Below are 57671 nucleotides of genomic sequence, written 5' to 3' on the forward strand. Positions count from 1 at the left end.
TATCAATCCAGCCGGGACGCTGACTGCCCCACACCAGTACGTGAGCTTTGACCGGAATGCCATTGGCGCGAGCAAAGTCATAGATGGCATCGAGCGGACCCCAGTTGTACTGATCGCGCGTGCCTTCGACCGAGCCCCACTTGCCTTCGTTTTCCGGGGTGATCTGATCCCAGTACTGCATGAAGTCGGAGCGGACCTGGCCGTTGGTGGTGATGTTGCCCACGTGGAAGGGCGGGAAGTCCGGGTTGCCGGGATTCGGGTCGCTGCTTGAGCTGGAAGAGCTGCTGGAACTGGAGGACGAGCTGCTGCCATCAAACGGATTGCCGAAACCGATGGAGCCGTTGCAGTGCAGCATTTCCGAATAGGAGCCCGCACCACATTCTCCGTCCCAGGCGCCGGTGTTGTCCTGTTGGTCTTCCGCCTGGTAGGTGACGCCGTTGACGATCACGTAATCCACCTGCACGTCACGATCACCTTCATCATTGGTAAAGGCCACGCGAAGCTCACCGGTGGCGTTGGTGCTCACGGTGTAATCGAGCATGCCGACACTCAACGTCCAGGTTTCGATCGTCTGGCCACCAATTTCGAGGCTGACGCTTTCGTCGCCGGTTACGCCACTCATGCGCACGGTCACGCTGTTGTCACCGCCGGCATCGGAGCTGCTGGAACTGCTTGAACTACTGGAGCTGTCGGAGCTGGAGCTGCTGCTCGATCCATCGCCCCCTGCCACATCAAGGGAGGCCAACTCCGCAATGCTGCCACCGTTGGCGCAGAAGCCGAAGCCGGTGCTGTTACCCGCCTGAATGGTGGCGTTATGAGCAGCGGGAGTCACTGAGGTTCCGCTCAGGTTGCCGTTCCAGAGGTTGTTGATGCTACTGCCATTAAGATCCAGGCCGACGGTCCAGTCCGTGATGGCACTACCGCCATTATTGTCGATGGTGACGCTGGCACAGTAGCCAGAGCCCCACTGGTTATCGACATTCAAGGTGGCCTCGGCGGAGCCGGAGGTTATGGCCTGCGCCGCCTGGGCGGATACAAATAACGCCGCCCCCAACATCAGTTTTCTGTGTAGTAAGTGGGTCATTTTCGAACTCCTGTTTCAAGTCATTATTGGCATGTGGAGTGTTGCAAATGAATGCAAGAAAACGCCTGCTCACCGACGGAGGTTCGACTCAATAACAACTTAAGTGAATAGCGCTGATTGTTGATTATTAGAACGGGTTATCAAGCGCTATTGGGTACCGCCGATCCGTAGGCGTCTTCTGGAGTTAACTACCGCACCTACATATTGTCAAATTGAACTTAAGGGGTTGGCGCCTGATCCTTTTATTGTTTCTCCGGTTTGTGCCACGCATCACGAAATCTGCCAATTTCCCCGTTCGCACTGCCCAATAAGTCACAGTCAAGGCTATTGACATACTTGTATACATGTCTTACTTTAAGACTTAGAGATCGGATGACTATAAGTTGACCGGTCTTACTTCGCCCTCCCACTTCTCGGGCGAAATGAATAATGCGCCAATTTTCATAACGATAAGCCAGCTTGGAGATTGTTCATCATGAAAACCCCAACCTTCCGCCTCAGCAAACTGGGTTTGCTGGGCCTTGCCATCGGTGCCGCCAGTTTTGCTCAGGCTCAGGAGGCCAATGAAGAGGCCGCCCCGGCCACCACCGGCCTTGAAGAGGTGGTCGTCACGGGCTACCGCGGATCACTGCTCAACTCGACCAACGCCAAACGGGACTCCAACGGATTCTCGGATGTGATTTTCGCCGATGATATCGGCAACATGCCCAGCCAGAACCTGGCCGAGTCCCTGGCCCGAATTCCCGGCGTTAAGATCAACCGTGAAGTGACCGGTGAAGGCCAGCAGATTTCCGTGCGGGGTCTGGGACCGAGCTTTACCAAAATTGCCCTCAACGGCAATGCCATGGCGGTGGCCTCTACCGGCAGCCTGACCTCCGGTAACCGCAACCGCGAAGTGGACCTGGACCTGTTCCCCACCGAGCTGTTCAGCAGCCTGGCGGTATCCAAAACCGCAACGGCCGGCCAGCTCGAAGGCGGGGTGTCCGGTTATGTGAACATGCGCACGGCGCGCCCTTCCGACTTTGATGGCCAGCATTTCAGTTACTCCCTGGAAGGGGCCTACAGCGAGCTGAGCGAGGATGTCAGCCCCAAGTATTCGTTCATGTACAGCAACTCCAACGAACAGTTTGGCGTGCTGTTTGGTCTGGCCGGTGAGCAGAAAAGCTCCCGGGTGGACGGCTATGAAGCGGTTGCGCTCTACACCGACGGCTGTGTGGCCGAGTGGAGTAACCCCGAGCGCACCAACTCGGCCTGTGTCGAAGGCAGCGAAGGCTTCAACCACTTTTTCTGGAGCCCTGAAGCCACACCGGACTACGCGGCGGCCAAAGACGGCGTGGCAGTGGGTGACCCGGTCGATCCGGTAGCCACCTCTGGTCTGGACGCCGAGACACTGGACACCGCCCTGCTGCCCTATCTCGGCCGTCCGATGACCGCCGTGGGCGACCGCGACCGGGTGACCGGCTTGCTCTCGCTGGAGTTCCGTCCCAATGACGATATGGAGTTCGTTCTGGACACCATGTATGCCCAGGCTGATCGTGACTTCACCCGTACCGAAGCCATGCTGTGGGGACGGCGCAACTACCTGCATCAAGGGGCGGCCATCATCCCCGAAGATGTCAAGGTTGAGAACGGTTATGTCACCGACGCAACCTTTTACAACGCCCACATCTGGGTAGGCTCGCATCAGTACACCGAAGACCTGAACTTTGTCAGTTTCATGCCCAGCATGGCCTGGCAGATCAGCGATGACTTCAAGGCCGACATCTCGGCGAGCTATACCAAGTCAGAATTCGATCGCGATGAGCCTTATGTGCTGTATATGTCCCCCGGTGCGACCATGCAGTACACCGTGTCCGGCACTCTGCCCTCGTTCAACTTCAGTCTCGACCCGGCCAGCCCCGATATTGGCTGGACCTGGCAACAGGAGTTTGACCAGAACGAAGACGGCGTCATTCAGGACAACGAGAAGTTCGGCGACCGGTTCCGTATCCAGCGCAACCGCCGGGTAACCGAAACCAACGGTTTCCATGCGGACTTCGCCTGGGGCGAAGATGCCGACGTCAGCGGCATCAAGTTCGGCCTGGCCTGGGATGAGAATTCCAGCAACATGGACGCCTGGGGCGGCACGCAGGAGTTTCAGGAAAATTTTGTGGACGGCTCCGATGCTGACCTGAATTTCTCTGACTACCTCGGCCCATCACTGGTTGACGACCTGGGCAGCAACATCAGCGGCTATAACGGGTACTCCGGTATCGCCCAGGTGGACTGGGCGCGCATCAAGGAGGCCACAAACTACAATGACTTCGAGCCGATCAAAACCAGCGGCGACCAGTTCGGCCAGACCGTCGGTAACATCAGTGAAGAAATGCTGGGCCTGTATGTGGAAGGCAACGTTGAGCAGCAGGTGAATAATCGGCCGCTGCGCATCAACGCCGGTATTCGCTGGGTGGATACCGAACAGACGGTGAGCACCGACCAGAGCGAAACCAAGGCGGATTACAGCAAAGTGTTGCCCTCGTTCAGTATGGTGTACGACCTGCGGGACGATATCAAAGTGCGCATGAGCGGTTCGCGCAGCCTGACCCGCGCTAACCCGGCGGACATGTTCCCCAACTCAGCCTGGGGCAGCTCCGGTATCGAATCGGTGCGTGCCGGCAACCCCTTCCTGACACCGTTCGAAGCCACCAACTTCGACATTGGCGGTGAATGGTATTTTGAAAATACCGGCTATGTCGGTTTCACTCACTTCATCAAGGAAGTGACCGGGTTCACCCGCTCCGACACCCTGACCGTGGACTGGCTGGACCTGCCCAACTACGGCATGGACATCAACAACATCGGCGAGGACCGGGAGCAGGCACTGGCCGAGTGTGGCGGCCCGACCGTGTGTACGACTCAGGTGAGTACCCGCAGTAATGTGGATGGCTATACCACGCTATCTGGCTATGAAGCCATCTGGGTAATGCCGCTCGACTTTATTGTGGAAGGCCTGGGCTTTGACACCAGTGCCACCCACATTAACCAGAGCGCCAGTGACGAGGATGCCATTGTGACCGGCATTTCCGACTGGACCTACAACTTCACCGCCTTCTACGAAACCGACCGTCTGCAGGCTCGTATGACCTACTACCATCAGGATGGATCGGTGTCCGGGTACACCAATGGGTTCGAGCTCAAGTCCATGGACCGCTCCCAGGTGGACTTCTCCGGCAGCTATCGCCTACCGGTGCTTGAAGAGCAGAACCTGACCATCACCTTCGATGCCTACAACATCACCGACGAACCGGTCGGCACCTGGCATCAGTACGAAGGCATTACCTTTGACGCCTTCTACCCCGGCGCCACCTATACCTTTGGTATTCGCGGCTCCTTTTAACGCGGTGCGATGCTGAGACCTCCTGCCCAGGGATGGGGACGTAACACCTTGGTCGGTGAATTCGTTCACCGGCCTTTTTTATATAGCAACTTTGTTTTTACATAATAAATTTGGCATCATTCCCACCCAGTACGATAAATCATAAACAAACGAGGCACTCCCCAATGCGCTGGACCCGACCCCTGCTCTATATCGGATTGGCCACTGTGGTCATGACCGGCTGTAACAGTCAGCCCAACACCCCCAATCACGCCGACCGGGAAGAATGGATCGACCTGTTCAACGGTCAGGATCTGGACGACTGGATCATCAAGATTGCCGGCTCTCCTCCGGGCGAAAACACCCTGAACACCTTCCGCCTGGAGGACGGCAAGATCGTGGTCAGTTATGACCAGTACGATGAACTGAACGGTCGCTGGGGCCACATTTTTTACAAGGAGCCCTTCTCCCACTACCGCATCGAGGTGGAATACCGCTTTGTGGGCGAACAGGTCGCCGGTGCGCCAGAGTGGGCCATTCGCAACAACGGCATCATGTATCACGCCCAATCCCCTTATGAAATGGCAATCGACCAGGGCTACCCCGCCTGCATGGAGGTGCAACTGCTCGGTGGCAACGGCACCGATGAGCGCCACACCTCCAATCTGGTAACGCCGGGTACTCATGCGGTTTATGAGGGCGAGCTGCGCGAGGATCACATCATCGAGTCGACCAGCAAGACCTATCACGGCGATCAGTGGGTCACCGCTGAAGTGGAAGTGCACGGCAATGACCTGGCGATTCACCGGGTGGAAGGTGAAGAGGTCATCCGGTACAGCGGCATGCAACTGGATGACGGTACGCTACTGCACGAGGGCTATATCGCACTGCAGGCGGAAAGCGCCCCTATCGAATTCCGCTCGGTGCGCCTGCTCAACCTGAAGGGCTGCATGGACGACAGTGCCAGCAACTACAAGTCCTATTTTGTGGCAAACGACCCGGACGCCTGCACTTACTGATGATGCACCGGGGTGAGTGACCGGCCATCCCTCATTGACCATCTCGCTTGAGCCGCCGTCCGAGTCCGGGCGACGGCTTTTTTATTGGCGTTGGTCAGATATACTAGCCACCCGTATACTGGACCCCTTGTTTCACCATCGGAGCTTTTCATGCTGGAAGCCGTCTGGATCGCATTTGCCTTCACCCTGGGATTTCTGGTTCACCGGATGGGCCTGCCCAACCTGATCGGCTACCTGGCCGCCGGCTTTGCCATCAGTGCGGTCGCCCCGGCACTGAACCTCCCCGAAGAGAATGGTGAAATACTGGATCATATCGCCCACCTGGGTGTGCTGTTGCTGCTGTTTACAGTGGGCTTGAAGTTGCGCTTGCGCAACCTGGTGCGCCCGGAGGTGATCGGCGGCGGGCTGCTGCATTTTACCGTGTCCTGTCTGGTGCTCGCCCCGGCGTTTTATCTGTTTATGGATATCTCGCCCTACACCGCTGGCATGCTGGCGGTGGCGCTGGCCTTCTCCAGCACCGTGCTGGCGGCCAAGGTGCTCGACAGCAAGCGAGAGTTGCGCGCCTTTCACGGACGGGTGGCCATCGGCATTCTGATTGTGCAGGACCTGATCGCCCTGGTGGTCATGGCCTTTGCCAACGGTGAGACGCCGTCCTGGTGGGCGCTGCTGATTTTCGCTCTGCCGCTGTTGCGTCCGGTGTTCTATCGCCTGCTCGACATGAGTGGCCACGACGAGTTGCTGATGTTGCTGGGCTTGCTGTTGGCACTGGCCGTAGGTGGCCAGGGGTTCGAGTCTGTGGGACTCAGCTCCGAACTGGGAGCGCTGGCCTTTGGCGCCCTGCTGGCCAATCACCCGCGCGCGACCGAGCTGTCCAACTCGCTCTGGAGCGTCAAAGAACTGTTTCTGGTAGGTTTCTTTCTACAGATCGGCATGGAGGGGTTACCTGACGCCGACATGCTGATTTTTGCCGCCATCATGACGCTGGTGCTGCCCCTCAAGGGGCTGCTGTTCTTCGTGTTGCTGCTGGCTTTCAAGCTCCGCGCCCGCAGCGCCTTTCTGACTGGTCTGAGCCTGAGTAACTACAGCGAGTTTGGTCTGATTGTCGCCAGTGTTGCACTGCCGGAGTGGCTGGTACCGATTGCCATTACCCTGGCGTTTTCCTTTGTGCTCTCGGCACCGCTCAACCACATCGCCCACCCGCTCTACGAGAAGCTGGCCAACCGCCTGCAGAAGCTGGAACGGGATAGCTGGCATCCGGACGAGCAGCCGATCTCCCTGGGTGATGCCGAGGTGGTGGTGATGGGTATGGGCCGCACCGGTGCCGCCGCCTACGAACGCCTGCAGAAGCAGGGCTATAAATTGATTGCCCTGGACTCGGACCCCGGCAAGGTGGACAAACACCGTAAGGCGGGACGCAATATTCTGTTCGCCGACGCTGAGGATCAGGCCTTCTGGCAGGGGCTGGACATGACCCAGATCAAGGCGGTGGTACTGAGCATGAGCGACTCGGAAGCGAAGATCATTTCCGCCAGAAAGCTACGCAGCAATGGCTTTGAAGGCTACATCGTGTCCCACAGTCTGTACGAGGATGAGGCCAACCGCATTGATGCCGCTGGCGCCAACCGGACGTACCTGACGATGAACGAGGCGGGCACCAGCCTGGCCGAGCACATCTGTCAGTACATGCAGACCGGGCGGGCCGAGCACTGATCAGGCGACGGCCTGCTCAAGGAACCGGCGCATCCACTGGCCGACACGCTCGCCCTGGTGAGGAACCGAGTAGCTGTCGAGCACCCGAGCCAGGTGGTCTGGCGTCAACTCCTGTTTGCGGTACTGCAACAGGGCCTGAGCATAGTCCACGCTGAATTCCGGATGGCCCTGAATGGCCAGAACCCGACCGGGGATATAGAAGGCCGCGTTCGGGCAGAAGTCGTTACTGAGCAGGCGTTCGGCGTCGGGCGGTAAGCGGATCACCTGGTCGCGATGGCTGATGATCAACGAGAGCGATTCGATGTCATCCACGAAGGGTGGCTTGGTCAGCAACGGATAGGTCATCACCCCCAGGCCCCAACCGGCGCCCGCGCGCCCGGCCTCTCCACCCAGAGCGTGCGCCAGCAGTTGGTGGCCAAAACAGACACCCACCATCGGTTTACCCGCCTCGAACAGCGCCCGGACATACTTGCGCAGTCGGCGAATCCAGGGCTCATCGGAAAAGGCATCGTACTGGCTGCCGGTGATCAGGTAGGCATCATACCGGTTCATGTCCGGCGGGTAGTCGCCCTCAATGACCCTGAAAATGTCCATCTCCCAGTCGAGCTGCTGACGCTCGAACAGCGCCTCAAACATTCGGCCGTAGCTGTGGTACTTAGGCTGCAACGCCTCTCTCAGAATATCCGCATCCAGAATGGCCAACCGCATGCACAGACTCCCGTCTTGTTGATCAACTACCGCCCAGCTTAACCCACCTTCCGCCGGATTCCACTACCTCGAAGCGTGCCCACTGCCGGAATTCTTCCCGCTGGCAAATCCCGGTCTCGTAGGCGTTGGCACCGGCGACGTTTTTATAGATCACCTGATCCCGACGCTGCTCCGCGGCATCCGCCGCATCGACGACCTGCCTCACGCACCAGCGATTGCCCAACTCGCCGTTGCTGTAGAAACGACCGGCATCAATTCGCTGCGGGTGCTCAACCTGTTGCTCGGCGTGTTCGCGTGCCAGCTGCGTCAGCTCCACCAGCTCTTCCGTCGTGATGTCGACGTAAGAATTCAGCTGCTCCATGGCGGCCGCCAGGTCTTCCTGACTGAGGGTGATGGAGCCGACTTTGGGCGGCGCGTGTTTGGTGTGATCCAGGCGGAGGCTCCAGTGCGCCGGATAGCGACGCCAGGCAAAAAAGCTGTTGAACACGACGGCCGTGGCCACCAGCGTGAGCGCATTCAGGGCCACCGGGGTGATCACATAGTGGTAACCCATGGAATGTACACTGGCCCCACCGATGACCGCCACCAGGGCGGTGGCACCACCTGGCGGATGAATACAGCGCAGGTAATGCATGGCGGCCACCGCCAGCCCAACGGCCAGAGCCGGCGTCCAGAGCGTACCGGGGAACAGCTTTTGGCAGCTGACTCCAACAACGGCCGAGACCAGGTGGCCGCCAATGACCGCCCAGGGTTGGGACAATGCCCCGTGCGGCACGGCAAACAGCAATACCGCCGAGGCGCCCATGGAGGCGAGCATCAACAGGGCACCGACGTCGGCCAGATACCAGTGGGAGAAGCCATAGACCGCCAGAATGCCCACGAAGGCACCCAGTGCCGAGAGCAGCTTTTCGCTGTGACGGGTCCGGTTGCGCTCAATGCCAAGATAGGCAAGAATTTCTCGCCAGAGAGAGGAAATAGACACCAAACTGTCCTTATGCACCAAAAAAGTGCGCATAGTATCATTAGCCGGACCAGTATGCGTCGGTTATGCTAGTTAAGATTAAACGTCGGGAGCACTTGATGAACACAGCCACTCAGGCTCTGAAGGGCCGCTTGCAGACGGTGGGCGAAGAAGCCGCCAATACCATCAGCCACGGGATCGGCCTGATTGCGGCCATTATTGCCACCCCCTTCATGGTGGCCCGGGCCATTCGTCTGGACGACCCGGCCTTTGTGGTGGGCGTCAGTATCTTCTGCGCGACCATGATCGTGCTGTACCTGGCCTCCTCCGTGTACCACATGCTACCGCATGGACAGGCCAAACGGATTTGCAAGGACATCGACCACTCGGCCATTTACCTGCTGATTGCCGGCACTTATACCCCTTTTACCCTAGGCGCTCTTAGCGGCCCCTGGGGTTGGACGCTGTTTGGCATCATCTGGGCGCTGGCGGCTTTTGGGGTGTTGATGAAGAGCCTGAGGAAGCTGCACCACCCGGTACTCTCGGTGGGGCTGTATCTGGTCATGGGCTGGATGGTGTTGGTGGCCATGCACCCGCTGACCCGCGAGGTGCCGGCCGCCGGCATCGCCTGGTTAGTGGCGGGTGGCGCATCTTATACGCTGGGCGTGGTGTTCTATGTGCTGGACTCGAAGGTCAAATTCGCCCACTTCGTCTGGCACCTGTTCGTTCTGGGTGGCACCCTCTGTCACTTTGTCGCGGTGTTCGGTTATGCCCACTGAATGAGCTTGAAGCAGAGGATCAAAAAATCCAGGCGATCATCAGCCAAAAAATCACAAAAAACAGGAAGAAGCCCAGCAGCATAAACTGCAACTCCCCCAACAGGCCGTCGCCGGAAGCCACAGCGAACACCAGAAACAGCACGACGGTGACGAAGAAGGAGACAATGGCGGCGGTTCTCAGCCCCATGCCGGGTTCGAGATAAGCTGCGGAGAACTCGGCCAGGGAGGGCAACAACAACATCGCCGCCACGCCCACCAACACCACCAGCGACACCAGGACAATGGCGATCTTGCGGGATTCGTTTTTATCCTTGCGATCTTCTTCCCCCACCATTACCGGGCGCCTCCGTTCTGGCGGGCCTTGATCAATTCACGCACCCGGTTGGGGTCAGGCATGCCCTTGGCTTCGATTTCCGGTTGGTCGCCGGCGGTAAAAATCTGGATGGTGCCAACACCAAAAATACGATTGAAAAAGCTCTGATTGACCCGAACGGTGCGGATGCCCGAAATACTGAACTCGGCCCGGTTTTTACTGAGCAGCCCCTGTTCGTACAGGATGTCGTGTTCTTTCACCGTCAGCAGTGAGCCCTTGCACTGCAGGTACCACCAGAGCAGGATCAACAAGCCGACCCCGAACACTGGAATCAGCAACAGGCTGACAATAAAACCGATGGGGTTGTTCTTGAACATGGCGGGGTGTTCGGAGTACAGGGGTTCGCTCATGACAGGCTCCTTATTCTTGGGTCAATGAGCTTGATGATAGCACTCCCTTGCCATCCCTGCAGCCGGGGTGGTTCACACCCCGGACGATTCCTCTGGGCTTCAACGCGCCTTGAGCAGCAGCTCGCGATAGCGGTTCTTGCCCGAGCCACCATCGGCGCCGCCATCGTAGACGTAACCATAAACCGCTGTGGCGTCGGCCTGCTTGACCAGCGCACCGCGTACCCACTGCACCGGTTCATGATCGACGAGCAACCGGGCTTCGCTCCACTCGCCTTCAGCCTGGCGTTCTGTATGGTAGAGGTGACCGGTATTCTCCTCAATAAACAGCACCTGAACACTGTTGCCATAGGCGATGGCGTCCGCCCCGGTCTGATCAGCGTCGACGGCGTTCTGGACCACGGTGCGGTCGCTCACCTGAACCGGGTCACTCCAGTTGCCCTTGGCGTCGAGCCGCCGCTCCCAGAGATAGCCGTCCGCCCGCCGATAAATCATCACGACCGTTTCGGACTCCGGCTGATACACCAGGGGCAGAATGGAGCCGATATCTTCACTATCGGTGCCGAGTCCCTCAGCAATGATTTGCCGCTCGGTCAGTTCATCATTGGGTAGTAATTGACGGTAGAACGCCCTGCCGTCATCGCCGGTGTAAGCCAGGTGCACCACACCATGCTTGCCGAGCACCAGCGCCGGGCCTGACAGAGCCGGACCGGTGTCGGCATCAATCACGGTTTCCTCGCTCCAGTCACCCTCGGGTGAGCGGGTGCGGGAGTGAATTTTATCGGGGCCACCGTATACCGCCACCACGCTACCATCGGAGCGCACCGCCATATCGGCCACCTGGGTAGGTGGCTCTTCGGGGGAGGCCAGTCGTTCGTCCCGAATGGTCCAGGTATCCGGTTGCTCGGGGTGATCTGAGGTGCGGAACACGTGATAGAACACATGATCGGAGGTCTGGTGCAGCATATGGATCATGTCGTCCACCCGAACCGAGGCGAAGCCTTCCAGGTCGCCGGTTTTGGGTCGGTGTGCGCCATCCACTTCGTACCAGCTCTCTCCACCATTGGTGGACTTGACAGTCATCAGGGCATTCCAGGTTTCCGCCGGTTCCATCAGAAAGTAAAGATCGCCATTGCTCGCCTCCCAGGGGCCGATGCGCATGGGCGTTTCCACAAAGGTACCTCCCAGGTGACCATCGGCGACTTCAAGCGTTACCGAGGCCAGCGCCTCCGACGCCAGTGGCTCTCCCGTCTGATCCACCAGCCGATACTCGAAACGGTCACCGGACTCGTTGAGGGCGGCTTCGTCGGAAAAGCGGCGAATCACGATGGGAAATTCCCATTCACTGTGCCCGCCCTCAGGTGACCAGACCGGTGTACGATCCGCGAAGCTGACGCCGGCACCACCGGTGAACGGTAGCAGGGAGACGCTCAACAGATCCCGGGTTGGGGCACCGTGCCCGAACGATGCGCTGGCCATAATACTGGTGCGAGGCGAGCGAGGTTGGCCTTCCACCACCAAGGCCCGCACGTCCGCCCGACCTCCTTGCGGCACATACAGTCCGGCGACGGAAGGGGGAATGTCCCGTTTGAGGTTTTCCGTAAAGACCAGTGCCTCATCATGGTATTCCACGATCAGGTTCTGGCCCGCCAGGATCAGTTTCAGCTCAAACCACTGTCCGGGTTTGATGTCGAACGGGTGAGTGGCGAGTGTGGACTCCCTACCTTCACTGACGCGGACCACCTGCACGGCGTCACCGGCTTTTACGTCCACGCGCAAATAGTTTTCAGCATCCTCATAACCGAACACGACGCCTGCCTGGGCATCCACCTCTGGCAGGCGCAGATCAACCGCAAACTCCAGAGGCTCCCAATGGGTTTCATAGCGCCCCAGGGCCAACAGTGCCAAGTCGTCAGACTGAAGCGTCAGGTGTCCTTCATCGCCATTCGCTGTCCAGGACAGCGCCGAGGCGTCGCCGCTGATGAGGTGCCAGAGCTCGTCCATCGCGTCACTGGGCTGGCGCTCGAAATCGAGTTCGTACACTTTGGCGGGCTGCGGGAAATTTTCGGCCCCCAGGGGCTCCCACTCGCCATTATTGCGGCGTACGTCAAGCCGGTAACGACGCCTGGTGTTATCCGCTTCGGCGGCTTCGACTTCAAAGCGAATCCGGAAGGGCTCATCGGCGAACACGGTGGCCGGCTCGTTGGAGTCGCTGGCCCAACCACCATCGTCATTCAGCGGCAAGCCGAACTCCGAGCGCACACGAAACGCGGTTTGCCGATCGATTTCCGTTTGGGCGACGGGTTGATTTTGTTTAGGTCCGGTATTGTTGCAACCCAGTAAAAGTAGCGCGCTCAGCGCACCGGCCAACAGCGGGACTATGACGCGAGGCTGGCGAGCCACAGAGCCCATAGTCGGCGCAACATTCATGATGTGGTTCATGGTTTTCCTCAGGACGTAGTTTGTCTATTTCGACATGGATTCAGGCTGACAGTGTCCGGTGAAGATACCGTCGGTCAATTCAGTCGGAAGTACACCGGCAGCGTCCAGGTCATGCGGCTCTGGGCAATGTCATCGGGCATCTTGGGCAAGGGGTTGGCCTTTTCGAGCATTTCTTCAACCGCTTCGTCCAGGCTGTTGTGCCCGGTCGGACGCATCAGTTCGTAATCGAGGATGTTGCCGTCCCGGTCAAAGGTGAATGACACCATGGCCATGCCCTGCTCGGCTTTGCGGCGGGCCCTCATGGGATACTCTTTGTGGCGTTCCAACCAGGCGCTGACCTGGGTGCGGTAATCCGGCGGCGCATCCTGAATGCCGCCCGTCGCACCGGCCTGCTGCCGATCCGCGGTGCGTTTGGCCTCCTGATCGCTGTGCTCATCAGCGGACTCGGTCGACTCGTCCGTCTCGACGGTCTGTTCCGGCTCGGGTTGAACCTCGGGTTCAGGCTCCGGCTCGGGTTCTGGTTCCGGCTCCGGTTGTGGTTCTGGCTCCTCCTCGGGTTCCGGCGTTTTGACCGGGGATTCCATAGGCTCGGGCTCAGGTTCCGGCTGCGGCTGAGGTTCGGGCTCGGGGGCCGGCGTCGGCTGAGCTGGCTTGGGTGGCGGTGCCAGCGCGATGGTGATCGACTGGGCCCCGGGATCTTCCGCGCGGTGCACGGTTTCCCGGTCTGAATCCAGACGCACCATGGCCAGGGTGTGCACAGCAAACGCCAGGGATAGGGCCAACAGCCAGTGGACGGGTCGCGGTTGTTGAATCATTCGCTTTCAGTCAGTAGTTGAATCTGGGCAACACCGCCGGCACGCAACTCGGCCAACAGTTCGGTCAGGACGCGGGCTTCCAGTCGGCGATCAGCGCGCACCTGCAAGGGAGCCTCAGGCTGCTCGCGCTGGGCAAGACGTTCCGCCAATCCGGCCGGCTCTATGGCCTCGCCCATCCAGGCCAAGCGCCCATCGGCACCAATGGCCAGGTATTCCGGCTGGCTGTCCAGTGCCTCAGCGTGACGGGTGGTGGCAGGGGTCACGGCAAACGGTGGTTCCTGGATCAGGGTGCCGCTGACCATAAAAAAGATCAGCAACAGAAACACCACATTGATCAGCGGCAGGACATTGTCCTCCGCATTGGTGGTTCGCCGGGGAATGGGCGGCAGGGAGAAATCGGTCTGTTTCAACATAGCGAGGTTTCGGTTACAGCGGTGGACAGATCAATCAGCGGTTTCGCCCAGCGCCAACGCCTGAATACCGGCATGGCCCAACTGGTCAAAGCTGTCGATCAATTCATGGAGCCTGACGCCATCCTCAGCGCGCAGTATCACCGAAGAAATACGCTCAGCCTTCAGGTCCCGAGTCAGTTGCTCTGCCAGTGCCTGGAGCGGATACGTTTGCTCGTCATAACGAAATTCTCCGCCGCCCAACAAATAGATATCGGCTGCGGGAATATCGTCATTGCTGGCCGTTTCACTACCGGTCGCCAACTCCAGGCCACTCCATTGGGCGAGGCTGGAGGCAAGCATAAAAAACAGCAGCAGGTTGAACACCACATCAATCAGTGGTGTCAGGCTGACGCTACGCTTACGACGGGGCGCGACTTCAATTTGCACCGGCCAGGGCCCCTTCCAACGAAGCGGACTTGGTGCGTTGTCCGGCTTTCGACGAGTTGCGCTCGCTCACCGATGGTTCGGTGCTATCAGCGGTGACGCGGTTGAAAACCCGACTGGTAAACACGCGACCCAGCGCATCCTGCATATCTTCGTGTAGGCGCTCGACACTGCGCTCCAGAAAGTTCAGAGCCGCCACCGTCGGAATCGCCACCACCAGACCCACGGCGGTGGTCAGCAGCGCTTCCCAGATACCGCCGGAGAGGACCGACGGATCCACCTGACTGCCGGCCGCTTCCAACTGGTTGAACGCGGCAATCATGCCAATCACCGTGCCCAGCAAGCCCAGCAACGGGGCGATATTGCCGATCACTTCCAACGGACGAAAATGCCGACGCAGGACATTGATGTCCCGGGATGCGGTGCGGGCCACTTCTTCCCGAAGGCTGTCTTCGGGAATGCCCGCTTCGCTGCCCTTGACGACCAGGTTCATGGCCTGGGCAATGGGGTTGGGCTGGCCTTTCAGACATTCGCCGGCTTTGTGAGTGTCACCCTTGCGCCAGGCGTCTATGGCCGGATCGATAAAACGGCGCTCGCCGAGACGGATGGTGCGGAATTGCCATAACTTCAGTACGACGATTGCCAGGGCGTAAATTGACATCAGCATCAGAACCATCACCACTGGACCACCCAGCTCCAATAATTCCGCTAACGTTGCCAAACTGAAACCGTTCATAATGACCTCTACTTCACTTTCGGTGTTGGTGGATGGCGGCCTTTGGCCTTATCCACCCGACATTGACTTGGTGATCATCGTCGTCGACGTGATTAACCGGCGTCTACAAAAAATGGGCCGCGCAGCTCGTAAATTCGGCCGTCGGTGTGATCGCCCGTGTAACCTTTCTGAGAGCTGAAGTACAGACGCTCGCCATCGGGACTGAATGCCGGACCACAAATTTCCGAGTCAAGCTGCCCGACCACATTCACCAGTTCAAACGGCGTGATATCGGCACCGACCACCACCAGACGCATTTCGCTACCATCTTCAGCCACCAGCACGTCACCACCGGCGGACACCACCAGATTGTCCACATCGTCAATGCCGGGATTGAAGGCCTGGTCGGACTGTTTGTCGTAAATCAGATCCAGCGTATTGGCGTTGGTATCCAGCGCCCACACTCGGTTATCACCTTTGGTGGTGAAGTACACCATGCCTTCGTGATACCAGCAGCCTTCCCCACCATCAAACCGTTCGGCATCGGCTACCTGTTTCCGGGTGGGCCGTTCGCGGCGTTCGGGATCTTCACCGCCCAGACGGGGAACCGGATTGGGCACTGTGCGCCACTGCACGGGACGGGTCTGCAGCGGATCGTCACCGGTCACGACTGCCACTTCCAGCCGCCCTTTGCTCAGATCGGCACGCCCACCCTCAGGGTAGTACTCGGGCACAAAGCGATAGAAGTTGCCGTCCTCGGTATCTTCAGTCAGGTAGATATGACGATGAACCGGGTCCACGGCCGCGGCCTCGTGTTTGAACACACCCAAGAGCGGTGCAGGCACGGCGAGCTGACGACCGGCGGGGTCGCACTCGTAAACCAGGCCTTCATCAATTTCTTCGCAGGTCAGCCAGGTTCCCCAGGGCGTGGGGCCACCGGCGCAATTGTTGGTGGTGCCGGTACAGATGGCGTAACTGTCGACCACCTCGCCTTGCGCGTTAAAGCGCAGTGCACCCACGCCGCCCTGGCGCCAGGCTCCCACTTCGGCGTTGGATACATACACCCAGCCGCCATCGTCCATCGGGAAGGTGGCGCCACCGTCGGGCAGTGCATGCCATACATAATCAGAGCCGGCATAGGCCCGCTGTCCGGTGCGCGCCACTTCGCGAACGGAGAAACCACGGGGCACCATCATTCGGGTGTTCGGATCGTTATCAACCACGACTTCGTGCAAGGTGCCGGCGAGGCTGGGAATGTTGCTGACTTTCTTTTTCAGAGCCAAGGGCTTGGCGGATCGGGGAGAACCCTGGGTGGTGCAACCCCACAGGCCCGGACCGACCGCGAGCACCCCCGAAGCGATCAGACTTCTCTGCAACAGGCGGCGGCGCTGTTCATTGACGAGGCCTTCGCGGTTCCCGGTCGCTTTGCATTCTACGTTTTTCATATCAGACTCAGAAATCCAATGGTTATGACGGCTCACAATAAAACGCCCTGACGCACTCCATCCTGAATGCATCACAGCGCGCTCTGCGTCGATTTTGATGAGCTTGAGTGTGCTCCCGGTATGTGACCCTGGCGTGACTCAACGGTGAACTTAAAGTGACGATTGAGTGACAACGCCGACCACCAGCCTGTCATGAAAGCTTAACCTGCTGTTCAAATGGCTGTCGCCCGACTGTCATATGAACCCGCTAGCGTGACGTCCTCTACCACAAAATCCGAGCCACTCCGGAAGAACAGGATGTTCTTCCGGAGATGGTTATTTCTTATGTTTAGGGGATAGCTCAATGTACACGATGAAAGTAAAACACCTATTGCGAGGTCTATTCGGCCTCTGGCTGGTTGCGCTCTGCGCAGCCGTCCAAGCCCAATCCACAGGGGCCATCAGCGGCCAGGTGACCGACGCCACCGGCGAGTTCACCTTTCCCGATGCGGAAGTCCGTATTGAAGGCCAACGCCGCCGGGAAGTGACCGGTCGCGATGGCAGCTTCCGTTTTAACAATGTGCCGGAAGGCCAGTACGAACTGGTGTCAGAGTACGGCGGTGCCATGCCAGAGCGAGTGGCCGTGACGGTCATCGCCGGCGAAACCGCCGAGGTCAGCATCCGCATCGGTGGTGGCAGCGAGCAGGACAATGCCAATCAGTTGAAAGGTCTGCTGATCGACAGCCAGGCGGCGGGTCAGGCCGCGGCGATCAACCGTCGTCGTCGGGCGCCCTCGGTAATCGACGTGCTGTCGTCAGACTCGGTGGGCAATTTCCCGGACCAGAACGTCGCCGAAGCTCTGCAACGCGCGCCCGGCCTGTCCGTTCAGCGCGACCAGGGTGAGGGCCGTTTCGTGGTCATCCGCGGTATTGATCCGAGCTTCAACTCCACCACCATTAACGGCATGCGTATTCCGGGTCCGGAAGCCGATTCACGCGCGGTAAACCTCGATGCGATTTCCTCGGATCTGGTGGAATCGGTCGAGATTACCAAGGCCATTACGCCGGATATGGACGGCGACGCCGTCGGCGGTAACATCGAAGTGAAAACCCTGACCGCCTTTGATCTGGGTGGCCGCAGCGGCAGCGTCACGGTGGGTGGCAGCTACAACACCACCAATGAAGAAACCAGCCCGGACATCTCGGCGTCTTACACCGACCTGTTCAGCATTGGCGATGGTGAAGATAACCTGGGGATTGCATTTGCCGTCAGCCAGTTTGATCGCGATACCGTTTCCGACGGCATTGAAGGGGCTCCCTGGGAAATGACCGAAACGCCGGAAGGCAATGAGGTCAACGCTCTGCTGGAAGGTGAACAGCGGGACTACGTTCTGACCCGCAAGCGCACCAGCGTCGCATTGAACTTTGACTATCGCCCGACCAATACCGACGAGTACTATCTGCGCACCCTATACAGTGAGTTCGATGACGCTGAAACCAAAGAAGAGAATATCTTCAAATTTGAGGAAGGCGACATTGAAGGTCTGGATGCGGACAGCGGCGAATTCGTTGGGGCTGAATACGAAAAAGCGCATTCCGACAGCAATAAAATTGTCGAAATCACCAGCTACAGCCTGGGCGGTAAGAACGAGCGCAACAACTGGTCCTTTGATTACAACCTGGGTTATGCCACGGCCGGTGAAGCGGGCGACCTGGAAATTACCGGTGAGACTCTGGCGGAAGATGTCGCCATGGGTTACGACAAGTCCGGTGATGCCCAGCAGCCGCTGCTGTACGTTATTGGCGATCAGGGCAGCAACGCCAGCGACTTCATTCTCGAGTCCGCCGAAGGTGAAAGCGTGTTCAACGAAGAGCGCGAACTGGCGGTTGCCTTCAATGCCCAGCGCGATGTGATGTTCGGTGAAGTGCCGGGCTTCATCAAGTTCGGTGCCAAGACCCGTCAGCGCGAAAAAGAAAACAATATCGACATCAGCATTTACGAAGATTTTGGTGATACCTACAGTATTGCCGACTTTGCCCAAGACTCGCCCGTGGACTATCCGCCCCGGGGCGATTTTGGCCCGGCGGTGGATCGTGACAAGTATCGCGACTTCTTCTACGGTAACCGCGATAACTTCGAACTGAATGCCGAAGACAGCCTGATCGATAGCGCGGCCGAGGACTACGATATCGAAGAAGACATCAACGCCGCCTATGTCATGGCCCAAGCCGAGTTCAAGCGCCTGACCGTGATTGGTGGTGTGCGTGTGGAAGAAACCGACTACGCGGCCCAGGGCACCCAGGTGACGATCGACGAAAACGTCAATGACGGCGAACCCCAGTTGAACGCTTTCTCAGACAGCAAAAGCTACTCGCATGTACTGCCCAGCCTGCACCTGAACTACGCGCTGCAGGACAACATGGCCGTGCGGGCCGCGCTGACCAGCACCATCGCCCGTCCGGGTTTTGAAGCCGCCGGTCCCTGGCAGATCATCGAAATCGAAGGCTCCGGTGATGACATCGAGCGGGTCGCTGAAACGGGCAACCCGGACCTGGAGCCACTGGAGTCCATCAACTTTGACCTGCGCTGGGAATACTACCCCACCGGGGTAAGCCTGATGTCCGCCGGTTTCTTCTACAAGGACATCAGCAACTACTTCCTGACCGCCAATGTCGCCGGTGAAGCCCCGTTTGAAGCTTTTGATGAGGTGACTCAGACCATCAATGGCGGGGATGCCGAGCTCTACGGTATCGAATTGGCCTATATCCGTCAGTTCGATTTCCTGCCGGGACCCTGGGACGGTCTGCTGCTGGATGCCAGCTACACCTTCACTGACAGTGAATCCGACCTGCCCGAGCGCGACAGCGGTATCCCCCTGCCCGGCCAGTCTGACCACATTGCCAGCTTTGCTCTGGGCTATGAGAAGCACGGCTTCAACATTCGCGTCGCCGCGGCCTACCGCAGCGAGTTTTTCGAAGAAACCGATGACGCTTCCGATCCGATGTTTGACCGCTACCAGGACAACCACCTGCAAGTGGACATCACCAGTAAGTACCGGATCAACGACATGGCCCAGGTGTACCTGAACCTGGTCAACATCAATGACGAGCCGCTGTACGCTTACTGGGGCAGCTCTGAATTCAACTCCCAGTACGAAGAATACGGCCCCACCATTGAAGCCGGCGTCCGTCTGGACTTCTAAGCGCCGAATTTCAGGGGCCCATAGGCCCTTGACGTCAGCCCCCCGGTGCGCCGGGGGGCTTTTTTTGTCTCCCCACTCTCCCGACCGCATCCCATGTCCCATGGGTGTACACTGGTCCCATAATCTCCCTTGGCCTGTCACCAGACCGGTTCTGGAGTCTCTTGCTATGGTGGTACTCGAACAGATTCTGAACGTTGCCCTGACCGCTGCGCCCTGGCTGCTGGCCGGCCTGTTGGCCGCAGCATTGATCAAAGCCCTGATTCCTGAGGCTGCCCTCTTGCGCTGGGTGGGCGGTCAGGGACTGGCCAGCGTCAGCCGCGCTGCGGTAATGGGTGCGCCACTGCCTCTTTGCTCCTGCGGCGCGATTCCCACCGCCTTTGCCCTGCACCGGGGCGGCGCGGGGCGGGGGCCCACCACCGCTTTTCTGATCGGCACACCGGGGATTGGTGTGGACTCTATTGCCATCACCTATGCCCTGTTGGGTCCCTTCATGCTGGTCGCCCGAGCCACTGGCGCCGTCGTTACCGCCATTGCCACCGGCCTGTTGGTGACCCTGGCGGACCACGCCCCCCGGACGAGGTCCGCCACGTCAGGACACCATGAGCCCAAAAGGCACGTCGGCGACGAGGCAGGCTGCTGCCAGAGCAACACCTGTGGCACCCGCCCAGTTGCAGCGGGGTCGAATGCCGAGACCACACAGACCTCCCTGTCCCATCGACTGCGGGACGGGTTGCGCTATGCGTTTGCCGACCTGCTGGATGATATCAGCCGCTGGTTGGCCGCCGGCCTGGTGATCGCCGGCATACTGATGGCGCTGGTGCCGCCTCAGGCCCTGGCCGAGCACGGCAGCGGCATTCCCGCCATGTTTCTGATGGCGATTGTCGGTATACCGTTGTATCTGTGTGCCACCGCTGCCACCCCCATCGCTGCAGGCATGCTGGTGGCAGGCGTCTCGCCCGGAACCGCCCTGGTGTTTCTCCTCGCGGCCCCCATTACCAGCATGGCCACCCTGGCCGTCATGCGCAAAGAAATGGGCGCCGCAGTCATGGCGCTGTATCTGCTGGGGATTCTGGTATCGACGGTTCTTGTCGGACTGGTGGCGGATCAGACCGTGCAGTGGTTGGGTATCGCCCCTGAGGCCCAGGTTGGTGCCACCGGAGGACTTCTGCCAACCTGGTTCGAGGCGGTCGCGCTGGCGGTGCTTGCCGCGCTGGCAATAACGCCATTAAGAAGACGAGTGCTGTTCTGAATACGGTTACATGTTGTCGGTCAGCTTATATCAATTCGCAATATCGGGCGTTTATTTTGGCGACAAACCACGGATTTCGACATCCGCTTTTCAGATAACCTGACGATCGGCCGGATACCGCCTCCAAGTCGTTCCACAACTGCTTTTCGCAAAAATTTCAGCGCCGCTCCCTGTCAGCCTTCCGACCACAGCTTGTTATAGTCTTTCTGAATATATAGACATGAAACAACCTTTTTACATTTATGGTTAATTTGACTTTAAGTCGCCTCGAGTCAACACTTCCCAACACTGATTCAACCTCAGATCACACTGAGGACCACAAAGGATCTATTCGGGCCTGAGGGGTGCATGCGAATCAACAATAACCACAACGCAGCCCCAGCCCATGAGTCAGTGATGTACTGTCAAACCTGACAAGGCCTCTAACGTGGCGGGCGTTCACAGTGACGAAAGCCTGTTTCGTCGATGACGGCGGATAGCCCGTGACGAAAAAAATAACTCAATCACGAGGATCAAAGTATGCCTTTATTTGAAACCAACGCCGGGGCGAGAGGCTGGATAAAATCCCTCTCTACCGCCCTGCTCACCTGCTCGGCCGTGCTGGGTATCTCGGCGGCCAATGCGCAGACCATCTGTGACAACCAGACCGGCACCAACGGTGGCTACTACTACACTCACTGGACCGATGGCGGCGGCTCCGCCTGCATGACGCTGGGCTCCGAAGGCAACTACAGTTACGAGTGGTCCAACACCGGCAACTTTGTTGGCGGCAAGGGTTGGAGCACTGGTGCAAGTAACCGGATCATCGGGTACAACGCCGGTAACTACTCGCCTTCAGGCAACTCGTATCTCACCCTCTATGGCTGGAGTACCAACCCTCTGGTGGAATACTACGTGGTGGATAGCTGGGGCAGCTGGCGGCCACCGGGTGGTACCTCGGTAGGCACTGTGTCCACCGACGGTGGCACTTACGACCTGTATCGCACCCAGCGGGTCAATCAGCCTTCCATCGAAGGCAACACAACCTTCTATCAGTACTGGAGCGTCCGGACCTCCAAGCGTCCACAGGGCAACAACAACACCATCACCTTCCAGAATCACGTTGACGCCTGGGCCAACCAGGGCTGGTATCTGGGAACCCACAATTACCAGGTCATGGCAACCGAAGGCTACCAGAGCAGCGGCAGCGCCAATGTGTCGGTCTGGGAATCCGGCACCGGTGGTGGTGGCGGTGGCGGCGGTAACGCCGGCGGCGGCAGCACCGGGGGCAACGAGATCGTGGTGCGTGCGCGCGGCACTAACGGCGATGAGCAGATCAGCCTGCGCGTCGATAACAACACCGTGGCCACCTGGACCCTGTCCACCAACATGAGCAACTACACCTGGAACGGAAGCGCGACCGGCGGCATCACTGTGGAGTATGGCAACGACGCCAGCGGTCGGGATGTGCAGGTGGATTACATTCAGGTCAACGGCGCCACCCGTCAGTCAGAGAACCAGAGCTACAACACCGGCGTGTGGCAAAACAACCAGTGCGGTGGCTCCAACAGCGAATGGCTGCACTGCAACGGCGCCATCGGCTACGGCAACCTGTAATTCACTTACTGACCACCAGGTCGTTCTACCGGGGAGTGTATCTTGCACTCCCCTTTTTTGATGAGTCACCGATTATGAATCGACTACCCGTTTCAATTGTCGCTCTGACGCTGAGTAGCGCCAGCTCATGGGTTGTTGCCCAGGTGGATATCTACCAGAGCGATGCGTATTCCGTCGAAGAAATGTGCGCGCGGGAAGCCCAGCAAAGCGCGGATGTGGATTACAGTCAGGCGTACGAACAGTGCATCAACAAGAATCAGGACAACGAGCGGTATCAATCAAAAGACGACAAACCCGATGCTGAGCATGAAACGACATCCGAACATCCTCAGGCAAGCTGAAGCACGCTGCTCGGCCGATCACTCGTCCTGAAAATACTCCGGATGCTCGCGCGGAATCAGCGTCAGCACCTTGTAGACATCCTGCATGTGCACCGACATTGCCTTGCGAGCCGCTTCCGGGTCGTGATTTTTCACCGCACTGAGAATATCGCGATGCTGATCGAGCACCCGGTGGTACTGACCACTCATGTGCAGACTGAGGTTGCGCACCCGGTCCATATGGGCTTTTTCTGATTCGATCAACTGCGTAACCCGATGATACCCGGTGCGCCCCGACAGGGTCTGGTGGAAGTTATCGTCCAGTTTCTGGAACGCCAGGGCGTTATCGTTTTCCGCCGCAATACGCTGCTCTTCCAGAATGGCCTCACACTCGTCCACCAACTCATCGTCCGCATGCTCGGCCACATGGGCAATGACGGCCAGCTCCAGCGCCTCGCGAATAAAGCGGGCCTCCAGAATGTTTTCCATGCTGAACTTCGAGACGTAGGTGCCCCGCTGGGGGAGTACATCAACAAAACCGATATTGGCCAGCTTGATCAGCGCTTCGCGCACCGGCGTGCGGCTGACACCGAACTGTTCGGCCAGCGCGGTTTCGGGAATCATCTGCCCGGGCTGAAACTCCATGCTGACGATGGCATCCCGGATGAATTCAAAAATCTGAGCGGACACCGACCGGTTGCCAGCGATTCGGCGTTTTTTGGAGGAAGGAATGCTCGCTGCTGACTTTGCCACTATCGCCTCATCTGGTCAGTTCTTGTCATCGTTTTCCGAGTATACCCCATAAGAAGTCGGGCCCGACACTCCGTATCGGGCCCGACGGGTTCACCTCTCAATCAATAGTCGACCCGTCGGTCGTTGCCCTTCGGGTGCCAGGGGTCGGGCACGTAGAAGGTGTGCTCCAGCTTTTTATAGTGTTCCAGATCATGCTCCGGCTCCGGCGACCCTTCCGGCAGGGGCAGGCCGTTAACGCTCTGGAAGTAACTGACACAGGAGTCGCGCCAGCGAATGGCATCGCGTAGCTGCACCTCCAGAAGCGCTTTGACATGCTCGTAGCGTTCCCGGTCGATCAACCCCTGCACTTTCGCCCATTCGGCCTGCATGTCCCGCACCTGTTGCACGCCCTCGTCGTATTTAAGTACCAGTTCTTCCCAGAGGGTACGGCCGGAGTTCATTTTGTAGTCCCAGCCCACATGGTGGAACCACAGCAGGTAATCTTCGTCGATCTGATCCAGATTGCCGAAATGCTCCCGCACCGGTCCATGGTACTGCTCGATGGCGTTGGAGCCGGATTCTGTACGATCGAAACCGATGCCGTCTTCGTCCGCCCGATGGTAGTACCAGGCGGTCCAGTCCATCCGCTCGGCTTCGTCATACCAGGGCGCCGGACCATAGTGGTGGCCCTGGGCAAAGAGGTGGGTCAGACCCAGCGGATTGCGGTAGTTGACCCCCGCCTCGCGGGAGTACGCCATCACTTCACCAATGGGGTCGAGAAAGCGGCGGTCGTTGGTGAAGGTCATGCGCATCCACTCTTCGGCGATCGCCTCGGAGCTGAGCTCATAGTCCCAGGCCATGCGACCAAAGGCATACCAACTGGACTGAACGAAGGGGTGACCGGTCCAGTTGCGATCGGTTCCGGGGTTGATCACCGCCGCCATACCGGTCTGTTCGTATTCAAAGACCTCGCCTCCGAGAATTTTTCCGACGGTACTGCCCTCTCCTTTTGCATGGGTGTCGGCATCCAGCACTTCTTCAAACAGCGGGCCCTGGTAGGCCAGGTGATTGGAGAATCCAAAGTACTCCTGGGTGACCTGCAGCTCCATCATGATATTGGTGTCTTCCAGTGCGCCAAACAGAGGCGAGAAGGGTTCGCGGGGTTGGAAGTCTATGGGGCCGTTTTTGATCTGAACGATTACATTGTCCCGAAACTTTCCATCAAGCGGTTTGAACTCGTCATAGGCCTCACGGAAGCGGTCGCCCTGCTCCGGCGAGTAAACGAAAGCGCGCCAGAAAATCACCCCGCCGTAGGGTGCGACGGCATCGGCCAGGATGTTGGCCCCGTCGGCATGGTTACGTCCATAACCCTGGGGGCCGGGCTGCCCCTCGGAGTCAGCTTTTACCAGAAAGCCCCCCAGATCCGGAATGTGCTTGTAGATTTGCTTGGCCTTGTCCTTCCACCACTGCTGTACTCGCGGATCGAGCGGATCGGCGGTATCCAGATCACCGAAGGCCCGGGGCGAGTCATAATTGATGGACAGGTAGGTTTTGATCCCGTACTGGCGAAACACCTCGTTGAGCGCGGCCACTTTCTCCAGGAACTGATCCGTGAGAATACGGGGGTCGGCGTTGACGTTATTGATGGCGGTGCCGTTGATCCCCAGCGAGGCGTTGATCCGCGCATAATCCCGGTAGCGCGGGTTTTCATTGTACTCGGGCAGGGTGCCCCACTCCCAGAGTGACAGGCCGGCATAGCCGCGCTCCACCAGTCGGTTGAGGTTATCCCAGTGATTTACCACGCGGTGCTGGACCTTGGGCGCCTCGGCGACGGCAAGCTCATCAATGGCCTGCTGGGTCTGCAGCAAGCGAAGCAGATGAAAAGCACCGTAGAGCACACCGCGGTCACCCTCAGAGGCGATTACGGTCACATCGCGACGTCCAATCCGGGTGGTTTCCAGCAGGAAGCCTTCCGGCCCCTGTTGCGCCAGGCGGTCTTCCCAGCCCAGACTCGCGATCAGCTCGGAGCTTTCGGGGGTACCGATGACCAGCGACCCGCGTCGGGCCAGAGAATCGCTGCGCTCAAGGGGCCTGTCCAGCAGGCCCGAAATGCCCCGCTGCAGCTCCTGCGCAGCCGACTCGATGACGGCTGGGCCGTCGGGAGCCACCAGGGTTCCCAATTGTTTGCGGTAGTCCTTGACCAGAGCGCTGTCGTTCAGGGGCTGGTAACGCAGCCACATGTCGTAACCGTCTTCAGCGTGGGCAGCCAGGGCACTCAGGGTGCAGGCCAGGGCCAGACCGATCGCCAGGAGCTTTTTCATAGATAAGACCTACTCTCTTTGCGGGTTTCTTGGGTTATTGGGTACCAGACCGCATGATATAGTCATTTTTACTTTTATGGAAGTCTACTAGTATACAAGAAGCCGATGCAGCTCACGCCTCTCGGCGCAACCGGAACGGTTACGCCAACGGCTGCCCCAGGCGCTGGATCAGGGTCTCGATGTCTTCCAGCGCCTGCGGGGAGGCGTCGATGATATTGAAGCCCGACCAGTGTTTGCCATTATGGTCGGCGTTGCGGGTCCAGAGGCAATCCACTCCCAGGTGGATGCTGTTGCGACCATTGAGGGTTTCCGGCAGGTGCAGATCCAGTTTGTACAGCTTGTCCTCATCCAGAGGCTGGTCCCCCATGATCATCAGACCGTGGGCATTGATGTTGACCAGGCGCCCGAGATACAGATCCCGCAGGTTGTCATAGACATCCACCGCTTCATCAATTGCATAGCGCGCCCATTGCCGCTGATGATCAATCATTCTGTGCTTCCTCCTGGGAGTGACCACCGACTTTGGCATTAAGCTGCTGGTAGATATTTTCCAGGGCACGCTCAAAGAAGGGCTTGGTGCTTCCGGCAATAATCCGGGCCCGACCGGCGATCATGTCGCGGGCCAACTGCAACCCGGAATTCATGGCCACTTTGCGCCCCTGCTGATCCACCAGCATGTAGTGCAAGGTGCGCTTATTGTACCAGGCGACTTTCAGGCGTCGGCCACCCTCGTACTCGAACCAGGTACCAAATTCGATCATTTTGAGATTGTCGACAATCTTCTGCTCTTCTTCGGTCACCGGTTCGTTCGCCACCCGACTATGTCCGGCCTTTTCGGCGGCGATACTCTCCAGCTTGGAGCGCATGGGTGCCGGGGCGGGCTCGGGACGACGACTCTGCAGCGCCATTTTCTGCAGCGAGGCGACCGCTTCGAGCAGTTTCTTGCCCTTGCCCTGATCGTAGCCGATGGTGTCAAAGCCGGACTGCAGCGCCCGGATAACCTGGTCCTGAATATCCAGTTGGCGGGTTTTATCCGCCTCCAGGGTCTTGGGTTCCAGGGTCCAGAGCAGCTCGTCCATCACCTTCAGGCACTGCCGCCAGCTGTCGGCATTTTCGCCGTAGCGAAGAATCACAAACGACAGGTAATCGGACCAGGGCTGCAGCAGCAACAGCAGCACCGCCGAGGGCAGTTCACGGTTGTCGGTGCGCTTGCGCACTTCGTCGTTGACCCGCTGCTTGGCTTCGCGCAGCTTTTCTTCACCCTGGACTTTCTCCAGCGCCCGCCGCTCCATCAACTCCTGACGGCGCGCCAGGTTGTGGGTATAGGCATTGAACTCGAGCAGCACTTCGGCAAACAGACGGACATCGTTCTTGAACTCGGCCAGCAACCGGAACACCGTGGTTTTGATCTTGTTGTACATGTCGTACTGGCTGGTGCCGTCGTTGCTGACCCAGCGGGCCCCCGCCTCGGCGAGGCTGTTGAGCAGTACCCGCGCCGGATGATCGGTCTGCTCAAAAAAGTCCTTGTCGATAAAGGCCATTTTGAGAAACGGGGTGTGCAGGTAGCTGAGCAGCGCCTTGACCGAATCCGGCAGGTTGTCATCCGAGAGCATGTACTCGAACAGCAGGCCCACCAGATCGATGGTGTCCAGATCGCTGGGGTCGACGGTGCCGGGCTCATCGCTCTCGGCCGCCACCTGGGCCAGCATCTGCTGGCTGACCGTCTGAATCGACTGCGGCGTGGTGACCAGCCCGGCCTCGTTCTGGGACGCGGCCGCCTGGGTCTGGCTGAGCGCTTCGGCCTGCAGACTCTGCAGAACCCCCACCAGTTGTTGGCTGCTGTAGGGCTTACCCCCTCCGCTCGGGTAGGGAGCGGCGCCCACGGCGGGCTCGCCGGCGGGACCTGACCCGCCGGGGGCTCCTCCCGTCGGGGCCACCTGGTGGGCGATATGGTTCTGCAGCAGGCGGATGGCGTTGTAGAGCCCCGCCTGGTACTGGGTGTCGGCGGGAGTGGCGGTACCACTGAGCAGACGGTCCGAGGCGCGCCGCTGAGGCACGCCGTCTTTCATGGGCACCTCTTCCCCGGCGTCGGGCTGTTCACTGGGCTCGGCGCCCTGGGGCGAGTCATCCACCAGAGCGGTATAGCGCAAGTTGGGAAGCAGGTTTTCTTCGATAAAATACTTATTGAGCTCCTCGTAGAGCTCATCCAGGGCACCAATGACCTCTTTATCAAAGGTTTTGTAGCCAATGATCTTGGTTTTGTTATCGAGTGTGATATTGAGCAGGGCTTTGCGCAGCGCCTCGCAGAACTGCACCGGGCTGACGGGATTGCTGCGCTCGTCGATTTTTTCCCCGCCGTTCAACAGGGCCAGGCGCTGCTGCAGCGCCCAGAGCTGACCGGCGAAAAAGCTGTCGGCGCGATGGGTGATGGAGGTGATCGCGATGGTCTCCTCCAGGTCCGAGTGCTCCACCAGAGCGAGCATGTCGCCGCTGAAGCGCTCCTCGCCGGTGAGGGTATTGAGCATCCGGTTTTTGAATTTGACGAACCCATTGCTGAGGCGCTGGCCGATATCCTCCTCCAGCTCGTGCTGGGACGCCTCGATCATCCGCTTGTATTCGTACAGGGCCATCTGCTCCTTGTTGGAGCGCGCCCGTTCGGCGTAATCCTCGAGCCGAGCGCACCACTCGCGCCAGAATACGGGCAACACCCGCTGGGCATAATCCATCATCAGGCTGCGGGCGTGCTTGAGATGCTGCACCACCTGGGGGTCGTTCAGGCTTTCCGGCGCCGGCGCTCCGGCTCCGCTGTGTCGGGGGTCAGTCATGTTTTCTCCAGTGGTCGTTTCCGTGATCGTCACTGTTATTGTCCTCATCGGCAGATCATCCGGGATCCCGTGTCGCACCTACCCTGGATCGCCCTGGCATCAGGACGCTACCGCTTGCGGCGCAAGTCGGTTCTGGGACTTGCCCAAGCCCCACGAAAGAGGCTTCCCATAAGCATAGGTAGGGACTTGCCAATGTGCCACAGCGTGCGACATTTGTCACATTTTTCAGGCCATTGGCCGTAAGGCGGAACACGCGGGATGGGCCGGAGGGCGGGGCGAGACGAAAAAAGCCCGGTCGAGACCGGGCGAAAGGGCTAGCTCGCAGATTAACGGGGGTAACCCGTCAGACTCTGGAGGCGGGACGCTCAGAGTGCCGGGATTACCCGGAGGAGCGAGACAGGACGCATGCCGATCTCCTATACTCTGTGATAGCGCTTGTGTCTCTAATACGGGCGATGTCGACCCCCGGATCACCGGTTCGGGGATTTTGTGTTCCAGGCAATGATCCGGACTCCGCGCACCTCCGTATAAGGGATTATTCCGTTGTTCTGCCCCCCACTGGCGGAGCCCCGGCCGAATCCGAAAAGAATAGAGGACGAGCGAGGCGCTGTATGTTGCGGACTAAGGCACAATCAATGAGTAAAACAGGCCCCGGTAACGGGGAGGGCCCCGATTGGGGGGAACTGCTGGGTCGGGTCGCCCACCATGGCGACACCGCGGCGTTTCGCAAGGTGTATGACCACTTCGCGCCCAGAATTAAGGCCTATGCCATCAATCAGGGGATGAATCAGCAGGCCGAGGAACTCGTTCAGGAAGTCATGACCAGCGTGTGGCGAAATGCCGACAAGTACCGCGACTCTCTGGCCTCCGCCTCGACCTGGATTTTCACCATTACCCGGAATCAGCGCATTGATCTGCTCCGTAAGAAGGGCCGTACCAAGGCTGAAATGACGGTGGATACGGAAGAGTTGTGGCAGATCCCCACAGAGGACACCACTATCCGATCCATCGAGGCGGGCTCCACCGAAAAGAAGATGAAGGAATCCATCCTCGAGCTGCCTGAAGATCAGATGATTGCGGTGCGCAAAGTCTATTATGAAGGTAAGACCCACCAAGAGGTGGCGGAAGAGTTGAACGTTCCTTTGGGAACACTGAAAGGCCGCCTGCGGCTTTCCATGAAGAAGTTACGTGTGATGTTAGAGGCGACAGAACTATGAGTGCACATCATCCCGACGACCTGACCCTGCTGGAGTACTCCGCCGGCAGCCTGGGGCTGGCACAGGCACTCGCGGTGTCCGTACACCTTGGGTATTGCCTGCAGTGCCAGAGCCAGCTGCGCAAGCTGAACGCGCTTGGCGGCGTGTTGTTGTCGGAAACCCGCCCCGCCAGTGTGGGGGCCAATGATGACCAGATTCCTGAGCGCAGCGATGTGCAAAACGAGTCTCTGGACAAGGGCTTCGAGCAGTTGATGGCACGCATCGGTTCTGACGAGCCGAGCGCGGAAGCGCCAACCGATACCTCGGTCTCCAAGCGCTACCACAACCCCCTGGAACGCTACCTGCCGGCCTCGCTGGATGAGCTCGACTGGCAGCAGCAGACCCGCGAGATCGCCAAGTACGATCTGACCAATGTGGTGGATATGGGCAGCGCCCGGATCACCCTACAGCGCATCAAGGCCGGCGCCAAGGTGCCCGTGCACACGCACCGGGGCAACGAGTTGACTGTGGTCCTGAAAGGCGGATTTTCCGATGAGCTGGGTGTGTATCACGCCGGGGACTACATTGCCCGGGACCCCAGCCACCACCACAGTCCGACGGCACTGCAGAATGAGGATTGCATCTGTCTGACGGTGTTGGATGCGCCGATGCGGTTTACCGGGCCGTTGATGAGGTGGTTGAATCCTTTGTTGGCTTGGAAGGCGTAACGTGTATTGGTGACGGCGGATGCGGCCTTTGGCCTTATCCGCCCTACCCCGACGACGGAGCCATCATCCGACCATAAAAAAACCCGCCGATTGGCGGGTTTTTTTATGGGTAACTCACCGGGAGGGTTACTCCTCGGTGGTTTCCTCGCTGGAGGCCGGAGCGTCCGCTTGCGCGTCTGCGTTGGCTTCCTTGATGGACAGCTTGATGCGGCCGCGCTGGTCGACGTCCAGACACTTGACCTTCACCATCTGGCCTTCTTTCAGGTAATCGCTGACCGCATTCACGCGCTCATCGGCGATCTGGGAGATGTGTACCAGACCGTCTTTACCCGGCAGGAAGTTGACGAACGCACCGAAGTCCACAATACGGACCACTTTACCTTCGTAGATCGCGCCAATTTCCGCCTCGGCGGTAATTTCTTCGATCTTGGCCACAGCCGCCTTCAGCGCGGTGCCATCGTCGGCGTACACTTTCACGGTGCCGTCATCGTCGATGTCGATGGATGCACCGGTCTCTTCGGTGATGGAGCGAATGGTCGCACCGCCTTTACCGATGATGTCGCGGATCTTGTCCGGATGCACTTTCAGGGTTTCAAAGCGCGGCGCATTGTCGCTCACGGTTTCGCGGGACTTGCCCAGCACCTTGTTCATTTCGCCCAGAATGTGCAGGCGGGCGCTCAGGGCCTGCTCCAGAGCGATTTCCATGATCTGCTCGGTAATGCCCTGGATTTTGATATCCATCTGCAGCGCGGTGATACCACTGGTGGTACCGGCCACTTTAAAGTCCATGTCACCCAGGTGGTCTTCATCACCCAGGATATCGGTCAGAACGGCGAAACCGTCATCGTCTTTCACCAGACCCATGGCAATACCCGCCACCGGCGCCTTCAGCGGCACACCGGCGTCCATCAGCGCCAGACTGGCGCCACAGACGGAGGCCATGGAGCTGGAGCCGTTGGATTCGGTGATTTCACTGACCACACGCAGGGTGTAGGGAAACTCGTCATCTTTGGGCAGAACCGCGCCGACACCGCGACGGGCCAGACGGCCGTGACCGATTTCGCGACGGCCAGTACCGCCCATGCGACCGCACTCACCCACCGAGTAGGGGGGGAAGTTGTAGTGCAGCATGAAGGGGTCTTTGCGCTCGCCTTCCAGCGCGTCAATGATCTGGGAATCGCGGGCGTTACCGAGGGTGGCCACGACCAGCGCCTGGGTCTCACCACGGGTGAACAGCGCCGAGCCGTGAGCTTTGGGCAGTACCCCCACTTCCACTTCGATCGGGCGAACGGTGGCGCTGTCGCGACCGTCGATACGGGGCTCACCGGCAATGATGCGCGAGCGCACCAGTTGCTTTTCCACGCTGGCGAACAGGCCTTCGATTTCGCTGGCGCTGACACCGGACTCCTCGGTGGCCAGTTGTTCTACCGCCTGGGAGCGCAGCTCGGACAGCTTGGCATAGCGCTCGGCCTTGTCGGTAATGCGGTAGGCTTCACCGATACCGTCTTTGAAACCGGCTTCGACTTTCGCCTTGAGCTCGGCATTCTGCTCCACCGGAGTCCAGTCCCAACGGGTCTTGCCACCGTCTCGGGCCAGCTCTTCACAGGCCTGAATCACCACCTGCATTTCCTGGTGGGCGTACAGAACCGCGCCCAGCATGATGTCTTCCGGCAGCTCTTTGGCTTCGGATTCAACCATCAGAACCGCATCTTTGGTACCAGCCACAACCATGTCCAGCTCTGAGCCTTTCAGCGCGGCATAATTGGGGTTGAGCAGGTAGCCATTGTCCTGGGTGTAGCCCACACGAGCGGCGCCGATCGGGCCGTCGAACGGAATGCCGGACACGGCCAGACAGGCAGAGGTGCCGATCATCGCCGGGATATCCGGATCCACTTCCTTACAGGTGGACATGACGGTGCACACGACCTGCACTTCGTTCATGAAACCTTTGGGGAACAGCGGACGGATCGGACGATCGATCAGGCGGGAAGTCAGGGTTTCTTTCTCGGAGGGACGACCCTCGCGCTTGAAGAAACCGCCGGGAATTTTACCGGCCGCGTAGGCGCGTTCCTGATAGTGCACGGACAGCGGGAAAAACGGCTGGTCCGGCTTGGCCTCTTTGGCCCCTACCACGGTACACAGAACCGAGGTGTCACCCATGGTGACCATGACGGCGCCGGTTGCCTGGCGGGCAACACGCCCGGTCTCCAGGGTGACGGTTTCGCCGCCGTACTGAAATTTCTTGATGATCGGATTCACTCTTCTATCCTTCTCTTCTTCACTTTCGTTCAATTGTGTGCGGTCACGACTCGGAATAATTCAAAGCAAATACTTCAACATAGCCTGGAAACAATTCGAGTTGTCGTGCAAGCGACTGGTGGCTCGCGGGGGATACAGTATTCGCCGGAGCCGGTTTTACAGCCCTCCGGCCCACCGGGGCCGAAGAGCGGAAAAAAATGTGCCCGCAAAGCGGGCACAGAACTCTTACCGACGCAGACCCAGTTTCTGAATCAGGTCAGCATAACGCTTGGTGCTCTTACCCTTCAGGTAGTCCAGCAGCTTACGACGCTGGTTAACCATGCGGATAAGACCGCGGCGCGAGTGGTGATCCTGTTTGTGATCTGCGAAGTGCTCCTGCAGCTTGTTGATGTTGATGGTCAACAACGCTACCTGAACTTCCGGAGAACCGGTATCACCTTCAGCCTGCTGGTACTCTTTAACCACTTCAGCTTTTTCTGCAGCACTCAGTGCCATAATCATTTCCTCTTGTAATATGCCGTAAAAAGAAACAGCCGCACCCGCGCATATTTACAGGTGGGTTGTGTACCCGAAGCCGAGGCTCCGGGGTTGCCGGCTTGCGCCAGCGAACGCTGTCATTCGCCGAGAGTCACTGGGGCACGCTGGCGGCCACCAGCCGCTTGGGCGCCACCCGACCCTCGTCGTCCAGCTCGCCAAGGCCCAGAAATCGGGGCTCTTCCGAGCTCGCGGTGCTTTCACCGAAGACCCGCACCATATCACCTTCATCGCCCAGACGGTAGACCTGGGGGTCCATCACCGGGTTGCCCTGGCGGAAGTAGTAGGCACTATCGGCGGGCAGTACCAGTGCCGGCAGGGCCGCGACCGGGGTGTCCGCCGGGAGCAGGTGGTGGTCCAGCAGCTCCGCCATGCCCTCGCCCCGCTCCGCCTCCAGCGCTTCCAGGCTGACGGCGTTGGCCACATCGAAGGGCCCGCTGCGAGTGCGGTGCAGCCGCTCCACCCGGGCGCCGCAGTCCAGTGCCTGGCCCACGTCTTCCGCGAGGGTACGAATATAAGTGCCCTTGGTGCAGAGGACTTCGACGTCAATCTCCGCCTGGGGGCCCGGCCGAAAGTCCAGCAGGTCGATCCGGTGAATGGTCACCGGCCGGGGCTTGCGCTCGACCTCTTTACCTTCCCGGGCCAGCTTGTACAGCGGCTGGCCGTTGAGCTTGAGCGCCGAAAACATGGGCGGAACCTGCTCAATGTCCCCGACAAACTGCGCCAGTGCCCGCTCTACCTGCTCGCGGGTCACGCCCGAGGCGTCGGCCTCGTGCAGCACCTCACCCTCGGCGTCACCGGTGCTGGTGACCACACCCAGGCGAAACGTGCTCTGGTAACCCTTCTCCGCATCCAGCAGAAACTGGGAAAACTTGGTGGCCTCACCAAAGCACAGCGGCAACAGCCCGGTGGCCAGGGGGTCGAGGCTGCCGGTATGCCCCGCCTTGGCGGCGAAAAACAGCCGCTTGGCCCGCTGCAATGCATGATTGGAGGACATTCCGGCGGTTTTGTTCAACAGCAGTACGCCGTCAATCGGACGGCCCTTGCGACGACGCGCCATCAGGCCTCCCCGTCGGACTCATCGTGGTGACGGGCCTTGTCATCCGCCACGGCCCGATCAATCAGGTTGGACAGTTCCTGACCCCGAATGGCCGTCTTGTCGTACAGAAACTGCAGACGAGGGACCGTGCGCATGTTCATTTCTTTGGCCAACAGGGTGCGCAGGAAGCCTGCGGCACCGTTCAGGCGCCTGGCGCCTTCCACGCCCTGCTCGTCGCTGTCATTGCCCACGAAGGTGACGTACACCTTGGCGAAGGCCATATCCCGGGTCACGGTGACATCGTTGATGTTCACCATACCGATGCGCGGGTCGCGGATTTCCTGGGGAATCAATTGTGCCAGGAGCCGCTGGATCGCATCGGACACCCGGTCCGAGCGAGTAAATTCTCTGGGCATTGCCAGCTCACCTCATATCTGATCGTGTTGCGCTATAAGACAGGAATGCCCCGGCGACTCTCATCACCGGGGCATGCGCTATCGAGCGGTGCGTGAATTACAGTTGACGGGCAACTTCCTTCACTTCGAACACTTCGATCTGATCACCGACCTTCACGTCGTAGTTCTTCACGCCGATACCACACTCCATGCCGTTACGCACTTCGTTGACATCGTCTTTGTAACGACGCAGGGATTCGAGTTCCCCTTCGAAGATCACCACGTTATCGCGCAGAACGCGGATCGGCTTGTTCCGGTACACGTTGCCTTCGGTCACCATACAGCCGGCCACCTGGCCGAATTTGGGTGAGCTGAACACTTCACGTACATCGGCAATACCGACGATGGTCTCGACACGCTCCGGCTCGAGCATACCGCTCAGGGCGCTCTTCACATCATCCAACAGCTGGTAAATGATGCTGTAGTAGCGGATTTCCACGCCTTCGTTTTCGGCCAGACGACGGGTACCGGCCGGCGCCCGCACATTGAAACCAAAGACAATGGCACCGGAGGTCAACGCCAGGTTGACGTCGTTTTCGGTAATGCCGCCGACACCGGAGGATACGATGTTGACCTGCACTTCGTCGTTGCCAATTTCCATCAGGGAGGACTGGATGGCTTCCAGTGAGCCACGCACGTCCGCCTTGACCACGACCGGCAGAATTTTCTTCTGGTCGCTTTCCATATTGGCAAACATGTTTTCCAGCTTGGCCGCCTGCTGACGCTGCAGCTTTTCCTTACGCTCTTTCTCGGCGCGGAACTCGGCAACCTCGCGCGCCTTGCGCTCGTCTTCCAGTACGGCAAAGTCATCACCGGCACTGGGTGCGTTGTCCAGACCCAGAATCTCAACCGGCGAGGACGGCCCAACGGACTTGACCTGCTGGCCCAGCTCGTTGGTCATGGCGCGCACGCGACCATAGCTCTGTCCGGCCAGCACCAGATCACCGTGATTCAGGGTGCCCTGCTGTACCAACAGAGTCGCCACGACACCGCGGCCCTTCTCAACACGGGATTCAACCACCACGCCCTGGGCGGGTGCATCTTCTACTGCTTTGAGCTCCAGAATTTCGGCTTGCAGAGACACGGCTTCCAGCAGCTCATCGATACCGGCACCGGTGTGGGCCGAGACTTCAATGAACTGGGTATCACCGCCCCACTCTTCCGGAATCACTTCCTTCGCGGCCAGCTCGTTTTTCACCCGCTCGGGGTCGGCGTTTTCCTTATCGCACTTGTTGATGGCAACCACGATGGGCACACCGGCGGCCTTGGAGTGCTGAATCGCCTCTTCGGTCTGGGGCATGACGCCATCGTCGGCGGCCACCACCAGAATCACCACGTCGGTGCACTGGGCACCGCGGGCACGCATGGCGGTAAACGCGGCGTGACCGGGGGTATCCAGGAAGGCGACTTCGCCCTGGCTGGTTTTGACCCGATAGGCGCCAATGTGCTGGGTGATACCACCGGCTTCGCCGGAGGCCACCTTGGTTTTACGAATGTAGTCCAGAAGCGAGGTCTTACCGTGGTCGACGTGACCCATCACGGTCACCACCGGGGCGCGCGGCTTACCTTCGCCCTGCACCTTCACTTCCAGCTCTTCCTCGAGCTTGTGCTCGATTTCGTCTTCGCTCTTGAGCACTGCGTTGTGGCCGTACTCTTCGACCAGCAACTGGGCGGTATCCTGCTCCAGCGGCTGGTTGATGGTGGCCATGACGCCCATTTTCATCAATTGCTTGATCACTTCGCCCGACTTGACGCTCATCCGCTGGGCCAGCTCGCCCACGGTGATGGTCTCGGGAATTTCTACGTCGCGAATAATCTTACCTGTCGGTTTTTTGAATGCATGTTTGTTGGAGGCCTTGTGGGCCGCGCGAACACTGCGGCGACGAGCCAGAACCTCTTCGGATTCCGTTTCATCTTCCACCATCGCATAAATATCGGCCTTGGAGTTTTTCTTCGGGCCCATGGAACGCTTGCCCTTGCCGCCGGCGCGCTTGCGATGCTTGTTACCTTCTTCCTCATCAAACGGCTTACTGTGACGCTTTTCTTTCTTGCCGTGTTTGGTGTCTTCCTTTTCGGCCGGCGGCGCCACCGGTGCGGCCGCCGCACGCTCGGCACGAGCTTCTTCCTGGGCACGACGCACTTCTTCAAGCGCTTTCAACTCGGCTTCACGCTTGGCTTCTTCTGCCTTGCGGCGCTCCTGAGCGCGAATACGGATTTCTTCCGCGTCGTCGACAAACGACGGACGCGTCGGCTCCGCCGGGGCTTCTTCGGTCTTGGCCTCTTCGGATTTGGCTTCGTCCGCAGGCGCTTCCGCGCGGCTCTCGGCCTGCTCGGCGCGGGCTTTGGCTTCCGCCTCCTCCGCCGCCTTCGCTTCGGCCGCAGCCTTCTCCTCGGCCAGCTTGCGGGCGCGCGCTTCTTCGGCCGCCGCATTTTCCGCCGCTATCTTCTCGGCTTCCAACGCCTCTTCCTCAGCCTGCACTTCTTGAGGATCGCGCTTGACGTAGGTGCGCTTCTTGCGCACTTCCACGTTTACCGTCTTACGCGCCGCACCACTACCGGTCTTCAGGGTAGTGGTGGTTTTGCGCTTGAGCGTAATCTTCTTGGGCCCGTCCGAAGACTCCCCATGGCTGGTCTTGAGGTAGGTCAGCAACGTTTGCTTTTCCTCGTCAGACACCAGTGCGTCTTCGGTTTTCTGGCTCAAGCCGGCCTCTTGCATCTGCTTCAGCAGACGCTCGACCGGTGCGCCCACAGATTTGGCGAGTTCGCTAACTGTTACTTCTGCCATTGTGTATCCTCAGTGTTGTTCGTTGCCCGCGGTGCTCGACCTGAATCAATTCAACCGTTCAGGAATCAGGCAAACCAGGGCTCGCGCGCTTTCATGATCAGCGCCGCTGCGCGCTCTTCATCCATGCCGTCGATGTCCAGCAGGTCATCAATAGCCTGTTCAGCCAGGTCTTCCATTGTGACGATACCGCGGCCCGCCAGCGTTTTCGCCAAGGCCTCATCCATACCTTCCATATTGAGCAGGTCATCCGCAGGCTCTGAGCTTTCTTCCGAGGCCAGAGCCTGAGTCAGCAGCGCGTCTTTGGCGCGCGCACGCAGCTCTTCGGCAATGTCTTCATCAAAACCTTCAATGCCGAGCATTTCATCCAGTGGTACATAGGCCACTTCTTCCAGAGAAGTGAAACCCTCCTCCACCAGAACGCCAGCCACGTCTTCATCGACATCCAGCGCATTCATGAACAGCTCAATATAGCTGCCGGACTCTTCTTCCTGCTTGGACTGCCACTCTTCCACGCTCATCACGTTGATGTCCCAGCCGGTCAGCTCACTGGCCAGGCGGACGTTCTGACCACCACGGCCAATGGCCATGGCAAGATTGTCTTCCCCGACCGCCAGGTCCATGGAGCCAGTGTCCTCATCCACCACGATGGATTCAATTTCGGCCGGCGACATGGCGTTGATCACGAACTGCGCGGGGTTGTCGTCCCACAGCACGATGTCCACCCGCTCGTTACCCAACTCGTTGGACACAGCCTGAACGCGGGAACCGCGCATGCCCACACAGGCACCGACCGGATCGATGCGGCCATCGTTGGTGTTGACGGCGATCTTGGCGCGCAGGCCCGGATCCCGTGCGGCACCCTTGATCTCGATGACTTCTTCGGAAATCTCGGGCACTTCAATCTTGAACAGCTCAATCAGCATTTCCGGGCAGGATCGGCTCAAGAACAGCTGCGGACCCCGCGTTTCATTGCGGACATCCTGCAACAGGGCGCGCACGCGATCACCGACCCGGAAGATCTCCCGACCGACCAGTTGGTCCCGTGGCAACAGACCTTCGGCATTGTTGCCGAGGTCCACAATGATACTATCGCGGGTCACTTTTTTCACCGTGCCGCTGACCAGCTCACCGACCTGATCGCGATACTCTTCCACCATCTGGGCGCGCTCGGCTTCGCGAACTTTCTGTACGATCACCTGCTTGGCGGTCTGGGCGGCAATCCGGCCAAACTCCACGTTCTCGATTTTCTCGCGGCAGATATCGCCTACCTTGAGGTCGGGATCTTTTTCAGCCGCCTCCTCGGTGGTCAACTGGGTGCCCAGCTCGGCCACCACATCATCACTGACCACCTCCCAGGTACGGAAGGTTTCATAGTCGCCGGTAGCACGGTCGATCAGGACTTCAATATTCGAGTCCTCATCAAAACGCTTTTTGGTTGCCGTGGCCAGCGCAGTTTCGATGGCCTGGAAAATGATTTCTTTCTCCACACCCTTTTCATTTGACACCGCATCGGCGACCAACAAAATTTCTTTGTTCATGAGCTTGCCTCGTTAAACTCCTTCACCGCGCTTAATTAAAAGCGTGGGACCAAATTCGCTTTTTCAATCGACCCGATCGACAGCGTGTGCTCCGCACCATCCACTATCAAGACTACCGAGTCCCCTTCAACCGCCTGTAATTGACCTTTGAACTTGCGCCGACCCGCGACGGGGGCCCGGGTCTTCAATGAAATCACTTCACCGATATAGCGCGCATACTGTTCGGGCGTGAACAGTGGTCGATCCATTCCCGGCGATGACACCTCGAGGGTGTAACGGTTGGTAATGGGATCTTCCACATCCATAAGGCTGCTCACCTGACGACTGACCCGTTCGCAGTCTTCCAGGTTGACGCCTTCCTCACCCGGGCGATCAATATAGATGCGCAGCGTGGAGTAACGGCCCTGGGTCAGATATTCCAACCCCCAGAGTTCACACTCCAGCGCTTCAACAACGGGCGCGATCAGCGCGTGCAGCTGTTCCTGTTTGGACGCCATGAAATCGGTTCACCTGTGTGGCGGGGTGCCGCCCTGAAAAATAAACGCCGGGAGCGATGTCAACGCGTCCGGCGCGGGCCCGCAGAGCAACTGCCACGAAGGGCAGTTACAAAAAATGGGCCAGAGGCCCATTTTCGAAACTGCGGCCACAGGCCTCTGTGGCGGGGGTGCACCCCTTTTTACAAATACAAAAAAGCCCCATGACAGGGGCTTATTCGAGCGCCGGCTTCTTTTCGGGCCGACTGGGAAAGCTGAACACCGTATAAAGGTCACGCATCAGCTTTCCAAATAAGTGGTAGCGGGGGCTGGATTTGAACCAACGACCTTCGGGTTATGAGCCCGACGAGCTACCAGACTGCTCCACCCCGCAACTTCAACTCGGCGGCACTGCCTAACCGAGGTGGCGAATTATAGGCATACACCCAGGGTGGGTCAACCCCAATTTCAACTTATTTCAAATACTTGCGCCATTAAGCTTCTTTACACTTGAGCATCCGGTCGCGGTATCGAGCCGTACCCTTAGCACCTATAATGACGCCATCAGGTTTCATTCCCATGACCCACTGCACGGAGGTTTTCGATGACACATTTACTACGCACTTTACTGGGCACCGCCACCCTCGCCCTGGCCGCGCTGTCCGCCCAGGCCGACAGCCCCAGCGCCTATATCATTTCCCCGAGCGACGGCGACACGGTCACCAGCCCGGTTACCGTAAAGTTCGGTCTCAAGGGTATGGGCGTGGCTCCGGCGGGCGTTGAGCGGGACAACACCGGGCACCATCACCTGCTGATTGACCTGGAGACACTGCCCGACCTGGATATGCCGATCCCGGCGGACGATCAGCACGTCCACTTCGGCGGCGGTCAGACCGAGACGACGGTAGAGCTGGAGCCCGGCGAGCACACGCTGCAGCTCTTGCTGGGGGATCACCTGCACCGTCCGCACGACGAGCCGGTAGTATCCGAGAAGATCACCATTACGGTCAGCGAGTAACGTGCACGCAACCGGCGCCCCGTCAGGGCGCGCCGGTTGCGTCACTCAGACCACGCCCTGAATACGGGCAATCAGAAAACTCACCCCGCTGAGCATCGTCAGCACCAGCAAAATCACTCCCAGTAACGTCCAGAGCCGGAACGGCTTGCGCTCGACACTATTCACGCCCCGACGGGTAACCGCGTCAACGCGCGCCTGATCTTCCGGGGTCAATTGAGGTTTATGCACTGCCTGCCTCCACGAGGACATCATTCAACCGGAGCACCGACTCGGCGGCGCCAAAGGCAGACAGTATAGAACGGGAAACGGGCCGGCAAAAGCGGCGGCGTGGCGGGACTTAAATACGCTGATCCAGGCGGTTACCGGAGCGCCCCTCACTGGTCAGGCCGCTGAGACCGACCAACTGGATGTAGGTGTCGATATTGCGCTGACGGGCATCCTCAACCAGCTCGCTACGGCGGTTTTCCCGCTCCGCCTCCTCGCGCTCACGTTCCGAGCTGAGCTCATCGCGCCGCGCACTGGATTCGCCCTCCTCATCCGGCGATGTACGCCTTTCTTCGGCCTCCTGCGCCTCCATCTGGCGCAGTTCGGCGCGTGCCTGAGCTTCCATTTGCGCCGCTTCAGCGGCCACCCGCCGATCGGTATCGGAGGGTTCGGCCGGCGCGTAGGCCGCGCGCCGGATCTGCTGCGCCTTTTCAATGGTCGCCTGGGGGTCGTTCGGAACCCGGCTGGTATCTATGGGGACCTCCCCCGACACCGCATAGGAAACGCCATCGGGGCCGCGCACGAAGTCGTACTGGGGGGCACCGGCATAACGACCGCCGAGGGCCGCATGGGCCTGCTCGTGCTGACGGACCTCACGATCCCGGGCCGCCAGCTCACGGATTTCAGCCTGGGTTTCCAGCGCCTGCTGCTTCTCCCGACTGTCGCGGAAAGCGCTGCGAGGATCATCGGACGTGGGGCTGGCCGGCGACGCGCCGGATTCAGCCGTCAAGCCAGCGCCCTGAGCCCCGGAAGACTGACCGATACTCGCCTCTGACGCCAGGGCCGCCTGCCCGGAAGCGGACAGCGTGACCCGGTCGTTGCGATTGGTTTCAATGGGAGGCGGCTGATCGGTCTCTGGAGCGCTGGAGCGAATACGCGGGTCGCGGCTTTCCTGCTGCTGCCACTGCTGATCGGTTTCTCCGGGGCGCTGATCGGGGGAGCGGAAGTTCTCGCTTCGGGCCGTCTCGGCCGATTCCTCCAGTGGCTGGAGGCTGGAACCTCTAAGGTCCTCGGTTTCCTGTCCCACAGGCGCACGTCCGGCGGGCACAAAGGGCGCCACGGCGTTGGCAAAGTTGGAGGGGATGACCGAGGCCATGATCGAAGGGGGCTATCAGGCCATGGTATCAATCAGCCGGCCGACATTTTCATCGGCAGCTTCAAGCACCCGGGCGTTACTGTCAAACACCTGCTGCTGGGCCTCGATATTGATCAGAGGCTCCACGATCTGCAGGCTGGAGGCCGATTCGGTCGCAGGCACGGTGCCCGACTGGACGATCTGCTGCGCCGAGCTGGTCATTTCAGACTGGCTGCGCTGCATGCCGATCAAGGCCTGATTGACGGCAGAACCAATTTCCATCGTATACCCCCTTTCATTGCGGCCTGAGCGGCCGATCTGAGAATGCTGTCCTCGTTAGTTTAGCGCGCCAACTGACCAAAAAACAATCAAGACCGGCAATTTATCAGAGTTTTTTGCAGTAAAACGGCCATTTATAGAACCGAACGAACTAACCGATCAGGGGGTCCAGATTCAGGTGCTCGGCAACCGCACTCGGGGTCGGCGAGGTCAGTGACGGCACCCAACCCAGAAACGGCGCCCGCAGGCGTTGCCCGAGTGCGTCCACATTCTCCCGCAGACGCGGCATATCCGAGTCCAGCACGTTGGCCACCCAGCCGGCCAACGGCAAACCATCGCGGGCAATCGCCTCGGCGGTCAACAGCGCGTGATTCAGACAACCCAGGCGCACCCCCACCACCAGAATGACCGGCAAATTGAGCTGTCTGGCCAGATCCGCCAGAGTTTCAGCCGGGTTGAGCGGCACTCGCCAGCCCCCGGCGCCCTCGACGACGGTAAAATCCGCCTGCCCCAGAACGCCGCGGCAATAACCCGCCAGACGATCGGTCGACAGGGGCCGCCGGGCTTCCAGCGCGGCAATGTGGGGCGCGATGGCCGGTTCGAGGGCCACGGGGTTGATCTGCTCGTAATCGAGGGGCGGATTGACCACCGACTGCAACAACAGGGCATCCTCGTTGCGCAGTCCCTCCGGGGTCCGTTCACAGCCCGCGGCCACCGGCTTGAGCGCCGCTGTGGTCAGGCCCCGACTGTTGGCGGCCTGGAGCAGGCCGGCCGCGATACAGGTTTTACCCACACCGGTATCCGTGCCGGTGACAAAAAACGCGTGTTTTGCCATGGTGTGCAGATCTCTTTCAACGTCGGATTAAGAAGGCTTGCGCGCAGCGGCGTAATACACCTCGTAGCTGGCGGGGAGGAGTCCGCCCTCCCGGAACGGCTCGTAGGCAGCCTTGAGCGCCTGAATTTTCTGTCGCCCGGTGAGCCCTTCCGGCTGCCCCCGGTTGACATTGTGTGCCCCGAGCGCCTTGAGCTCCCGGGTCAAGTCGGCCAGCGCCTCGTAGCGCAGCACCCGTTCCTCGCGCAGCCACTCGGTGCCCTGGAACCCCGCCTGGCACAGTGCGTCGTCAACCGCCCGCTGGGGAGGAAAGCGGTTGACGTGAACGTAACCGTCCACCCGCTGCCAGGCGCTTTTCAACTCCCAGAGCGTGCGCGGCCCCAGGGTGGAAAACAGCAGCCGCCCGCCCGGTTTCAGCACCCGCTGCAGCTCGCCGAACAGGCTTGGCAGGTGTTCACACCACTGGACCGACAGGCTGGAAAAGACCAGATCCACACTGGCATCGGCCAGGGGTAATTCCTCGGCATCACCACATAGCCACAGAGCCGGAATATCGCGCTCCTGACGGGCAAAGCGGAGCATGCCCTCGGCAATATCCAGTCCGATCAGCTGCGCCTCGGGAAGCCGGTGGGCCAGCCGCTCGCCAAAATAGCCGGTACCGCAGCCCAGATCCACCAGGGTGTCCACCACCCCAAGGTCCTGCCCGCCCAACTGATTCAGTAGCGTCTCTCCCACCGCGCGCTGCAGTCGCGCGACACTGTCGTAACTGGTGGCTGCCCGGCTGAACGAGTGAGCGACCCGGCGCTTATCCAGTTGCCCGGTGGTCAAATTCAGAAAATGCAGCACGGCCTCTCCCACCCGCTCCGGCTCACTCCAGTGCATGGCGTGCCCCGCCCCGGCCACCACGGACACCCGCTGGCGCTGGTTGAGTGCCGGCAGCTGACCGGCGGCAGCCAGGGGAACCAGAGCGTCGTGCTCGGCATACAGGTGCAGACCGGGCTGCCGCAGTTGCTCGAAGGCACGGGCATTATCCAGATCGGATAACAGCGTCAGTGCCTGGCCCCATTGAGGCCGAACCTGTTCGGGCTCCGGCTGAAGGCTTGCCAGCGCTGCGCGCACCTCCCGCTCGCGCTGATCGCCATGGGCGACCAGACCCAGAAACCGTTTCAGCCCTTTGGCAGGGGCGCGCTCGAAATCGCGCTTGAATCGCTCGTTGGTGGCCGGCGCCATGGCCTCTGGCCAGCGCGCATCCGCCACAAAGCGCAGATTGCTGGCGAGGGTGATCACGCGGGCAATACGCTCCGGCCGCCGGGCGGCCAGTGCCACCGCGAGCATGCCGCCCAGAGACCACCCCACCAGAGTGGCCTGCGCCGGCAGGCTCTGATCAATGGCATCGAGTACGCTATCGAGCGAGAAATCCGCACCGGCCGGACTGTCACCAAAGCCCGGCAGGTCCAGAGCAATGACATCGCTGTACTGGCGCAACCAGGGTAGCAGGGGTTCCCAACTGCGGCTGTCAAAACCCCAGCCGTGCAGCAACACCAAGGGTTCGGCCGAGGTCGGTACGAGCGCGGGAAAATGGTGGGCGGCCAGTGGAGCATCGAGCTCCCGGGGCGCACTCAGGGGAATCATCGGGTCGGTCACGGCGCCTCCACTGACGCAAGTTCATGGAGACTGTCCGCCAGCGCGGACAGCAGCCCGGCCACCTGTGCCCGGGAGTGGCTGGCACTCAGGGTCACTCTCAGTCGGGCACTGCCTTTAGGTACGGTGGGTGGGCGAATAGCGACCACCCAGTAGCCTTTCTTCTCCAGGGCGGATGCCAGGGCGAGTGCCCGGCGGTCATCCCCAATCAGCACCGGCTGGACCGCCGTGTGGGAGTCCATCAGGGTAAGCCCGAGGGCGCGCGCGCCATCCCGGAACTGTGCAATGCGCTCATTGAGCTCCGTCCGGCGCCAGGCCTCCTCCTGCACCAGCCGCAGGCTCGCCCGGGTCGCCGCCGCGACCGCCGGTGGCAACGCGGTGGTGTAGATGTAGCTACGGGCAAACTGGATCAGCGTTTCAATAAGGGCCTCGCTGCCCGCCACAAACGCTCCGGCAGTGCCCAGTGCCTTGCCCAGCGTCGCCATATAAATCGGCACCTGCGCCTCGGCCACACCCTGAGCGTCCAGGGTGCCTGCGCCGCGCTCGCCCAGGCAGCCGAAGCCGTGGGCATCATCCACCATCAGCCAGCCGTCGTGCGTATTGGCGACCCGGGCGAGATCGACAAGTGGGGCGCAGTCACCGTCCATGCTGAACACGCCGTCCACGGCCACCAGGCGACGCCTGGCATCAGAGCCCGCGAGGCGGCGCTCCAGGTGTTCCGGGTCATTGTGGGAAAAACGCTGGAAACGGGCCCCACTCAGCAGCCCGGCATCGAGCAGCGAGGCGTGGTTAAGACGGTCTTCAAAAATGCCGTCGCCCTTGCCCACCAGGGCGGTCACCGTGCCCAGGTTGGCCATGTAACCGGTGGAAAACAGCAATGCCCGCTCGCGGCCACAGAACGCCGCCAGTTCCTCTTCCAGGGCATGGTGCTCGCGGGAGTGGCCGCAGACCAGGTGAGAGGCTCCACTGCCCACCCCCAGATTATCGGCGCCGGCTTTGAATGCTTTGATGACGTCCGGGTGGTTGGCCAGGCCCAGATAGTCGTTGCTGCAGAAACCGACCAGTTGCCGGCCATCGACCACCACCTCGGGGCCCTGCGGGGAGGCCAGCGTCCGGCGCTGGCGATAGAGCGACTGGGCCCGACGAGCCGTCAGTGCGGGCCCGAGCGCCGCATCCAGAGAGGCGTGGGGCACGGCTTACTTGGCGGCGTTGTAGAAGAATTGGTCGTTGCGCGCCTCTTCCAGCGCCCCGGCCAGCTCGACCTCATCCTGCTCGGCTTCGTCGATATGCACTTCGCGCTGCTCAGGCTGAATCCCCAGGCGCTTGAACAACTGCATATCCTTGTTGGCTTCCGGGTTGGCGGTCGTGAGCAACTTTTCGCCGTAGAAAATCGAGTTGGCGCCGGCCAGGAAGGCCATGGCCTGCATCTGGTCGTTCATCTCCTCGCGCCCGGCAGACAGACGGACATGCGACTGAGGCATCAGAATCCGGGCCACCGCGATGGTGCGGATAAACTCGAAGGGGTCCAGGTCTTCCTCTTCCGCAAAGGGCGTACCGGCCACCTTCACCAGCATGTTGATGGGTACCGACTCCGGATGGTCCGGCATGGTGGCCAGTTGCTGCAACAGACCCGCGCGGTCGGTCTTTTCTTCGCCCATACCGACAATCCCGCCACAACAGACTTTCATACCGGCCTTGCGAACGTTGTCCAGGGTTTCCAGACGATCCTGATAGGTACGGGTGGTGATCACCTCGCCGTAATACTCGGGAGAAGTATCCAGGTTGTGGTTGTAGTAATCCAGGCCCGCCTCGGCCAGGGTTTTTGCCTGCCCTTCGTCGAGCATCCCCAGCGTCATGCAGGTTTCCAGGCCCAGGGACTTGACCCCTTTGACCATGTCCGTGACGTAGTTAAGGTCCCGGTTCTTGGGGCTGCGCCAGGCGGCACCCATGCAAAAGCGGGTGGCGCCGCTGGCCTTGGCGGCCCGGGCTTCTTCCAGGACTTTCTCTACCGCCATCAGACGCTCGCGCTCCAGACCGGTGTCGTAGCGGGCACTCTGGGGGCAGTATTTGCAATCTTCCGGGCAGGCGCCGGTTTTGATCGAGCACAGGGTGCTGACCTGCACTTGATTGGGATCGAAGTGGGCGCGGTGCACGGTCTGTGCCTGAAACATGAGGTCGCTGAACGGCAGGTCGAACAGGGCGAGAATCTCGTCCCGGGTCCAGTCGTGGCGAATCGGCGGTTGTGCAGTGGCGTTCATGGTTCAATCCCGGTGTGTTTGAGGTCCAAAAGCCCTCTATAGTAGCGGCCCACGGGCCGCTGTCAACCAAAACGCCCTGATCGGGTTTACAGCACCCTCGCCCACCAGAGCACATACCCGGCGGTTTGGGCCTCCGGGCTGGACGTCAGCGGCCCGAGAAGTCATGATCTACCTGCAAGCCACTAACCAAAGGACTACCCCCCATGTGGAATGGATTGAAGAGGAATGGATTGAAGAGGAATGGATTGAAGTGGAATGGATTGAAGTGGAATGGACTCAAGGACCTTATGGCCACCCTGCCCCGGTTGCCCCGATACTGTCTGCTGTGCTCCCAACCCGGTGCCGACCTGCTGTGTCAGGGGTGCGAATTCGATTTGCCCTACCTCGCCCGCCACGACCATCAATGCCTTACCTGCGCCCTGCCGCTGTCCGTGGATAGCCGCTACTGTGGGTATTGCCTGCAGGCACCACCAGACTTTGAACGCTGCCGGGTCCTGGGAATCTACGACTACCCTCTGGACCACCTGGTCCACGCCTTCAAGTACCGTCGCAAACTGGCATCGGGCCGGGCCTTGAGCGGATTGCTCGCCGGGCTACTCAGGGCGGAGCGGGAGGAAGAGAGCGAAGAAACCTGGCCGGAACTGCTGGTCCCGGTCCCCATGCACTGGACCCGTCGGCTCAAACGCGGCTTCAACCAGACGGAACTGTTGGCCCACGACCTGGGCCGGGCACTGAGCCTGCCGGTGTTGAGCCGGGTGGTGCGAAGACCCCAGCCGACCCGCGCCCAACAGGGGCTGACCCGAACCGCCCGCATCCATAACCTGCGCCACGCTTTTTCCTTGAATCCTCGCACCGAAAAGCGCCTTGCGGGACGACGGGTTGCCCTGGTTGACGATGTGGTGACCACCACCAGCACCGTGCGGGCACTGAGCCGACTTATGCGGGAGGCGGGAGCCCGCTCGGTGGAAGTCTGGGCCCTGGCCCGGACGCCAGAGTCGCCCCAGGCCCACCAAAGTACCCAATAGTCTCGGTCTATTTGTATTACCATATTACATCATGGTAGTTTGTTGAGCGTAAGTTCAATAAATACAACCTGGCGGGCGAACATCGCTTGTGGCGCTCCGCCTGATATCGCGAGGCAAAATACCATGACATCACGCAATACCAAGACCCCGAGGCTCCCCTTTCCGACCGCGGTCAGCGCGCTGGCCCTGAGTCTGTTCCTGACCGCCTGCGGCGGCGGTTCCGGTGGTGGAGAAACCCCGACGAATTCCGACGGTCCCGGTCAGGAAGCGCCCGAGAACAACGATAGCCCGGATCAGGAAACCCCAGAGGATGAAGACCAGGACAGCCCCCAAGGATCGGTCAGTCCAACCTTTACCAACATCGCGGTCCACGACCCCTCGGTGACCAAGGTGGGCAGCGACTACTATGTGATTGGTTCGCACCTCTCCATGGCCAAGACCGACGACCTGATGAACTGGGAACGGGTTGCCGATGTTGTGACACCCGCCAACCCCCTGTTTGACGATGTCACCGAAGAGCTGGCCGATGCCCTGGGCTGGGCCGATGCCGACACCCTTTGGGCCGCCGATATCATTCAGCTGAGCGACGGCCGCTTCTACATGTATTACAACGCCTGCCGGGGCGATGCGCCGCAGTCGGCCATGGGGGTTGCCGTCGCCGACAATATCGAAGGTCCTTATGAGAATGTCGAAATCTTCCTGCGCTCGGGCTGGGAAGCGGACAGTGCACTCGAACCCGGTGCGGTGACCGAAGGCTATATCGCCGAGAATTACGACCCCCGTATTCATCCTAATGTGATCGATCCGCACACGTTCTACGATCATCAGGGCAACCTCTGGATGACCTATGGTTCCTACTCCGGTGGTCTGTATATTCTACAGATGGACCCGAGTACCGGGTTGCCAATGCCTGGGCAAGGTTATGGCACGCATCTGATCGGCGGCAATCACAGCCGGATCGAAGCCCCCTACGTGCTGTACAGCCCCGAATCCGAGTACTACTACCTGTTCAGTTCCTTTGGTGGTCTGGGCGCCGGCGGGGCCTACAATATCCGCGTCGCCCGCTCGCTATCCCCGGACGGCCCTTACCTCGACTACGCAGGTAATGACGTGGCCGAGGTGAAGTCCGACCCGAGCTTGCCTCTGTTTGATGACGCCTCGATCGAAGACGGTGCAGTGAAACTGATGGGCAACTTCCAGTTTGCCAATGGCGGGAACGGCTACGTCTCCCCGGGACACAACTCGGCCTATTACGACGAGGAGCTGGGCAAACACCTGATGTTCTTCCACACCCGCTTCCCCGGACGCGGCGAACAGCACGAAGTCCGTGTGCACGAACTGTTCATCAATGCCGACGGCTGGCCGGTGGTGGCACCGCACCGCTATGTGCCCACCTCTGAGGCGGACGAGGCCATCGAGTCAAGCATCAGCGAAGCCGACGTACCGGGCACCTACGAGCTGGTCAACCACGGCCTGGACATCACCGCCCAGATCAAAAGCTCCGTGACCATCGAGCTGGAAGACGGCGGTCAGATCTCCGGCGAGGCCAGCGGTGACTGGACCCTCGGGGCGGACAACGCCATCACTGTGACCCTGGATGACGAAGGCACCTTCGAAGGCGTGGCCGCACGCCTGTGGAGCCCGTCGGAGCAGGAGTTTGTGGTGACCTTCAGTGCACTGTCGGTGGACGGTGTGGCCATCTGGGGCAGCCGCTCGCTCGACTGATCTCCCATCCGCCCTCCCATAACCGGTACAATGCCGGTTTGGGAGGGCACTATGAGCACATCCGCACATCCTTATGAAGCGCTCTCGCCGGATCTGGTCCTGGATGCGGTGGAAAGTAGCGGCTACCTGAGTGACATGCGCATTCTGGCGCTCAACAGCTATGAGAACCGGGTGTATCAGGTGGGCATGGAAGAGGGGCCGCCGCTGATCGCCAAGTTCTACCGCCCGGAGCGTTGGAGCGACGCGCAGATTCAGGAAGAACACGACTTTACCCGGGACCTGCTGGACCTGGAAGTGTCCGTCGTGCCCCCCTTACCCGATGTCGAGGGTCACACCCTGCGCGAATACCAGGGCTTTCGTTTCGCCCTGTACCCCCGCCAGGGGGGCCACGCCCCGAATCTCGATGACTTCGATCAACTGCTGACTCTGGGCCGGGTACTCGGGCGCATTCACGCCCTGGGCGAGGCCCGTCCGTTTGCCCATCGCCCGACCCTGGACGTACAGAGTTTTGCGGTGGACAGTTACGAATTTCTACTGTCCGAATCGTTCATTCCCGAAAGCCTGCGCCCTTCCTATGAAACGTTGGGGGCGGATCTGATCCGGCGCCTTGAGCGCATTTTTGCCGACGCCGAATACACCCCCATTCGCCTGCACGGCGACTGCCATCCGGGTAACATTCTGTGGCGGGATGATGCACCGCACTTTGTCGACTTTGACGATGCCCGCAACGGGCCGGCGGTACAGGATCTGTGGATGCTGCTGTCGGGGGAAAGGGAGCAACAGACCGCACAACTGTCGGAAATCGTGGAGGGTTATCAGGAGTTCTGTGATTTCAATTTTGCGGAACTGAACCTGATTGAGGCGCTACGCAGTTTGCGCATCATGAATTACAGCGCCTGGCTGGCGCGTCGTTGGCAAGACCCGGCATTTCCCAAAAGCTTCCCCTGGTTCAATACCGAACGCTATTGGGGCGAGCACATTCTGGAATTGCGGGAACAGTTGGCGGCTCTGGACGAGCCGCCGCTGGCACTGTTTTAACAGCGAAAAACTTGAGCGTGCTTAGCGCTCCTTGCTTTCCAGGTAGCGGAAGAAGTCTGAGTCCGCCCGAATCATCAGGGTGGTGTTATCGCCCAACGTGGAGTAGGTTTCCAGCGTGCGCAGGAACGCGTAAAACTCCGGGTCCGCCCCAAAGGCCTCACCGTAGATTTTGATCGCTTCGGCATCGGCGTCACCGCGAATTTCCTCCGCGGTACGCGCCGCCTCGGAATTGATCCGGCGCAGCTCACGCTCCATTTCACCGGTAATTTCCAGGCTGCGCCCCTGCCCCTCGGCACGGAAACGCTCGGCGATGGCCTGGCGCTCGGAAATCATGCGATTCTCCACCTGGCGGCGCACCGAATCGATGTAGTTCAGACGCTTGATACGCACATCGATCAGTTCTATCCCCAGACTCGGGGTCATCTTGGCGGCGCTTTTGAGAATTTCCGCCTCGAGTTTTTCCCGCCCCAGTTTCGGCCGCTTGGTCAGGGCCACATCGTCCCGATCCTGTTCGACTTCATCGAGATCATCCACGTCCACATTCCAGTCACCGGAGCGGACAATCTCTTCGAGCTCGGTACCCGAGACAATATCCCGCACCACCGAATCGACAATGTCATCCAGACGGTTTCGACCGCCACGCTCGTCGCGCACGCTACGCAGGAACTGTAGCGGATCGGTAATGCGCCAACGGGCGGTGGTATCCACCTGAATGAATTCCCGTCCGAGAGTCGGAATCTGGGTAACGTCACCGTCCCAGATCAACAGCCGCCGATCGAACCGACGCACCTCCTGTATGAAGGGCAGCTTCCAGTGCAGGCCGGGCTCGCTGACCACATCGCCCTGGGGCTCACCAAACTGAACGATGATGGCCTGCTCAGCTTCATCTACCACGTAGGCCGACGAAAATACGGTAACGGCAACCGCCGCCAGAATGATTGCAAAAATTCCACCTTTCATTATTTGGCCTCCTGGCGCGCGTCGCGAATGTTCATCAGGGGCAAGGGGCCGACCTGATCGTCCTGAACCATCAATACCTGGCCTACCTTGGGCAACAAGTCTCCCATGGCTTCCAGATACAGACGCGAGCGGGTGACTTCGGGCACGTTCTGGTATTCCTCCAGCATGGCGCGGAAGCGGGCGGTTTCCCCGTAGGCTCGGTTGACCCGCTCGGTGGCATAGCCTTCAGCCTCAGCGATCAGACGCTGCGCTTCACCTTCGGCGCGGGGAATTTGCTGGTTGGCGCGCTTGGTGGCTTCGTTGATCATCCGTTCGCGTTCCTGCCGGGCTTCGTTCACTTCGTTAAACGCGGGGCGCACCGCCTGGGGCGGAACCACGTCCTGCAGCTCGACGGTAATGATGTGCAACCCGGAATCGTAGCGATCCATGATTTCCTGAATCTCTTTGCGCGCCAGTTGGGCAATTTCCACCCGCCCGACCGTCAGCACTTCCGAGCCCAGGCGATTACCCACCACCCGACGCATGACCGATTCGGAAATGTCCCGCAGCGTGGTGTCCGGCTCGCGCTGTTGGTACAGGTACTTGATCGGATCCTGAATCCGGTATTGCACCACCCACTCGACGTTGATCACATTGAGATCGCCGGTCAGCATCGCCGACTCGCCGGTAAAATCCTGGCTGGAATAACGACTGGCCTCATTGCCCCGCTGGCCGACAGTACGAAAGCCGAACTCCTGCTTGAGCACCCGGGCCGAGGCGACACGTTGTATTCTGTCGATTCCAAAGGGAAGTTTGAAGTGCAGACCCGGATCGGTGATCGCCACCACTGCACCAAAGCGCTTGACCACTGCCTGCTGCTCAGGCTGAACAGTGTAAAAACTGGTAAAGCCGCCCCAGAGGATGAGAAGGGCGAGGGGAATCAGCAGGCCCAATCCGATTCCCGGAAGGCGAGGGAGATGCCGGGTGAGTTCGGCAAAATCATCCTTCAGGTTCCTGTGTGAATTATTCATTGTCTGCTCCTTTCATGACCCGGCGCGGTCAGCGCGCCGAGGCGGAACCTTAACAGAAGCGGTGGCCGCTGTCCCGCTCCGGGCGGGCCAGCCACTCATCCAGGGCGATAGTTGGTCAACACCTCGTCGACCCCGGACTCCAGCGCCCAGTCGACCTCCCGCCCACTCTCCGGAAGAAAGGCCAGTACCCGCCCCTGCCGGCGGCGATAGCGCTCCACCATGGCCGGGCGCAACAGGCGCACACCAGCCAGCTTGGGTGGCAGCGAGTAAGTGGCGCCGGGCTGAATACCCGCCAGAGGCGGCAGCCCCGCCGCGCAGGCCAGTCCGGCGCGTCGACACTCGGGCATGGGCGCCATACACTCGATCTCGGGCTGTTCGTCCAACAGCAGTTGTTGCTGACGGGGGTCCCAGAACAGGAATCGGGCGCGGCCGCTCAACAGCGCCTGACCCTCGCCCCGCCACTGCGCCAACAACAGGGCCAGGGTCCGCTCACCGTATTCGGGCTTGATGTCGAGAATCCAGTGGTGCTGTCCGAACTCCTCCAGCCACTGGTCAAAAAACAACAGTGGTTCCCCTCCCTTCAGCCGAACCTGCTCAAGCTCCCGGCGGGTCGCTTCGGTGACTTTCAGTGGATGCCCGGCAACCCGGCTCAGGTCTTCATCGTGGGCAAGCACCAGATGCCCGTCCGCGGTGCTGCGCAGGTCGGTTTCCAGATGGGAAAACCCGGCATCCAACGCTGCCCGAAAGGCATTGGCCGTGTTTTCCGTGGCCCGTTCGCACAGGCCGCGGTGACTGATCCAGAGGGGGGCGGACATCAATCATTTCCTCCTGTTGTTCCGGGCAGGCCAATGGCGCCCAAGCGTGTCATTTTATTCTGCGGCCAATGCGGTAGCATAGGCACAGGACAGTATACCCCCGGACGCCCAACGGACCGCCTATGCTCTATTGGATAATTGCGCTTTTCCATCTGGTCGTGATGCCCATCGCCGCCGTGCACGCCCTGATTTACAAGCGGGATCACCGCGCGGCCCTCGGGTGGATCGGGGTCATTCTGCTCTTTCCCGTCGCCGGGCCGCTGCTCTACTTCCTCTTCGGGATCAACCGGTTGCGCACCAAAGCCCAGGTATTCACCGGCCACCACCTGCCGGTAATGTTCTTTGGTTACGACCGCACCAGCCCGCCCCTGCTGCTCAACCCCGATCCGCTGATCGCCACTTTACCCAACCCGGATCTGGCCCGGGTGGGGAGCCGGGCCACCGGACAGCCCTTGCTGCCAGGCAACCAGGCCAATATTCTGATCAATGGTGAGGCCTTCTTCCCCGAGCTACTTCGATCAATTGAAGAGGCCCGTCACTGGATTCTGCTGTCCACCTATCTGTTCGGACACCGGGGTGAGGCCCGAGCGGTGATTGATGCCCTGATCCGGGCCAAGGCGCGAGGTGTTGCCGTCTATGTGCTCGCGGACGGGATCGGTACCAGCTATTCGTGGCGCATCGCCATTCGCGCGCTGCGCCGGGCCGACGTCAGTGTGGCACTGTTCACACCGCCCTCGCTGCTGCCACCCTCGCTGGATATCAACCTGCGCAATCACCGCAAAATTGCGGTAGTGGATCAACAGGTCGGCTTTTTCGGTGGCATCAATATCGATGATCGGCATATGGTGGCCAACCCCGACAACCGCCACCCCACCGAGGATGTCCACTTCCGGGTGAACGGGCCATTGGTGGCCGAGTTGACCCATCTGTTCTGCCACGACTGGGATCTGGTGACCGGCCAGAAGCCCGCGCTGACCGAGCTGCCCTGTCCCACAGTGGGCCGCAGCGTCTGCCGCCTGATTGACGACGGCCCCCACGACAACCTCAACCACCTGTCGATGACCCTGATCGGGGTATTTACGGCGGCCCGGGAGCGCATCCGGATCATGGTGCCCTACTTTCTTCCCAACCACGAAATGGTGGCCACATTGCAGGCCGCCGTGTTGCGGGGGGTCAAAGTGGAAGTCATTCTGCCCGAGCGCAGCAACCTGCGCTTTGTCGACTGGGCGACCCGGAACATGCTCTGGGAGCTGTTACTGTGGGATATGGACGTCTTTTATAAAGCGGCGCCGTTCGCCCACAGCAAACTGATTCTGGTCGACGATGCTTACGCCATGACCGGTTCCGCCAACCTCGACGCCCGCAGCCTACGCCTGAATTTTGAGCTGGGCGTAGAGTGGTTTGATCCGGAGCTCACTCAACAACTGCACGCCCATCTCGACGAGGCGACAGCGCGAAGCCGGCGGATCACCTTGGCCGAGCTGGATCAACGCCCCCTCTGGCAGCGATTGCGCGATGCGTTTTTCTGGCTGTTTTCGAGCTATCTTTGAAGTATGATTGAGCCACTACCGCGAGGCCCCTTTTGACAATGACTGCACATAATTGGCTGAACCTGCTGGCCGTCACCTGGTTTTTTGCCGTGTGGATTGGCTATGCCAGTTTCGCCCGACACCGTGCTCGGGTGTCCTATAGCCTGTCCTCCGTGCTGCAGATCTACCGCAAACGCTGGATGCATTCGATGCTGCGGCGGGACAACCGCATTGGCGATACCGCGCTGATTGCGGGGCTTGAACGACAGACCACGTTTCTGGCCTCAACCTCGATCTTCGTGATTGCCGGCCTGATTACCGTTCTGGCGTCCATTGAACAGGTTCACGAAACCCTGACCGCCCTGCCGTTTTTTAACCGGGACATGACCTCCCGACAACTGCAGTTCAAGATTCTGTTATTGCTGGCCATTTATGTGTACGCGTTTTTCACCCTGACCTGGGCGGTGCGCCAGTATGGCTTCAGCTCCATTCTGCTGGGGGCCGCGCCACTGGCGAACGACACCGACATCACCGAGGAAGAGCGGGCCAGCTATGCCACCACCAGTGCGAAAGTCATTGATCAGGCGGGGCACAGTTACAACTACGGCCTGCGCGCCTATTACTTTTCGCTTTCGGTGCTGCCCTGGCTGTTCAATACCTGGCTGTTCATTCTGGCGGCGACGCTGACCGTGGCCGTTCTTTATCGGCGAGAGTTTCACTCCCGGCCGCTGCAGACGCTGGCCAACGAGGTGCGGGCGTCCGCCGATAGCGCCCACCGGTAATCCGCCTCAATGCTGCCGGGCATCGGTGCCGTGGCTGCCCACCGGCTCGATATGGACGGTCGCCACCACCCCCAACTCCGCCAGTCGGTGCTCCGCCGCATCGGCCAGGTCGTGGGCCCGGCGCACGGTCCAGTCGCCGGGCACCTGCAGGTCCACTTCGGCGAACTGCTGGGCGCCAGAGGCCCGGGTGCGCAGCCGGTGAAAGCCACAACTTTCCGGGGTCATGGTTTGCAGTGCTTGCTCAAGCTTTGTCAGGGTTCCGGGGCTCAGGGCCCGATCCATCAACCCGTTGGCGGACTTGGCCAGCAGCTGCCAGCCCTCATGAAGAATATGCAGCGCCACAGCAATCGCCACGACGGGGTCGAGCCACAGCAAGCCAGTCCACTTGGCCAGCCCGACGCCCAGCACCACCCCGACAGTCGTCCAGACGTCGGTCATCAAATGCCGTCCGTCACCTTCAAGCGCCGGCGAACGCAGTGCGCGACCGTAGCGTAGCAGCAGGCGGGCCACCGCCAGGTTGATCAGCGCGGCTCCCACCGACAGCCCTGTACCCAGATTCAGGGCCTGGAGAGCCTCAGGATTCAGTAGTCGCTCCCCCGCCGCCACCAGAATGGCGAGTGCGGCCAGGAAGATCATGCCCCCTTCAAAGGCCGCTGCAAAATACTCGGCCTTGCCGTGCCCAAAGGGATGACCGTCATCCGGCGGCCGGCGCGCGTATTGAAACATCGTCAGGGCAAACCCGGCTCCCAGGAGATTGACCACGGACTCCAGCGCATCTGACAGATATCCTACCGAACCTGTCAGTTGCCACGCCAGGGCCTTCAGCCCCATGGTCGCCAGCGCCGCCGCCAGCGAGAGCCAGAGAATATGGTGAGCGTGCCATTTGCCCATTGTGTCCTTCCTGCCTTAATTTGCATTAGTTGTATGGTAGCGGGGGTGGAAATCTCCGCGCCCAAGCCCAATAATGACCCAACAATACTCTGTAATGCACCCGACACTCTACAGGATGGCCCATGACCGCCCAACTCGCCCCCGTCAGCAGTGACCCCGTATGGGAAGACATTCGCCGACAGACCCGCGCCCAGGCGGAGTCCGAGCCGGTACTGGCAAGCTTTCTGCACACCACCATCCTCAACCACGAAACGCTGGAAGCCGCCCTCAGTTTCCACCTGGCCAACAAGCTGGACAGCCCGGCGATGCCGGCGATGCTGATGCGCGAGGTCATTGAGCGGGCACTGGCGGACGACCCGGGTATTGGCGAGGCGGTGCGGGCCGACCTGCTGGCCATCAACGAGCGGGACTCCGCCTGCGACTCCTCGAGCACACCGTTCCTGTACTTCAAAGGGTTTCATGCGCTCCAGGCTTACCGGGTCGCGCACTGGCTTTGGCAGCACGGCCGGGAAGCCTTGGCGCTGTTTCTGCAGAACCGCATTTCTGTGGTGTTTGCGGTGGACATTCACCCGGCGGCCCGTATCGGCCGGGGCATCATGTTTGATCACGCCACGGGCATCGTCATCGGCGAAACGGCGGTGGTGGAGGACAATGTCTCCATCATGCAGTCGGTCACCCTCGGCGGCACCGGGAAAGAGAGCGGCGACCG

General features: G+C 60.0%; 49 protein-coding genes, 1 tRNA gene and 2 pseudogenes (2 of these 52 cut by a window edge). 17 read left to right on the forward strand and 35 right to left on the reverse strand.

Going from position 1 to position 57671, the window contains the following annotated elements:
• Both N645_RS0108390 and N645_RS18530 read right to left on the reverse strand, forming a co-directional pair.
• A pseudogene (locus tag N645_RS0108390) lies at positions 1-712 on the reverse strand (endo-1,4-beta-xylanase) (its annotated part extends 614 nt beyond the left edge of the window); the annotation flags it as partial.
• Positions 713-733: 21 nt separating this feature from the next.
• A pseudogene (locus N645_RS18530) lies at positions 734-1084 on the reverse strand (cellulose binding domain-containing protein); the annotation flags it as partial.
• A 475-nt stretch (positions 1085-1559) separates the two neighbouring features.
• Here N645_RS18530 and N645_RS0108395 point away from each other — a divergent pair.
• The 3 genes from N645_RS0108395 (at position 1560) to N645_RS0108405 (ending at position 7168) form a co-directional block, all read left to right on the forward strand.
• Positions 1560-4460 (forward strand): TonB-dependent receptor, encoded by a 2901-nt coding sequence (locus N645_RS0108395; protein WP_024461061.1) that lies wholly within the window; start codon positions 1560-1562, stop codon positions 4458-4460.
• A 164-nt stretch (positions 4461-4624) separates the two neighbouring features.
• Entirely contained in the window at positions 4625-5458 is an 834-nt protein-coding gene (locus N645_RS0108400) for a DUF1080 domain-containing protein (RefSeq protein WP_024461062.1), read from the forward strand.
• A 150-nt stretch (positions 5459-5608) separates the two neighbouring features.
• Positions 5609-7168: a cation:proton antiporter family protein gene (locus tag N645_RS0108405; RefSeq protein ID WP_024461063.1), complete on the forward strand. Its 1560-nt coding sequence runs from the start codon at positions 5609-5611 to the stop codon at positions 7166-7168.
• Here the strand turns inward: N645_RS0108405 and N645_RS0108410 are convergent, their stop codons facing one another.
• Both N645_RS0108410 and N645_RS0108415 read right to left on the reverse strand, forming a co-directional pair.
• On the reverse strand, positions 7169-7876 hold the full coding sequence (locus N645_RS0108410) for a hypothetical protein (protein ID WP_051174378.1): 708 nt from the start codon (positions 7874-7876) through the stop codon (positions 7169-7171).
• A 22-nt stretch (positions 7877-7898) separates the two neighbouring features.
• Positions 7899-8858 (reverse strand): HPP family protein, encoded by a 960-nt coding sequence (locus N645_RS0108415; protein WP_024461065.1) that lies wholly within the window; start codon positions 8856-8858, stop codon positions 7899-7901.
• A 98-nt stretch (positions 8859-8956) separates the two neighbouring features.
• Between N645_RS0108415 and N645_RS0108420 the strand changes: the two genes are divergently transcribed.
• Positions 8957-9616 carry a hemolysin III family protein gene (locus N645_RS0108420; RefSeq protein ID WP_024461066.1) on the forward strand — a complete coding sequence of 220 codons (660 nt, stop codon included), beginning with the start codon at positions 8957-8959 and terminating at the stop codon, positions 9614-9616.
• Positions 9617-9635: 19 nt separating this feature from the next.
• Here N645_RS0108420 and N645_RS0108425 read toward each other — a convergent pair whose 3' ends face one another.
• The 8 genes from N645_RS0108425 to N645_RS0108465 form a co-directional block, all read right to left on the reverse strand.
• On the reverse strand, positions 9636-9950 hold the full coding sequence (locus tag N645_RS0108425) for a hypothetical protein (RefSeq protein WP_036160702.1): 315 nt from the start codon (positions 9948-9950) through the stop codon (positions 9636-9638).
• Positions 9950-10339, reverse strand: coding sequence for a PH domain-containing protein (locus tag N645_RS0108430; RefSeq protein WP_024461068.1), 390 nt, complete (start codon positions 10337-10339; stop codon positions 9950-9952). Before N645_RS0108430 ends, N645_RS0108425 begins: the two co-directional genes overlap by 1 nt.
• Positions 10340-10438: 99 nt before the next feature.
• Entirely contained in the window at positions 10439-12778 is a 2340-nt protein-coding gene (locus N645_RS17435; protein WP_024461069.1) for a hypothetical protein, read from the reverse strand.
• 74 nt (positions 12779-12852) lie between these two features.
• The gene (locus N645_RS16810) at positions 12853-13593 is read right to left on the reverse strand and encodes an energy transducer TonB (protein WP_036160705.1); all 741 of its coding nucleotides are present in this window, start codon (positions 13591-13593) and stop codon (positions 12853-12855) included.
• A complete protein-coding gene (locus tag N645_RS0108450; RefSeq protein WP_024461072.1) occupies positions 13590-14006 on the reverse strand; it encodes a biopolymer transporter ExbD in 417 nt (138 codons plus the stop codon). Before N645_RS0108450 ends, N645_RS16810 begins: the two co-directional genes overlap by 4 nt.
• 30 nt (positions 14007-14036) lie before the next feature.
• A complete protein-coding gene (locus tag N645_RS0108455; protein WP_024461073.1) occupies positions 14037-14432 on the reverse strand; it encodes a biopolymer transporter ExbD in 396 nt (131 codons plus the stop codon).
• Positions 14422-15165, reverse strand: a complete 744-nt coding sequence (locus N645_RS0108460) for a MotA/TolQ/ExbB proton channel family protein (protein ID WP_024461074.1) — start codon at positions 15163-15165, stop codon at positions 14422-14424. The genes N645_RS0108455 and N645_RS0108460 overlap by 11 nt, the downstream gene beginning before the upstream one ends.
• 92 nt (positions 15166-15257) lie before the next feature.
• Positions 15258-16589 carry an alkaline phosphatase PhoX gene (locus N645_RS0108465; protein WP_024461075.1) on the reverse strand — a complete coding sequence of 444 codons (1332 nt, stop codon included), beginning with the start codon at positions 16587-16589 and terminating at the stop codon, positions 15258-15260.
• A 343-nt stretch (positions 16590-16932) separates the two neighbouring features.
• Here N645_RS0108465 and N645_RS0108470 point away from each other — a divergent pair, with 343 nt between their 5' ends.
• The 4 genes from N645_RS0108470 (at position 16933) to N645_RS0108485 (ending at position 22956) form a co-directional block, all read left to right on the forward strand.
• Positions 16933-19770, forward strand: coding sequence for a TonB-dependent receptor (locus N645_RS0108470; protein ID WP_024461076.1), 2838 nt, complete (start codon positions 16933-16935; stop codon positions 19768-19770).
• Between the two features lie 166 nt (positions 19771-19936).
• On the forward strand, positions 19937-21019 hold the full coding sequence (locus N645_RS0108475; RefSeq protein ID WP_024461077.1) for an SO_0444 family Cu/Zn efflux transporter: 1083 nt from the start codon (positions 19937-19939) through the stop codon (positions 21017-21019).
• A 519-nt stretch (positions 21020-21538) separates the two neighbouring features.
• Complete coding sequence (locus N645_RS18480; RefSeq protein WP_024461078.1) at positions 21539-22615, forward strand: glycoside hydrolase family 11 protein; 1077 nt, start codon at positions 21539-21541, stop codon at positions 22613-22615.
• A 74-nt stretch (positions 22616-22689) separates the two neighbouring features.
• Entirely contained in the window at positions 22690-22956 is a 267-nt protein-coding gene (locus tag N645_RS0108485) for a hypothetical protein (RefSeq protein WP_024461079.1), read from the forward strand.
• Between the two features lie 18 nt (positions 22957-22974).
• On the opposite strand, the gene N645_RS0108490 is transcribed toward N645_RS0108485, so the two are convergent.
• The 4 genes from N645_RS0108490 to N645_RS0108505 all read right to left on the reverse strand — a co-directional run bounded on the left by N645_RS0108490 (position 22975) and on the right by N645_RS0108505 (position 28813).
• Positions 22975-23688 carry a GntR family transcriptional regulator gene (locus N645_RS0108490; RefSeq protein WP_238559228.1) on the reverse strand — a complete coding sequence of 238 codons (714 nt, stop codon included), beginning with the start codon at positions 23686-23688 and terminating at the stop codon, positions 22975-22977.
• A 101-nt stretch (positions 23689-23789) separates the two neighbouring features.
• Positions 23790-25988, reverse strand: a complete 2199-nt coding sequence (locus tag N645_RS0108495) for an alpha-glucuronidase family glycosyl hydrolase (protein ID WP_024461081.1) — start codon at positions 25986-25988, stop codon at positions 23790-23792.
• 139 nt (positions 25989-26127) lie between these two features.
• Positions 26128-26478 carry a PilZ domain-containing protein gene (locus N645_RS0108500; RefSeq protein WP_024461082.1) on the reverse strand — a complete coding sequence of 117 codons (351 nt, stop codon included), beginning with the start codon at positions 26476-26478 and terminating at the stop codon, positions 26128-26130.
• Positions 26471-28813: a DUF1631 family protein gene (locus N645_RS0108505; protein ID WP_024461083.1), complete on the reverse strand. Its 2343-nt coding sequence runs from the start codon at positions 28811-28813 to the stop codon at positions 26471-26473. The genes N645_RS0108500 and N645_RS0108505 overlap by 8 nt, the downstream gene beginning before the upstream one ends.
• A 635-nt stretch (positions 28814-29448) precedes the next feature.
• Between N645_RS0108505 and N645_RS0108510 the strand changes: the two genes are divergently transcribed.
• Together N645_RS0108510 and N645_RS0108515 are read left to right on the forward strand one after the other, a co-directional pair.
• Positions 29449-30030 carry a sigma-70 family RNA polymerase sigma factor gene (locus N645_RS0108510; protein ID WP_024461084.1) on the forward strand — a complete coding sequence of 194 codons (582 nt, stop codon included), beginning with the start codon at positions 29449-29451 and terminating at the stop codon, positions 30028-30030.
• Positions 30027-30737, forward strand: coding sequence for a ChrR family anti-sigma-E factor (locus N645_RS0108515; RefSeq protein ID WP_024461085.1), 711 nt, complete (start codon positions 30027-30029; stop codon positions 30735-30737). Before N645_RS0108510 ends, N645_RS0108515 begins: the two co-directional genes overlap by 4 nt.
• A 126-nt stretch (positions 30738-30863) precedes the next feature.
• Here N645_RS0108515 and pnp read toward each other — a convergent pair whose 3' ends face one another.
• The 8 genes from pnp to N645_RS0108555 form a co-directional block, all read right to left on the reverse strand.
• Positions 30864-32996, reverse strand: coding sequence for a polyribonucleotide nucleotidyltransferase (pnp, locus tag N645_RS0108520; RefSeq protein ID WP_024461086.1), 2133 nt, complete (start codon positions 32994-32996; stop codon positions 30864-30866).
• 225 nt (positions 32997-33221) lie between these two features.
• Positions 33222-33491 carry a 30S ribosomal protein S15 gene (gene rpsO, locus N645_RS0108525; RefSeq protein ID WP_024461087.1) on the reverse strand — a complete coding sequence of 90 codons (270 nt, stop codon included), beginning with the start codon at positions 33489-33491 and terminating at the stop codon, positions 33222-33224.
• A 133-nt stretch (positions 33492-33624) separates the two neighbouring features.
• Entirely contained in the window at positions 33625-34590 is a 966-nt protein-coding gene (truB, locus tag N645_RS0108530) for a tRNA pseudouridine(55) synthase TruB (RefSeq protein WP_024461088.1), read from the reverse strand.
• Positions 34590-34985: a 30S ribosome-binding factor RbfA gene (gene rbfA / locus N645_RS0108535; protein WP_024461089.1), complete on the reverse strand. Its 396-nt coding sequence runs from the start codon at positions 34983-34985 to the stop codon at positions 34590-34592. The genes truB and rbfA overlap by 1 nt, the downstream gene beginning before the upstream one ends.
• Positions 34986-35082: 97 nt before the next feature.
• Positions 35083-37809 carry a translation initiation factor IF-2 gene (infB, locus tag N645_RS0108540; RefSeq protein WP_024461090.1) on the reverse strand — a complete coding sequence of 909 codons (2727 nt, stop codon included), beginning with the start codon at positions 37807-37809 and terminating at the stop codon, positions 35083-35085.
• 65 nt (positions 37810-37874) lie between these two features.
• Positions 37875-39347: a transcription termination factor NusA gene (nusA, locus tag N645_RS0108545; RefSeq protein WP_024461091.1), complete on the reverse strand. Its 1473-nt coding sequence runs from the start codon at positions 39345-39347 to the stop codon at positions 37875-37877.
• A 35-nt stretch (positions 39348-39382) separates the two neighbouring features.
• Entirely contained in the window at positions 39383-39844 is a 462-nt protein-coding gene (gene rimP, locus N645_RS0108550) for a ribosome maturation factor RimP (RefSeq protein ID WP_024461092.1), read from the reverse strand.
• A 293-nt stretch (positions 39845-40137) separates the two neighbouring features.
• A tRNA-Met gene (locus tag N645_RS0108555) sits at positions 40138-40214 on the reverse strand.
• 210 nt (positions 40215-40424) lie between these two features.
• On the opposite strand from N645_RS0108555, the gene N645_RS0108560 reads away from it, so the two are divergent.
• Positions 40425-40838, forward strand: a complete 414-nt coding sequence (locus tag N645_RS0108560) for a DUF4399 domain-containing protein (protein WP_024461093.1) — start codon at positions 40425-40427, stop codon at positions 40836-40838.
• Positions 40839-40883: 45 nt separating this feature from the next.
• On the opposite strand, the gene N645_RS0108565 is transcribed toward N645_RS0108560, so the two are convergent.
• The 7 genes from N645_RS0108565 to bioB form a co-directional block, all read right to left on the reverse strand.
• Positions 40884-41066, reverse strand: coding sequence for a DUF3094 family protein (locus N645_RS0108565; protein WP_024461094.1), 183 nt, complete (start codon positions 41064-41066; stop codon positions 40884-40886).
• A 109-nt stretch (positions 41067-41175) separates the two neighbouring features.
• Positions 41176-42198, reverse strand: coding sequence for a putative metalloprotease CJM1_0395 family protein (locus N645_RS17440; RefSeq protein ID WP_024461095.1), 1023 nt, complete (start codon positions 42196-42198; stop codon positions 41176-41178).
• Between the two features lie 15 nt (positions 42199-42213).
• The gene (locus N645_RS0108575; protein ID WP_024461096.1) at positions 42214-42459 is read right to left on the reverse strand and encodes a hypothetical protein; all 246 of its coding nucleotides are present in this window, start codon (positions 42457-42459) and stop codon (positions 42214-42216) included.
• Positions 42460-42607: 148 nt separating this feature from the next.
• Positions 42608-43291: a dethiobiotin synthase gene (gene bioD, locus N645_RS0108580; RefSeq protein ID WP_024461097.1), complete on the reverse strand. Its 684-nt coding sequence runs from the start codon at positions 43289-43291 to the stop codon at positions 42608-42610.
• 27 nt (positions 43292-43318) lie between these two features.
• On the reverse strand, positions 43319-44932 hold the full coding sequence (gene bioC, locus N645_RS17720; RefSeq protein ID WP_024461098.1) for a malonyl-ACP O-methyltransferase BioC: 1614 nt from the start codon (positions 44930-44932) through the stop codon (positions 43319-43321).
• Positions 44929-46122: an 8-amino-7-oxononanoate synthase gene (gene bioF, locus N645_RS0108590; RefSeq protein ID WP_024461099.1), complete on the reverse strand. Its 1194-nt coding sequence runs from the start codon at positions 46120-46122 to the stop codon at positions 44929-44931. Before bioF ends, bioC begins: the two co-directional genes overlap by 4 nt.
• A gap of 3 nt (positions 46123-46125) precedes the next feature.
• Complete coding sequence (gene bioB / locus N645_RS0108595; protein WP_024461100.1) at positions 46126-47187, reverse strand: biotin synthase BioB; 1062 nt, start codon at positions 47185-47187, stop codon at positions 46126-46128.
• A gap of 287 nt (positions 47188-47474) precedes the next feature.
• Between bioB and N645_RS0108600 the strand changes: the two genes are divergently transcribed.
• The 3 genes from N645_RS0108600 (at position 47475) to N645_RS0108610 (ending at position 50975) form a co-directional block, all read left to right on the forward strand.
• Positions 47475-48212 (forward strand): ComF family protein, encoded by a 738-nt coding sequence (locus N645_RS0108600; RefSeq protein WP_024461101.1) that lies wholly within the window; start codon positions 47475-47477, stop codon positions 48210-48212.
• 123 nt (positions 48213-48335) lie between these two features.
• A complete protein-coding gene (locus N645_RS0108605; RefSeq protein ID WP_024461102.1) occupies positions 48336-49937 on the forward strand; it encodes a glycoside hydrolase family 43 protein in 1602 nt (533 codons plus the stop codon).
• Between the two features lie 51 nt (positions 49938-49988).
• The gene (locus N645_RS0108610; RefSeq protein ID WP_024461103.1) at positions 49989-50975 is read left to right on the forward strand and encodes a serine/threonine protein kinase; all 987 of its coding nucleotides are present in this window, start codon (positions 49989-49991) and stop codon (positions 50973-50975) included.
• A gap of 21 nt (positions 50976-50996) precedes the next feature.
• On the opposite strand, the gene hflC is transcribed toward N645_RS0108610, so the two are convergent.
• The 3 genes from hflC to N645_RS17450 form a co-directional block, all read right to left on the reverse strand.
• A complete protein-coding gene (gene hflC, locus N645_RS0108615; RefSeq protein WP_024461104.1) occupies positions 50997-51935 on the reverse strand; it encodes a protease modulator HflC in 939 nt (312 codons plus the stop codon).
• The gene (hflK, locus tag N645_RS0108620) at positions 51935-52945 is read right to left on the reverse strand and encodes an FtsH protease activity modulator HflK (RefSeq protein WP_024461105.1); all 1011 of its coding nucleotides are present in this window, start codon (positions 52943-52945) and stop codon (positions 51935-51937) included. The genes hflC and hflK overlap by 1 nt, the downstream gene beginning before the upstream one ends.
• A 95-nt stretch (positions 52946-53040) precedes the next feature.
• Positions 53041-53760, reverse strand: a complete 720-nt coding sequence (locus tag N645_RS17450) for a glycerophosphodiester phosphodiesterase family protein (RefSeq protein WP_024461106.1) — start codon at positions 53758-53760, stop codon at positions 53041-53043.
• 122 nt (positions 53761-53882) lie between these two features.
• Here N645_RS17450 and N645_RS0108630 point away from each other — a divergent pair, with 122 nt between their 5' ends.
• Both N645_RS0108630 and N645_RS0108635 read left to right on the forward strand, forming a co-directional pair.
• Positions 53883-55310, forward strand: coding sequence for a phospholipase D-like domain-containing protein (locus N645_RS0108630; protein WP_024461107.1), 1428 nt, complete (start codon positions 53883-53885; stop codon positions 55308-55310).
• Positions 55311-55348: 38 nt separating this feature from the next.
• Positions 55349-56071, forward strand: a complete 723-nt coding sequence (locus tag N645_RS0108635) for a DUF599 domain-containing protein (protein WP_024461108.1) — start codon at positions 55349-55351, stop codon at positions 56069-56071.
• Positions 56072-56077: 6 nt separating this feature from the next.
• On the opposite strand, the gene N645_RS0108640 is transcribed toward N645_RS0108635, so the two are convergent.
• On the reverse strand, positions 56078-56962 hold the full coding sequence (locus N645_RS0108640) for a cation diffusion facilitator family transporter (protein ID WP_024461109.1): 885 nt from the start codon (positions 56960-56962) through the stop codon (positions 56078-56080).
• A gap of 122 nt (positions 56963-57084) precedes the next feature.
• Here N645_RS0108640 and cysE point away from each other — a divergent pair, with 122 nt between their 5' ends.
• Positions 57085-57671 carry the 5' portion of a serine O-acetyltransferase gene (cysE, locus tag N645_RS0108645; RefSeq protein ID WP_024461110.1) on the forward strand. It continues 214 nt past the right edge of the window, so only the first 587 of its 801 coding nucleotides appear in the window; its start codon is at positions 57085-57087; the stop codon falls past the right edge of the window.

It is taken from the genome of Marinimicrobium sp. LS-A18 (genome assembly GCF_000463525.1).
In the GTDB taxonomy this organism is placed as follows: Bacteria; Pseudomonadota; Gammaproteobacteria; order Pseudomonadales; family Cellvibrionaceae; genus Marinimicrobium; species Marinimicrobium koreense.

Coding starts and splice junctions, on each gene's coding strand:
- N645_RS17440 (WP_024461095.1), bottom strand. CDS start 42,198: ATGGCCTCGGTCATCCCCTCCAACTTTGCCAACGCCGTGGCGCCCTTT.
- N645_RS0108395 (WP_024461061.1), top strand. CDS start 1,560: ATGAAAACCCCAACCTTCCGCCTCAGCAAACTGGGTTTGCTGGGCCTT.
- N645_RS0108475 (WP_024461077.1), top strand. CDS start 19,937: ATGGTGGTACTCGAACAGATTCTGAACGTTGCCCTGACCGCTGCGCCC.
- rbfA (WP_024461089.1), bottom strand. CDS start 34,985: ATGCCCAGAGAATTTACTCGCTCGGACCGGGTGTCCGATGCGATCCAG.
- N645_RS0108465 (WP_024461075.1), bottom strand. CDS start 16,589: ATGAAAAACGTAGAATGCAAAGCGACCGGGAACCGCGAAGGCCTCGTC.
- bioB (WP_024461100.1), bottom strand. CDS start 47,187: ATGAACGCCACTGCACAACCGCCGATTCGCCACGACTGGACCCGGGAC.
- N645_RS0108630 (WP_024461107.1), top strand. CDS start 53,883: ATGCTCTATTGGATAATTGCGCTTTTCCATCTGGTCGTGATGCCCATC.
- N645_RS0108600 (WP_024461101.1), top strand. CDS start 47,475: ATGGCCACCCTGCCCCGGTTGCCCCGATACTGTCTGCTGTGCTCCCAA.
- N645_RS0108470 (WP_024461076.1), top strand. CDS start 16,933: ATGTACACGATGAAAGTAAAACACCTATTGCGAGGTCTATTCGGCCTC.
- hflK (WP_024461105.1), bottom strand. CDS start 52,945: ATGAATAATTCACACAGGAACCTGAAGGATGATTTTGCCGAACTCACC.
- N645_RS0108410 (WP_051174378.1), bottom strand. CDS start 7,876: ATGCGGTTGGCCATTCTGGATGCGGATATTCTGAGAGAGGCGTTGCAG.
- N645_RS0108605 (WP_024461102.1), top strand. CDS start 48,336: ATGACATCACGCAATACCAAGACCCCGAGGCTCCCCTTTCCGACCGCG.
- N645_RS0108420 (WP_024461066.1), top strand. CDS start 8,957: ATGAACACAGCCACTCAGGCTCTGAAGGGCCGCTTGCAGACGGTGGGC.
- infB (WP_024461090.1), bottom strand. CDS start 37,809: ATGGCAGAAGTAACAGTTAGCGAACTCGCCAAATCTGTGGGCGCACCG.
- N645_RS0108640 (WP_024461109.1), bottom strand. CDS start 56,962: ATGGGCAAATGGCACGCTCACCATATTCTCTGGCTCTCGCTGGCGGCG.
- N645_RS0108505 (WP_024461083.1), bottom strand. CDS start 28,813: ATGACTGACCCCCGACACAGCGGAGCCGGAGCGCCGGCGCCGGAAAGC.
- N645_RS0108500 (WP_024461082.1), bottom strand. CDS start 26,478: ATGATTGATCATCAGCGGCAATGGGCGCGCTATGCAATTGATGAAGCG.
- N645_RS0108635 (WP_024461108.1), top strand. CDS start 55,349: ATGACTGCACATAATTGGCTGAACCTGCTGGCCGTCACCTGGTTTTTT.
- N645_RS16810 (WP_036160705.1), bottom strand. CDS start 13,593: ATGATTCAACAACCGCGACCCGTCCACTGGCTGTTGGCCCTATCCCTG.
- N645_RS0108450 (WP_024461072.1), bottom strand. CDS start 14,006: ATGTTGAAACAGACCGATTTCTCCCTGCCGCCCATTCCCCGGCGAACC.
- N645_RS0108400 (WP_024461062.1), top strand. CDS start 4,625: ATGCGCTGGACCCGACCCCTGCTCTATATCGGATTGGCCACTGTGGTC.
- N645_RS0108515 (WP_024461085.1), top strand. CDS start 30,027: ATGAGTGCACATCATCCCGACGACCTGACCCTGCTGGAGTACTCCGCC.
- N645_RS0108560 (WP_024461093.1), top strand. CDS start 40,425: ATGACACATTTACTACGCACTTTACTGGGCACCGCCACCCTCGCCCTG.
- N645_RS0108425 (WP_036160702.1), bottom strand. CDS start 9,950: ATGGTGGGGGAAGAAGATCGCAAGGATAAAAACGAATCCCGCAAGATC.
- N645_RS17435 (WP_024461069.1), bottom strand. CDS start 12,778: ATGAACCACATCATGAATGTTGCGCCGACTATGGGCTCTGTGGCTCGC.
- nusA (WP_024461091.1), bottom strand. CDS start 39,347: ATGAACAAAGAAATTTTGTTGGTCGCCGATGCGGTGTCAAATGAAAAG.
- N645_RS0108495 (WP_024461081.1), bottom strand. CDS start 25,988: ATGAAAAAGCTCCTGGCGATCGGTCTGGCCCTGGCCTGCACCCTGAGT.
- N645_RS18480 (WP_024461078.1), top strand. CDS start 21,539: ATGCCTTTATTTGAAACCAACGCCGGGGCGAGAGGCTGGATAAAATCC.
- N645_RS0108610 (WP_024461103.1), top strand. CDS start 49,989: ATGAGCACATCCGCACATCCTTATGAAGCGCTCTCGCCGGATCTGGTC.
- N645_RS0108430 (WP_024461068.1), bottom strand. CDS start 10,339: ATGAGCGAACCCCTGTACTCCGAACACCCCGCCATGTTCAAGAACAAC.
- N645_RS0108460 (WP_024461074.1), bottom strand. CDS start 15,165: ATGAACGGTTTCAGTTTGGCAACGTTAGCGGAATTATTGGAGCTGGGT.
- rpsO (WP_024461087.1), bottom strand. CDS start 33,491: ATGGCACTGAGTGCTGCAGAAAAAGCTGAAGTGGTTAAAGAGTACCAG.
- N645_RS0108510 (WP_024461084.1), top strand. CDS start 29,449: ATGAGTAAAACAGGCCCCGGTAACGGGGAGGGCCCCGATTGGGGGGAA.
- bioD (WP_024461097.1), bottom strand. CDS start 43,291: ATGGCAAAACACGCGTTTTTTGTCACCGGCACGGATACCGGTGTGGGT.
- N645_RS0108575 (WP_024461096.1), bottom strand. CDS start 42,459: ATGGAAATTGGTTCTGCCGTCAATCAGGCCTTGATCGGCATGCAGCGC.
- hflC (WP_024461104.1), bottom strand. CDS start 51,935: ATGAAAGGTGGAATTTTTGCAATCATTCTGGCGGCGGTTGCCGTTACC.
- rimP (WP_024461092.1), bottom strand. CDS start 39,844: ATGGCGTCCAAACAGGAACAGCTGCACGCGCTGATCGCGCCCGTTGTT.
- truB (WP_024461088.1), bottom strand. CDS start 34,590: ATGGCGCGTCGTCGCAAGGGCCGTCCGATTGACGGCGTACTGCTGTTG.
- N645_RS17450 (WP_024461106.1), bottom strand. CDS start 53,760: ATGTCCGCCCCCCTCTGGATCAGTCACCGCGGCCTGTGCGAACGGGCC.
- N645_RS0108485 (WP_024461079.1), top strand. CDS start 22,690: ATGAATCGACTACCCGTTTCAATTGTCGCTCTGACGCTGAGTAGCGCC.
- N645_RS0108405 (WP_024461063.1), top strand. CDS start 5,609: ATGCTGGAAGCCGTCTGGATCGCATTTGCCTTCACCCTGGGATTTCTG.